Source organism: Microbacterium sp. ZOR0019 (genome assembly GCF_000800925.1).
Lineage (GTDB): Bacteria > Actinomycetota > Actinomycetes > Actinomycetales > Microbacteriaceae > Microbacterium > Microbacterium aurugineum.
On sequence record NZ_JRKC01000048.1, the window covers coordinates 1 to 49380 of the forward strand.

General features: G+C 69.2%; 45 protein-coding genes. 34 read left to right on the forward strand and 11 right to left on the reverse strand.

Annotated features, from left to right (window positions below):
• Together L978_RS10180 and L978_RS10185 are read left to right on the forward strand one after the other, a co-directional pair.
• On the forward strand, positions 1-2356 hold a 2356-nt coding region (locus tag L978_RS10180; RefSeq protein WP_197055645.1), incomplete at its 5' end, for an HtaA domain-containing protein.
• Positions 2357-2573: 217 nt separating this feature from the next.
• Positions 2574-2885 carry a hypothetical protein gene (locus tag L978_RS10185; protein ID WP_047522953.1) on the forward strand — a complete coding sequence of 104 codons (312 nt, stop codon included), beginning with the start codon at positions 2574-2576 and terminating at the stop codon, positions 2883-2885.
• A gap of 2 nt (positions 2886-2887) precedes the next feature.
• Here L978_RS10185 and L978_RS10190 read toward each other — a convergent pair whose 3' ends face one another.
• Positions 2888-3493, reverse strand: coding sequence for a hypothetical protein (locus tag L978_RS10190; RefSeq protein WP_047522954.1), 606 nt, complete (start codon positions 3491-3493; stop codon positions 2888-2890).
• An 86-nt stretch (positions 3494-3579) separates the two neighbouring features.
• On the opposite strand from L978_RS10190, the gene purM reads away from it, so the two are divergent.
• Genes purM through L978_RS10205 form a run of 3 tightly spaced genes read left to right on the forward strand, consistent with a single transcriptional unit; the run spans position 3580 to position 7484 of the window.
• Positions 3580-4695 (forward strand): phosphoribosylformylglycinamidine cyclo-ligase, encoded by a 1116-nt coding sequence (gene purM / locus L978_RS10195; protein ID WP_047522955.1) that lies wholly within the window; start codon positions 3580-3582, stop codon positions 4693-4695.
• A gap of 6 nt (positions 4696-4701) precedes the next feature.
• Complete coding sequence (purF, locus tag L978_RS10200; RefSeq protein WP_047522956.1) at positions 4702-6174, forward strand: amidophosphoribosyltransferase; 1473 nt, start codon at positions 4702-4704, stop codon at positions 6172-6174.
• Entirely contained in the window at positions 6171-7484 is a 1314-nt protein-coding gene (locus L978_RS10205) for an MFS transporter (protein ID WP_047522957.1), read from the forward strand. Before purF ends, L978_RS10205 begins: the two co-directional genes overlap by 4 nt.
• A gap of 187 nt (positions 7485-7671) precedes the next feature.
• Here L978_RS10205 and L978_RS10210 read toward each other — a convergent pair whose 3' ends face one another.
• Positions 7672-8706 (reverse strand): LacI family DNA-binding transcriptional regulator, encoded by a 1035-nt coding sequence (locus tag L978_RS10210; protein ID WP_047522958.1) that lies wholly within the window; start codon positions 8704-8706, stop codon positions 7672-7674.
• 94 nt (positions 8707-8800) lie between these two features.
• On the opposite strand from L978_RS10210, the gene L978_RS10215 reads away from it, so the two are divergent.
• From L978_RS10215 to L978_RS10225, 3 genes are all read left to right on the forward strand, one after another.
• Positions 8801-10627, forward strand: coding sequence for a glycoside hydrolase family 35 protein (locus L978_RS10215; RefSeq protein ID WP_081997006.1), 1827 nt, complete (start codon positions 8801-8803; stop codon positions 10625-10627).
• A 239-nt stretch (positions 10628-10866) separates the two neighbouring features.
• On the forward strand, positions 10867-16047 hold the full coding sequence (locus L978_RS10220; protein ID WP_052193552.1) for an endo-alpha-N-acetylgalactosaminidase family protein: 5181 nt from the start codon (positions 10867-10869) through the stop codon (positions 16045-16047).
• A gap of 170 nt (positions 16048-16217) precedes the next feature.
• On the forward strand, positions 16218-16490 hold the full coding sequence (locus tag L978_RS10225) for a hypothetical protein (RefSeq protein ID WP_331437069.1): 273 nt from the start codon (positions 16218-16220) through the stop codon (positions 16488-16490).
• Between the two features lie 5 nt (positions 16491-16495).
• Here the strand turns inward: L978_RS10225 and L978_RS10230 are convergent, their stop codons facing one another.
• The 5 genes from L978_RS10230 to L978_RS10250 form a co-directional block, all read right to left on the reverse strand.
• The gene (locus L978_RS10230) at positions 16496-17416 is read right to left on the reverse strand and encodes a carbohydrate ABC transporter permease (protein ID WP_047522959.1); all 921 of its coding nucleotides are present in this window, start codon (positions 17414-17416) and stop codon (positions 16496-16498) included.
• Positions 17413-18390, reverse strand: coding sequence for a carbohydrate ABC transporter permease (locus L978_RS10235; protein WP_156118278.1), 978 nt, complete (start codon positions 18388-18390; stop codon positions 17413-17415). The genes L978_RS10230 and L978_RS10235 overlap by 4 nt, the downstream gene beginning before the upstream one ends.
• A gap of 90 nt (positions 18391-18480) precedes the next feature.
• A complete protein-coding gene (locus L978_RS10240; RefSeq protein WP_047522988.1) occupies positions 18481-19794 on the reverse strand; it encodes an ABC transporter substrate-binding protein in 1314 nt (437 codons plus the stop codon).
• Between the two features lie 194 nt (positions 19795-19988).
• The gene (locus L978_RS10245) at positions 19989-20810 is read right to left on the reverse strand and encodes an MOSC domain-containing protein (protein ID WP_047522960.1); all 822 of its coding nucleotides are present in this window, start codon (positions 20808-20810) and stop codon (positions 19989-19991) included.
• Positions 20811-20939: 129 nt separating this feature from the next.
• Positions 20940-21125, reverse strand: coding sequence for a DUF3073 domain-containing protein (locus L978_RS10250; RefSeq protein WP_029259537.1), 186 nt, complete (start codon positions 21123-21125; stop codon positions 20940-20942).
• A 150-nt stretch (positions 21126-21275) separates the two neighbouring features.
• Here L978_RS10250 and L978_RS10255 point away from each other — a divergent pair, with 150 nt between their 5' ends.
• Entirely contained in the window at positions 21276-21818 is a 543-nt protein-coding gene (locus tag L978_RS10255) for a universal stress protein (protein WP_047522961.1), read from the forward strand.
• Positions 21819-21935: 117 nt separating this feature from the next.
• Here L978_RS10255 and L978_RS10260 read toward each other — a convergent pair whose 3' ends face one another.
• Together L978_RS10260 and L978_RS10265 are read right to left on the reverse strand one after the other, a co-directional pair.
• Positions 21936-22562 (reverse strand): PadR family transcriptional regulator, encoded by a 627-nt coding sequence (locus L978_RS10260; RefSeq protein WP_047522962.1) that lies wholly within the window; start codon positions 22560-22562, stop codon positions 21936-21938.
• Positions 22559-23398 carry a DUF4097 family beta strand repeat-containing protein gene (locus L978_RS10265; RefSeq protein ID WP_047522963.1) on the reverse strand — a complete coding sequence of 280 codons (840 nt, stop codon included), beginning with the start codon at positions 23396-23398 and terminating at the stop codon, positions 22559-22561. Before L978_RS10265 ends, L978_RS10260 begins: the two co-directional genes overlap by 4 nt.
• Positions 23399-23545: 147 nt before the next feature.
• Between L978_RS10265 and L978_RS10270 the strand changes: the two genes are divergently transcribed.
• The 10 genes from L978_RS10270 to L978_RS18365 all read left to right on the forward strand — a co-directional run bounded on the left by L978_RS10270 (position 23546) and on the right by L978_RS18365 (position 31880).
• A complete protein-coding gene (locus L978_RS10270) occupies positions 23546-24208 on the forward strand; it encodes a GntR family transcriptional regulator (protein WP_047522964.1) in 663 nt (220 codons plus the stop codon).
• Between the two features lie 66 nt (positions 24209-24274).
• Positions 24275-25072: an MBL fold metallo-hydrolase gene (locus L978_RS10275; RefSeq protein ID WP_231555038.1), complete on the forward strand. Its 798-nt coding sequence runs from the start codon at positions 24275-24277 to the stop codon at positions 25070-25072.
• A 27-nt stretch (positions 25073-25099) separates the two neighbouring features.
• The gene (locus L978_RS10280) at positions 25100-25885 is read left to right on the forward strand and encodes an NAD-dependent epimerase/dehydratase family protein (protein WP_047522990.1); all 786 of its coding nucleotides are present in this window, start codon (positions 25100-25102) and stop codon (positions 25883-25885) included.
• The gene (locus tag L978_RS10285; RefSeq protein ID WP_047522966.1) at positions 25882-26871 is read left to right on the forward strand and encodes a phosphoglycerate dehydrogenase; all 990 of its coding nucleotides are present in this window, start codon (positions 25882-25884) and stop codon (positions 26869-26871) included. Before L978_RS10280 ends, L978_RS10285 begins: the two co-directional genes overlap by 4 nt.
• Positions 26868-27674 (forward strand): hydroxypyruvate isomerase family protein, encoded by an 807-nt coding sequence (locus L978_RS10290; RefSeq protein WP_047522967.1) that lies wholly within the window; start codon positions 26868-26870, stop codon positions 27672-27674. The genes L978_RS10285 and L978_RS10290 overlap by 4 nt, the downstream gene beginning before the upstream one ends.
• A complete protein-coding gene (locus L978_RS18755; protein ID WP_047522968.1) occupies positions 27671-28339 on the forward strand; it encodes a hypothetical protein in 669 nt (222 codons plus the stop codon). The genes L978_RS10290 and L978_RS18755 overlap by 4 nt, the downstream gene beginning before the upstream one ends.
• Positions 28336-29562: a 3-oxo-tetronate kinase gene (gene otnK, locus L978_RS10300; protein ID WP_047522969.1), complete on the forward strand. Its 1227-nt coding sequence runs from the start codon at positions 28336-28338 to the stop codon at positions 29560-29562. The genes L978_RS18755 and otnK overlap by 4 nt, the downstream gene beginning before the upstream one ends.
• Positions 29559-30197 carry a class II aldolase/adducin family protein gene (locus tag L978_RS10305; RefSeq protein WP_047522970.1) on the forward strand — a complete coding sequence of 213 codons (639 nt, stop codon included), beginning with the start codon at positions 29559-29561 and terminating at the stop codon, positions 30195-30197. The genes otnK and L978_RS10305 overlap by 4 nt, the downstream gene beginning before the upstream one ends.
• Positions 30194-30871: a substrate-binding domain-containing protein gene (locus L978_RS10310; RefSeq protein ID WP_052193557.1), complete on the forward strand. Its 678-nt coding sequence runs from the start codon at positions 30194-30196 to the stop codon at positions 30869-30871. Before L978_RS10305 ends, L978_RS10310 begins: the two co-directional genes overlap by 4 nt.
• Before the next feature lie 22 nt (positions 30872-30893).
• Positions 30894-31880, forward strand: a complete 987-nt coding sequence (locus L978_RS18365) for a nucleoside hydrolase (protein ID WP_052193559.1) — start codon at positions 30894-30896, stop codon at positions 31878-31880.
• 14 nt (positions 31881-31894) lie between these two features.
• On the opposite strand, the gene L978_RS10320 is transcribed toward L978_RS18365, so the two are convergent.
• Positions 31895-32308 (reverse strand): cytidine deaminase, encoded by a 414-nt coding sequence (locus tag L978_RS10320; protein WP_047522971.1) that lies wholly within the window; start codon positions 32306-32308, stop codon positions 31895-31897.
• A gap of 171 nt (positions 32309-32479) precedes the next feature.
• Here L978_RS10320 and L978_RS10325 point away from each other — a divergent pair, with 171 nt between their 5' ends.
• From L978_RS10325 to L978_RS10350, 6 genes are all read left to right on the forward strand, one after another.
• Positions 32480-33796, forward strand: coding sequence for an MFS transporter (locus L978_RS10325; RefSeq protein WP_047522972.1), 1317 nt, complete (start codon positions 32480-32482; stop codon positions 33794-33796).
• 7 nt (positions 33797-33803) lie between these two features.
• A complete protein-coding gene (locus tag L978_RS10330; RefSeq protein ID WP_052193560.1) occupies positions 33804-34094 on the forward strand; it encodes a hypothetical protein in 291 nt (96 codons plus the stop codon).
• A gap of 15 nt (positions 34095-34109) precedes the next feature.
• Positions 34110-35075, forward strand: a complete 966-nt coding sequence (locus tag L978_RS10335; RefSeq protein WP_197055646.1) for a nucleoside hydrolase — start codon at positions 34110-34112, stop codon at positions 35073-35075.
• 123 nt (positions 35076-35198) lie between these two features.
• A complete protein-coding gene (locus L978_RS10340; RefSeq protein ID WP_047522973.1) occupies positions 35199-35996 on the forward strand; it encodes a MerR family transcriptional regulator in 798 nt (265 codons plus the stop codon).
• Positions 35997-36222: 226 nt separating this feature from the next.
• Entirely contained in the window at positions 36223-36594 is a 372-nt protein-coding gene (locus L978_RS10345; RefSeq protein WP_047522974.1) for a hypothetical protein, read from the forward strand.
• A 5-nt stretch (positions 36595-36599) separates the two neighbouring features.
• On the forward strand, positions 36600-37439 hold the full coding sequence (locus L978_RS10350) for a nitroreductase family protein (RefSeq protein ID WP_047522975.1): 840 nt from the start codon (positions 36600-36602) through the stop codon (positions 37437-37439).
• On the opposite strand, the gene L978_RS10355 is transcribed toward L978_RS10350, so the two are convergent.
• Positions 37408-38934, reverse strand: coding sequence for an FAD-dependent oxidoreductase (locus L978_RS10355; RefSeq protein ID WP_047522995.1), 1527 nt, complete (start codon positions 38932-38934; stop codon positions 37408-37410). The two genes, L978_RS10350 and L978_RS10355, sit on opposite strands and share 32 nt — an antisense overlap.
• An 86-nt stretch (positions 38935-39020) precedes the next feature.
• Between L978_RS10355 and L978_RS10360 the strand changes: the two genes are divergently transcribed.
• The 9 genes from L978_RS10360 to L978_RS10400 all read left to right on the forward strand — a co-directional run.
• Positions 39021-39395 (forward strand): fluoride efflux transporter FluC, encoded by a 375-nt coding sequence (locus tag L978_RS10360; RefSeq protein WP_047522976.1) that lies wholly within the window; start codon positions 39021-39023, stop codon positions 39393-39395.
• Entirely contained in the window at positions 39392-39751 is a 360-nt protein-coding gene (locus L978_RS10365) for a fluoride efflux transporter FluC (protein WP_047522977.1), read from the forward strand. Before L978_RS10360 ends, L978_RS10365 begins: the two co-directional genes overlap by 4 nt.
• A gap of 354 nt (positions 39752-40105) precedes the next feature.
• On the forward strand, positions 40106-41374 hold the full coding sequence (locus tag L978_RS10370) for an ABC transporter substrate-binding protein (protein WP_047522978.1): 1269 nt from the start codon (positions 40106-40108) through the stop codon (positions 41372-41374).
• A 4-nt stretch (positions 41375-41378) separates the two neighbouring features.
• Complete coding sequence (locus L978_RS10375) at positions 41379-42338, forward strand: carbohydrate ABC transporter permease (RefSeq protein WP_047522979.1); 960 nt, start codon at positions 41379-41381, stop codon at positions 42336-42338.
• On the forward strand, positions 42331-43224 hold the full coding sequence (locus L978_RS10380) for a carbohydrate ABC transporter permease (protein WP_047522980.1): 894 nt from the start codon (positions 42331-42333) through the stop codon (positions 43222-43224). The genes L978_RS10375 and L978_RS10380 overlap by 8 nt, the downstream gene beginning before the upstream one ends.
• A gap of 3 nt (positions 43225-43227) precedes the next feature.
• A complete protein-coding gene (locus L978_RS10385) occupies positions 43228-44286 on the forward strand; it encodes a LacI family DNA-binding transcriptional regulator (RefSeq protein WP_047522981.1) in 1059 nt (352 codons plus the stop codon).
• Positions 44287-44327: 41 nt separating this feature from the next.
• Positions 44328-45509 (forward strand): Gfo/Idh/MocA family protein, encoded by a 1182-nt coding sequence (locus tag L978_RS10390; protein WP_197055647.1) that lies wholly within the window; start codon positions 44328-44330, stop codon positions 45507-45509.
• A gap of 145 nt (positions 45510-45654) precedes the next feature.
• The gene (locus L978_RS10395) at positions 45655-46242 is read left to right on the forward strand and encodes a TetR/AcrR family transcriptional regulator (protein ID WP_047522982.1); all 588 of its coding nucleotides are present in this window, start codon (positions 45655-45657) and stop codon (positions 46240-46242) included.
• A gap of 16 nt (positions 46243-46258) precedes the next feature.
• Positions 46259-49380, forward strand: a 3122-nt coding sequence (locus tag L978_RS10400) for an efflux RND transporter permease subunit (protein WP_047522983.1), incomplete at its 3' end; no start/stop codon positions are given.

Sequence of the window (49380 nt, forward strand, 5' to 3'; positions counted from 1 at the left end):
CCTCGCGGCCGGCGACAAGATCGTCGTGAAGGGCTCGGGCTACGACCCGGCGGCCAACGTCGGCGGCCGTGGGGTGCCGATCCCGAAGGATCTTCCGCAGGGCACCTACGTGGTCTTCGGCAACTTCGCCGTGGACTGGAAGCCGTCGGAGGGCGCTTCCTCCGCGAACCGCGCGGTCGCGGCGCAGGTGTGGGCGCTCGCCGAGGGCGTACTGAACCAGGTCCCGTCGCAGTACCAGGGTGCGATCCGTGCGCAGTGGGTCGACATCGCCGACGACGGCACTTTCGAGGCGACGCTGACGCTGAAGGATGCCGCCGCCACCCCCGGCTCCTACGGCGTCTTCACCTACGGCGCGGGTGGGGTCGCCAATGCCGCGCAGGAACGCAGCGTGGCAGTGAACTACGGCGACGCGGCGACTCTCGAGACCTCGGTCACCTCGGCGACCGCGAAGGACGGGCTGACCGTCAGGGCCGCGGCCACGAACCTCGGCGACATCCCCGGCGCATACGCCGCTCTGATCGAGACCGGCACGGAGGCGGATGTCACTGCCTCCGGAGGATTCCTCGCGATGACGTACGTGAGGGAGATCACGTACGGGGCGTTCGCGGTCGACCTCACGACGGCAGCGAAGAACCTCGATCGCACGAAGTCGTACGAGGTGATCGTGTGGAAGCAGCACTCCATGCCCACGGCCGACACGATCTACGCGCGTTCGACGGTGGAGATCACCCCCGCGCAGTGGGATGCCCTGTTCGCGACGGTCGTCCCCCCGAAGCCCACGAAGCCCACGAAGCCGACGAGCCCGCCGGCGAGCGTCCCCGGTGGGTCGCTCCGCTGGGCCATCTCGTCGTCGTTCGTGAACTACGTCACGGGTGACATCGCGCAGGGATCGATCACGGTCTCCGACGGGGCGACCCGATCGGGTGGTCAGTTCCAGTTCGGACAGTCGGTCGGCGGCGACTACGACCGTGCGACCGGTCTGGGGGGCGTCGTCTATCGCGGATCGGTGCGGTTCACCGGTCACCACGGTGTGCTCGACGTCACGGTCTCGAACCCGCAGATCCGCATCACTTCGGCGGGGGCGGCGACTCTCTCCGTGACGAGCGGCGGTGCGCAGGTGCCGTTCGCGACCCTCGACCTCTCCCGTGCCGCACGCACCACGGTCGATGGCGCCGTGACGTACACCGCGGCCCCCGCCGCACTGACGGCCGCCGGACGGGACAGGGTCCTGGCGGGGTACTCGACCACGCTCAACCCGGTCACGTTCACGATCGGCTCGGTGGCCGCTGCTCCGTCCGGGACGACGGGCACCGTGGCTGCGGCTGCTGTGAAGGCCAAGACGACCCTGCCCGCTGCCCCACCGGCATCGGACGGCATCGACGTCGACGCGGAGAACCTCGCTGCCCTCGAATCCGGGCAGCCGGCGACCATCTCGGCCTCCGGCTTCCAGCCGAACGAAGAGGGCATCAAGGTCGTCGTCTACTCGAGCCCCGTGCTGCTCGACACCGTGACCGCCGACTCCGCGGGTGTCGCGACCTGGTCGGGGTCGGTGCCCGCGGGCCTGGAGGACGGTGCGCACACCCTGACCCTCCAGGGATCGGTCGACCGCGGTCTGACGTTCACGCTGACCCGCGCCACGACCGTGCTCGGATCCTGCACGGTGGAGGGCGCCACGCTCAAGTGGGGCTACAAGGAATCGTTCCGCACGTACATCGAGGGCATCGCGAAGGGTGGCTGGACGCTGACCGACGTGGCGTACCAGTACCCGGACTTCGTGTGGCAGAACGGCACCGGATCGTTCGACGACGAGGCCCTGACCGGTCTCATCTCCTTCGGGGGGAGCATCACGTTCACGGGACACGACGGCGCACTGAACACGACCCTCGCGAATGCCGGCATCGAGCTCGCCGGGGACAAGGGTTACCTCGTCTTCGACGTGACCGGCACCACGCAGGGCGGCCAGAGCATCGACCAGCAGGGCGTCCGCCTCGCGGAGTTCGCCCGCGGTGACGCGACGATCGTCGACGGTGTGCTGACCCTCGATGCGATCCCGACGACGCTCACCGAGGCGGGGGCTGCCGCGTTCGGCACCTACGCCGCGGGCGAGGCGCTGGATCCGGTGACCGCGGTCATCCCGGTGAACGCCGACTGCGGTGTCACGCCGGAGGAGGAAGTCGACTCCGAGGCCGCGGCGTCCGTCACGACGGTGACCGAGCCCGCGACCTCCGAAGGCGCACCCGTGTGGCCGTGGATCGTCGGCGGCTTGGTGGTCGTGGCGCTCGCCGCAGGAGGTGGCGTGCTGATCGCCCGCCGCAACCGTAAGGGTGAGACCTCCGAGACGACGACCGAGGTCTGATCCCCTCCCGAGGACAGCACGGCCCTCCCCGCGGCGCACGCGGGGAGGGCCGCCCTCCGTTTCGTGTCGCCTACGGATGTCGGAGGATCGCACGGATGCAGGAGGAAATCGGTGGGCCGGCTCCTGCATCCGTGCAATCGTCCGACCGATGCGCACCCGAGACCGATGGCCGGAAACCCCGGTTCCCGGCATCCGTAGACGGTGGGACAATGGAGTCATGGCCCCCACCGATTCCCACCAGACCGTCGAAGCGACCGTGCGCCGCGTGCCGCGGTACGGCGTGTTCATGGGCATCGGCGTCGTGGTCGGCATCATCGCCGCCGGCATCCTCACCTGGGCGGGCAGCTTCGAGCCTTCGCAGGCACTCGACGTCGTCTATCCCCCCGGACAGGTCTTCGGCTTCCTCCTGCTGTGGACGGTGCCGATCGGCATCGCGCTGGGCGGAGTCGTCGCCCTCATCCTGGAGCGGGTGGCCCGCCGACACGACCGCGTCGTGCGGGTCGACCACGAGACCGTCGTCGACGACTGAGGCTACGCCAGCTCGGCGATCACCGGACGGATGGCGGCGTCGAACGCCACGACGTCGCGCCGCAGGCCGTCGGTCACCGCGACGGTGAGCGCTCCGATCCACCAGATGCCGCGCTGCGAGAACGGCAGCACCTGCACATTGAGCTCGAACGAGTGCGCCCGACGCCCGACCTCCCGCTCGAACTCCGCGATCGCGCTCGCATAGGCGCGGTAGGCATCGCCGCCGGTGTGGCTCTTCATCGAGCTCACATATCGGTCGTGCGCGGCGCGCGCGTAGCGGAGTGCGGACTCCGCCCGCGGAGCGATCGCGGCGGTCAGCTCTTCGGCGCCCGAGGCCGGCAGCGCGACCAGGGTGTCGAACCCGTCGATGAGCTCGAGCGGCACCTCGGAGGGGTGCGCGCGCGGCTCGACCGTCATGTCCCAGTACTCGCGCCATTGCGCCTCGACCGCGGGGGAGGCGTCGACCGCATCCGGCGCGCGGACGGCGAGCTCGCGGAGCGTCGGGAGGCCCTCCGGCTCGCGGATCCCGAGGCTCTGCCGCAGTGCGAGCGCGACGAGCACCGGAACGCTCGCGTCTTCGCGGATGAGCCACTGCGGCTTGTCGGCCATGGCCCCATCGTAGGCGGGTCGAGGGCCCGGATCCGAGAGTGATCCTGGCGGAGAGTCGAACCCCTCACGGGCGGTAGGCTGGAACCGTGGCTGCCTCCCCCACCAATCCCTATTCCGAAGCCGGCGTCGACACCGCTGCAGGTGATCTCGCCGTCGAGCTGATGAAGTCGTCCGTGCGCGCGACGCACGGCCCCGAAGTTCTCGGCGGTGTCGGCGGATTCGCCGGACTGTTCGATGCCAGCGCGCTGCGCGATTTCCGTCGCCCCCTGCTCGCGACCAGTACCGACGGCGTCGGCACGAAGGTCGCGATCGCGCAGGCGATCGACAAGCACGACACGATCGGCCAGGACCTGGTCGGGATGGTCGTCGATGACATCGTCGTGGTGGGCGCGAAGCCGCTCTTCATGACCGACTACATCGCGTGCGGCAAGGTCGTCCCGGAGCGCATCGCCGACATCGTCCGGGGCATCGCCGAGGCGTGCTCGGCCACCGGCACGGCACTCGTCGGCGGCGAGACCGCGGAGCACCCCGGGCTTCTCGGGCCCCGGGACTACGACGTGGCGGGTGCGGCGACCGGTGTGGTCGAGGCCGATGCGATCCTCGGGGCCGAGCTCGTGCAGGACGGCGATGCGGTGATCGCGGTCGCCTCCAGCGGACTGCACTCCAACGGCTACTCCCTCGTGCGCCACATCGTGACCCGCGCGGGGATCGGGTACGGGGACAACGCCGCCGACTTCGGCACCACTTGGGGCGAGGCGCTCCTCGAGCCGACCCGCCTCTACACGCTTCCCCTTCTGCGTCTGATCGAGCAGCTGGGCGGCGGAGTCCACTCTCTCAGCCACGTCACGGGCGGCGGCATCGCGGCGAACCTCGCCCGTGTGCTCCCGCAGGGCAGCTGGGTGGAGGTCGACCGCAGCAGCTGGTCGCCGAGCCCCGTCTTCCGCGTGCTCAGTGACATCGCCGGCTCCACGCTGGAGTCGGCAGAGGGAACCTGGAACCTCGGCATCGGCTTCCTCGCCGTGGTCGCCGCGGAGAAGAAGGATGCCGCGATCGCGGCGCTGAACGCCGAGGGCATGCCCTCCTGGCAGGTCGGGGCCGTGGGCTTCGGGCCGCGTCCGGCCGGCGAATTCGAACAGGGCGCCAAGGGCGTCGACGGTGGAGCGGTGCGCCTGGTCGGCGCCTACGCGGACGGAGCGAAGTAAGAGCCCATGTGCGGCATCGTCGGAATGGTGGGCTCTGCCCCGGTCAATCAGGACATCTACGACGCACTCCTGCTGCTGCAGCACCGCGGCCAGGATGCGACGGGCATCGCCACCGCCGAGGCGAACGGCGTGATGCACAACGCCAAGGCGCAGGGCATGGTCCGTGAGGCGTTCCGCACCCGCGACATGCGCGCGCTGCTCGGCAACGTGGGCCTCGGCCACGTGCGCTACGCGACCAAGGGCACGGCTTCGAACGAAGAGGAGATGCAGCCGTTCTACGTGAACGCGCCGTACGGCATCATCCTCATCCACAACGGCAATCTCACCAACACCCGCGAGCTCACGGCCGACATGGCCAAGCGCGACCGCCGTCACCTGAACTCGTCCAGCGACACCGAGCTGCTGCTCAACGTGCTCGCCGGCGAACTGCAGAACACGACCTCGGCCGTCGACCTCGACCCCGAGCGCGTCTTCGAGGCCGTCGCCCGCACGCACGAGCGGATCGAGGGCGCGTACGCCGTGATCGCCGTGATCGCCGGCTACGGTCTGCTCGCCTTCCGCGACCCGTTCGGCATCCGTCCGCTGATCCTCGGTCGTCGCCCCTCGACGGTCCCCGGCGCCGAGGGCAAGGATGAGTGGGTCGTCGCGAGCGAGTCGCTCGTGCTCGAGAACGGCGACTACGACGTCGTCCGTGAGGTCGAGCCCGGTGAGGCGGTCTTCATCACCAATGACGGGGAGCTGTTCTCGAAGCAGTGCGCCCCGGCCGCGACGCTCGCGCCGTGCGCCTTCGAGTACGTCTACCTCGCGCGCCCCGACTCGGTCATGAACGGCATCTCGGTGTACGAGTCGCGTCTGCGCATGGGCGACCGTCTGGCCGACACCATCGCCAAGCATGTGCCGATGGACAAGATCGACGTCGTCATGCCGATCCCCGACTCCTCTCGTCCCGCCGCCATGGAGGTCGCCCGCAAGCTCGGCATCGAGTACCGCGAGGGCTTCTACAAGAACCGCTACGTCGGCCGGACCTTCATCATGCCCGGGCAGGCGGTGCGCAAGAAGAGCGTGCGTCAGAAGCTCAACGCCATGTCCACCGAGTTCCAGGGCAAGAACGTGCTGCTGATCGACGACTCGATCGTGCGCGGGACCACGTCCAAGGAGATCATCCAGATGGCGCGGGATGCCGGTGCCGCTTCGGTCACCTTCGCCTCCGCGGCGCCTCCCGTGCGGCACCCGCACGTGTACGGCATCAACATGCCCTCACGCCACGAGCTCATCGCCCACGGGCGGACGATCCCCGAGATCGCCGAGGAACTCGGTTGCGATCACCTCGTGTACCAGGAGGTCGACGACCTCAAGGCGGCGATCATCGAAGGGTCGGCCCTCACGGATCTCGACCTGAGCTGCTTCGACGGCCGGTACGTGACCGGCACGGTCTCCGACGAATACCTGGCCTGGGTGGAGGGGTCGCAGACCTCATGACGATGCCGGGCGCTCGACCGCTGTGGCAGGGTCGGGCTCTCGCACTCGTGGGGATCGTCCTGGTGGCGTTCTCGCTGCGCTCGGCGGTCGCCTCCCTGTCTCCGGTGATCGACCATGTCGCCGAGGACTTTCCCGTCTCGCCGGTGATCATCGGGCTGATCGGTGCCGCCCCTCCGGTCTGCTTCGCCATCTTCGGGCTGCTCACGCCTTTGTTCGAGCGGCGCTTCGGCCTGGAGCGGATGGCGGTCGCCGCGATCACTCTGATGGCTCTGGGGCTGCTGCTGCGCGGTCTCGCCATCGACTCCACCACCTTGCTCGCGGCGACCGCGGTCGTGTTCGCGGGGGTCGGTTCGGGCAACGTGCTGCTTCCCCCGCTGGTGAAGAAGTACTTCCCCGACCGCCTCGGGATCATGATGACGATCTACTCGACCACGATGGCGGTGTCGACCTTCCTGCCGCCGCTCGTCGCGGTTCCGGTCGCCGATTCGCTCGGGTGGCGGGTGTCGCTCGGCATGTGGGGCATCGTCGCCGGAATCGCGCTGGTGCCCTGGGTCGCGCTGCTGCTGGGGAATCGGGCTCGCGCGGACGAGCCGATGAAGACGGAGCTCCTCGTCCCCGATCCCACCGACGGCGTCAACGACGTGCAGGATGCGGTGGCCGTCGCGACCGGTCCGATCTCGACCACTCCGGCGAACCGTAGGCACTTCGCCCGCCTGTGGCGACTGCCGCTCGCCTGGGCACTCGCGCTCGTGTTCGGGGCGTCCTCCACCATGGCGTACGTCTCGTTCGCGTGGATGCCGACCATGCTCGTCGACATCGGCGGGGTCAGCCCGGCGACGGCGGGCTTCCTGTTGTCGCTGTTCGCGCTGATCGGTCTGCCCTGTTCACTGCTGGTGCCGATCCTGGTCGTCCGGTTCCAGGCGACACGTCCCCTCTTCTTCGTGGCCGTCGCCGGAGGCCTGGTCGGGCTCGCCGGCCTCCTGCTCGTCCCGACCGTGGCCCTGCCGCTGTGGGTGAGCATCTTCGGTCTCACGGCCATCATGTTCCCGCTGAGCCTGGTCCTGCTCAGCATCCGTGCCCGTACGCCGGAGAGCGCCGTCGCGTTGAGCGGGTTCGTGCAGAGCATCGGCTACGCGATCGCCGCGGTGTTCCCGCTGCTGATCGGGTTGCTCCACGAGACGACCGAGGGCTGGCAGATCCCGCTCCTCGTCATCGCGGGTGTGCTCGTCGTCGTGATCCCCGCGGGCGTCGTCGCAGGGCGTCGCCGCACTGTCGAGGACGAGTGGGAGCGCCGGCACGGTCGCTGGTGAGCGTGCGGAGCCGGCTGCGGCGCGGAGGTGCGGTGGCTGCGGTGGTGGCTGGCACACGTTTCGAAGGAGATCTCACGAAACGAAGGAGGCTTTACTCAGTGCGCTCCTTCTTTCCGTGAGATCTCCTTCAGGTTGTGCGGCCCTGGAACGCGCGCCTAGCTCGCCTAGCGCCTAGCGCCTAGTGCGCCTAGCGCGCCGAGCGGGGCGGGGCCGTCGACGAGCGCACGATGAGCTGCGGCTCGGTGGAGGGCATCTCGCCGACCGCCTCATGTCCCTCGATCTGTGCGATGACCCGGAGAGCGGCCGCACGGCCCATCGCCTCGAAGGGCTGGCGGACGGTCGTGAGCGCGGGGGAGGCGTACGCGGCGAGAGCGATGTCGTCCACGCTGACCACCGAGACGTCCTCCGGCACACTGCGACCGGCCTCGTGCAGGGCACGGATCAGACCGAACGCCATCTCGTCACTGCTGACGAAGACGGCGGTCGCCTCCGGGATGGCCGCGATCGTGCGCCCGGCGCGGTAGCCGGATTCGGGTGTCCAGTCGGCGGGGATCAACGGCGGCGGCACGATGCCCCGATCGCGGAGCGTCTGCTCCCAGGCCTCGCTGCGCTGCTGGGTCTCGGTCCAGTAGTCGTCGCCCGAGACGTGCCACACGGTCTCGTGCCCGAGGTCGAGGAGGTGCTCGACGGCGAGGCGGGCGATGGCGCGCTGGTCTACCGCGAGGGGGGCGTCTTCGTCCAGGGAGGTGCGTTCGCTGCGGGTCGCGGGCGTGCGCTCGGTGCGCGTCCGCATCGCCGGGCTCTCGAGTTCGACCGGGACACCGAGGATGATGCCTTCTGCGCCCTGACGCTCCAGTCGGTCGAAGGCCTCCAGGAACGCTTCGGCCGAGGCATGGTCCGCGACGGCCGCCGTCGACACGGTGTATCCGTTGGCCGCGGCCGCCTGCTGGATGCCGACGCCGAGCGCTGCCGACGAGTACCGGTCCGTCGAGACCACGATCACGCCCAGTACGCGAGTGCGACCGGAGGCGAGCGAGGCGGCGGCGGCGTGCACGCGGTAGCCGAGCTCCTCGACTGCCGCCAGGACACGGCGGGCGGTGTCGGGGCGCACGTTGTCCTGCCCGGACATGACGCGGGAGACGGTCTGCGTGGAGACTCCGGCGAGCTGGGCGACATCGACCTGGCTCGGGGCGCGGTCGTCTCTCGGGCGGCGAGGGGACATGTGCTCAATGGTAGCGATCAATCGGCGTAAATCCAGGAGGCGGCGAGTCGGGCGATGCGATAATGTGAACGCAAACACTCGTGCTTGGAGCGCTATGCCTGACCTTCTCGCCTCGGCTCTCGACGGCTCTTCCGTTGCCGTCGACGCCTCGGCCACCGCGACGCCGATCGGCGCGCCCACCCTGTCCTGGCGCGACGGGGAGATCCTCCGCGACGGTGTCGCGCACCGCATCCTCGCGGGCTCGATCCACTACTTCCGGGTGCATCCCGACCTGTGGGAGGACCGTCTCCGCCGACTCGCCGCGATGGGCGCGAACACGGTCGACACCTATGTCGCGTGGAACTTCCATGAGCGCGTCGAGGGCGACGTCCGCTTCGACGGATGGCGTGACATCGAGCGCTTCATCCGCCTGGCCGGAGAAGTGGGTCTGGATGTCTTCCTCCGCCCCAGCCCTTACATCTGCGCCGAGTGGTCCAACGGCGGCATCCCGTCCTGGTTGTCCGGGCGCGTCGCGGCGCTGCGCACCAGCGATGTCGGCTTCCTCGCCGCGGTGGACGCCTGGTACGACCGGTTGATCCCCCGGCTCGTTCCGCTCCAGGCCTCGCACGGCGGGCCGATCGTCGCGATCCAGATCGAGAACGAGTACGGGTCGTTCGGCAGTGACGCCGACTACCTCGCACACCTGCGGGACGGGCTCCGCCGCCGCGGGATGGTCGAGATGCTCACCACCGCCGACGGCATCACGGGCGACATGATCGAGCACGGCAGTGTCGCCGGGGCCCTGGCGACCTTCACGTTCGGCACCGGGGTGGCCAGGGCTGTGGAGCTGCGCCGCGAGGGTGATGCGCTCATGTGCAGCGAGCTGTGGGGCGGCTGGTTCGACCACTGGGGGGAGCGGCACCACGTGCGGTCCGCCGCGAGCGCCGGGGGCACGATCGAGGAGCTGCTGACCGCCGGCGGATCGGTGAGCCTGTACATGGCGCACGGTGGCACCAACTTCGGCCTCTGGAACGGGGCCAACCACGACCAGGTCCTGCAGCCGACCATCACCAGCTACGACTCGGACGCACCGATCGGCGAAGACGGAACGCTCACCGAGAAGTTCCACGCGCTCCGTGCGCTGTTCGCGCCGTTCCATGCGGGTGAGCTCCCCCCGGTTCCCGGTGCGCCGCGGCGGCAGGGCGCGGCGACCACGCCGCTCGCGCCGCGCGCATCCCTGCTCGGGCTGATCGCTTCGCTCCCCGTGGCCGGTGACGTCTCGCCGCGACCGCGTACGTTCGAGGAGCTCGGTGCCGAAGACGGCCTCGTCGCGTATGAGGCGGACGTGTCCTTCCCCGCCGACGCGACGCTCACGGTCGACGGACTGCACGACCGTGCCGTGGTGTTCCTCGACGAGCGGCGTCTCGGCGTGCTGGAGCGCGACGGTGAGACCTCTCTCGCTCTGCCCGCCGACGGGGGGATGGGGCGACTCACGATCCTCGTCGAGAGCCTCGGACGGATCAACTACGGGCCGTACACGGGCGAGGGCAAGGGCATCATGCGCGGCGTGATGATCGGCCGTCGGCTCGTGAACGGCTGGACGCATCGCCTGGTTCCCCAGGAGGTACCGGCTCTCCCCACCGCCGCGACCGACGCGACCGCCGCGACCGATGGTGTCGCCGTCGCCTCCCTCGACGTCGCCGAGCCGCTCGATGCCTGGCTCGCCTTCCCCGGTGGTGCGAAGGGGATGGTCTGGCTGAACGGCTTCCTCCTCGGCAGGTACTGGAAGGTCGGTCCGCAGGAGACGCTCTACGCGCCGGCGCCGCTGTGGAAGGCCGGCCGCAACGAGATCGTCGTGCTCGACACCGATGTCCTCGGGGTGACCGTCGAGATCCGTGAAGAACCGTCGTTCGGGGAGACCGAGGAGTTCATCGGCTCCTGATCCGGACGCCACGAGAGCCGTCCTGCACCGAGGGTGTGGGGCGGCTCTTCTCGTCTGTTCTTCTCATCTGTGCACGGCACTTCTCGCCAATGTTTGCGCTTCTGCTCGCTTGATGCTTGATATTAAGGCATCCACGCGTCTAGTGTGATAGCGCAAACATCGATGAGGGTCGTCGATGATCATCTGCGGCGCACCGGGGCGTCTGTGCTCCCGGCCGCCGCTCGACCGAGAGGCAAGACGTGTCGAAACCTTCCCGACCGCCCCGCGCTACCGTCGCCCTCAGCTCGCTGCTGGCGACGGCACTCGCCTTCGGCGGTGTGCTCACCCAGGCGCCGGCCGCGCAGGCCGCCGAGCTGATCCCGGTCCCGAAAGCCGACTACCGACTGCACGCGGTGTCGAGTGAATCGGACCCGTACCCGGCGCCGCCCTCGCTCGACGGCACCGCTCTCGGCGCCTTCGACGGAGATTTCGCGACGCAGTGGACCTCGCGCTACACCGCGAACGCGCCGTTCCCGCACTGGATCGTCGTCGACCTGCAGCGCTCCCTCTCGGTGAAGGCCCTCGACTACTCGGTCAAGCGGGGCCAGGCCGTGGCTGCGAAGACGGTCGAGGTCTACGTGACGGACGATCCCGATGTCGCCCGCAACTCGCCGGCCGACGGCGGATGGGGTGCGGCCTCGGGCACGGCGGTGCTGCACGCTCCGGCCGCGGACGACGAGAAGCAGCGCATCACGCTGGACGCCGCCAAGGACGGCCGCTACGTGGCCCTGCTCGTGATCGACGCGCAGGGAACCACCGGCGGTGGGGCCGGCGAGATCGAGGTGCTCTCCGACGAGGAGCTGCCCCCGATCGTCACCGAGCCGGAGGAGCCGGACACGGATGAGACCGTCGAGATCGCCGCCGGCGGCACCACGGCGGTCGTCTCGACCGAGTTCCCCCGCATCACGCAGTATCGCGTGGGGAGTGAGAGCATCGCCGGCCAGCGCACCTCGGCCAAGACCTGGTCGGTGAACGGCACGAGCTACGCGTCGGAGACCACGTCGACTCCGTCCGCCACCGGGGTCGACTACGTGTCGACGCTGACGGGCATCGACGTCACTGTGCGCAGCAGCATCCGCGTCGCGGAGGACGGAACCGTCGGGTTCGAGGTCACCGCGGTCGAGGGGACGGCAGCCGTGACCACTCTGGGGCTTCCGGACAACGCCTTCCTCTCGGCGACCGCCGCGGATGCCGGGTCGGTGCTCGATCGCACGGTGATCAGCCCGGACAGCACCAAGAACGCCGACGAGCACATCGCGGTGAGCGCTTCGACGGCGACCGGCCAGAAGGGGGCGGCCTTCGCCTTCCTCGGCAACGGCGCGCTCATCGGCAGCGTGATCACCAACGCGACGACCCAGGCCTCCGGCGGCACGGCGTCGTGGAACACGCGCCTGACCACACGCATCACCGAGGCGGCGGGACGCACGGCCGAGATCGGTTCCAGCGCCTGGCTGATCCACCCGACCACGGCGGTGGACAGCCGGGTGACCACCTACGCCCTTCCGAAGGTCACGGTCCTCCTCGCGGCGGACCGCAACGGCGACGCGAAGGTCGACTGGCAGGACGGCGCGATCCGCTACCGCGAGGTCGACACCCCTCGTCTCGGCGCCGATCGGGTCGCCGAGCGCGTGGTCAGTCGCATCCCCTTCAACTTCGCCTCCAGTGCGACGAACTACTTCGACCTGGTCCTCGACAACACCAAGCGCATCGCGAACCAGACCGACGGTCTCGGCCAGTGGGTGCTCAACAAGGGCTACGGCAGTGAAGGCCACGACTCGGCGAACACCGACTACGGCGGAAACTACAACGAGCGGGCGGGCGGCCTCTCCGACCTGAACACCCTCGTCGACGAGGGCGCGAAGCTCAACGCCGACATGAGCGTGCACGTCAACGCCACCGAGATCTATCCGCAGGCGAACGCCTTCGACTCCGCGATCCTCGACGGCGCCGCCCCGTACAAGCCGGGCTGGAACTGGCTCGACCAGTCCTACTACATCAACCAGCAGACCGACCTCGGTACCGGACGGGTGCTCGACCGCTTCCAGCAGCTGCGGGACGAGGTCCCCGGTCTCAGCGGCGTCTACATCGACGTGTACTACTCGAACGGGTGGGTCGCCGAAGAGCTCGCAGACGAGCTCAACAGCATGGATCTCGAGGTCGCCACCGAGTGGGGGGACAAGTTCGTCGACAGCACGGTCTGGTCGCACTGGCCGAACGACCTCAGCTACGGCGGGGTGACCAACAAGGGCATCAACTCCACGATGGTGCGCTTCATCCAGAACGGCCAGGCGGACGTCTGGAACGACGATGCGCTCCTCGGACAGCAGCGCCTCGTCGACGCCGAGGGCTGGGTCGGAAACCGCAACTGGGACGGCTTCGTCGACAACATCTGGACTCAGAGCCTGCCGACCAAGTTCCTCCAGCACTTCGACCTGCTCACGTATGAGGCGGGTGCCGAGGCGACGCTGACCGACGACGTCGCCGTCCGCATCGACGGCAGTACCCGGGTCATCACGATGGACGGCGCCACGGTGCTGCGCGGTGACTCCTACCTGCTTCCCTGGCAGTCGCTGTCCTCCAACGAGGAGGCCGGTTCCCCGGTCGACGCCGACAAGATGTACTTCTATTCGGCGTCGGGAGGCGAGGAGACGTTCGGGCTCACCGAGGCGTTCCGCGGCAACACCGCCTTCGACGTGTTCGAGCTGGGAGACCAGGGGCGCGTCAAGGTCGGCACCGTGAACGCGGCAGGCGGCGAGCTCACGCTCAGCGGAGACGAGGGCACGGCCTACGTCGTGGTGCCGCAGGGTGGTGCCCAGCGCGCGGCGGTCGAGTACCACGACGCCGGTCTCGACGACCCGGGGTTCAACTCCGGTTCGCTCGACGTCTGGAATCCCCAGGGCGATGTGTCGATCGAGCGCACCGACCTCGGCAGCGCGAAGAACGAGTCCCGGGGTGACAACGTCGCCGTGCTCGGTGCGGCCGCCTCGTCGATCTCGCAGACCGTGACCGGGCTCACCCCCGGGCAGCGGTACGCGTTCTCGGCGCAGGTGCAGATCGATCCGACCGCGACCCGCGACGTGAGCGTCTCGGTCGACACCGGTTCCGGTGCCGTGACCCGCACCTGGAACCTCTCTCCGACGTACAACTACATGCGCGCCGACTCCAAGGCGGGTCAGTACTACCAGCGTGGGTCGACGTCGTTCCTGGCCCCGGCGTCCGGTGAGGTCACCGTGTCCGTCGGTGCCGTCGCGGGTGACGCGAAGGTCCGGGTCGACAACGCCCGGGTCTCGCGCGACACGACCGCACCGTTCGCGGCCGGCACGGTGTACTCGAACGACTTCGAGGGCAACGAGGCCGGGTGGGGCCCGTTCGTGAAGGGGAACGCCAACGGCATCGACGATCCGCGCACGAGCATCTCGCGCCGACACGATCCGTACACGAGCAGCGAGTGGCGCAACACCGCCAAGCCGTTCGACGCGGGCGTGCTCGCGGGGCTCGCGGTGGATACGACGCTGACCGGCGACCACTCGCTCATGTCGCACTCCGAGAACAGCGGGGTCGTCTATCGCACCGATCCGACACTCGTTCCGCTGCAGGCGGGGCACTCGTACCGGATCGGATTCGACTACCAGGTCGGCGCGAGCGGCGCATACCGCTGGCTCACCGGCACGGATGCGGTGGCGGGCGGCACGGTCACCTCGACCACGCTCAGCCGCACCGGGATCACGCAGGCGCTGGAGACGGCGGAGTTCTCGCAGGATGTGAGCGTCGGATGCGGCGACTACACCTGGGTCGGACTCGAACGCGTCGGGGGACCGGACGTGGACTTCGTGCTGGACGACTTCACGGTCACGGACCTCGGCCCGACGACCGGCGGCACCCCGTGTGCGACGGTGTCTGCGGAGGCGGGCGTCCTGAGCCCCGGCGCGCAGACCGCGTTCACGACCACCTTCACCAACAGCGAGTCCCTCGCCGTCGAGAACATCGGCGTGCAGCTCGAGGTGCCGGAGGGGTACGCGGTCGAGGTCGCCGACGACTCGTCGAACCTGTTCGAGAAGGTCGAGCCCGGGGACAGCGTGGACACCACGTGGCTGGTCACCGCGCCGGCGGAGGCCGCGGGCACGACGGTCGGCATCGGGATCGTGGCGACGTATCTCGCGGACTGCGATGTGCGCACGGTCGTGACGACGCAGGAGGTGTCGGTGTCCTCACGGGCTCGCATCCCCAACGCGCAGATCTCCGTGACGGCGAGCTCCGAGGAGACGTCCGGGGAGAACGGTGCGGCCGTGAACATGCTCGACGGGAACGCGGGCACGTTCTGGCACAGTCGCTGGAGTTCGGCGGCGACGTCGTACCCGCACGTGCTGACCTTCGACCTGGGCGCCGCCGAGCAGGTGGACGGCATCTCGTACCTGCGCCGCGGCGCCAACCAGAACGGTCCGATCAAGGGCTACGAGGTCGCGGTGTCGACCGACGGACAGACGTACACGCCCGTCGTCTCGGGCGAGTGGCAGAACGTCGCCGAGTGGCAGGACGTGGACTTCGCGGAGACCACGGCGCGCTACATCCGCGTGACCGCCACGTCGTCCATCTCGGGCACGCAGTTCGCGGCCGTCGCCGAGATGGCCGTGTACGGTTCGCCGACCCCGAAGAGCGGTCATGCTCCCGCGACGCGGCCGGACGACGATCTGAGCGGCTGCACCCCGGTGATCGACCCGAAGCTCGGTCTCGACGCCGACTCGGTGCGGGCGGGAGAGACGGTGGGCATCGCGCTCACGGGCTTCGCTCCGGAGTCCACCGTGTCGGTCTGGCTCGACGACGCCCGGCTGACCGGTGCCACGGTCGATGCGGAGGGCGCGCTGACGACGCGACTGCTGATCCCGACGAACGCCTCGGTGGGCACGCACCGGGTGATCGTGCAGGATGCGGCCGGCGTGGAGCTCGCCAGCGCTCCATTGAAGGTCAAGAAGGCGAAGCCGGGGAAGAAGGCGACCATCGCCGCAGCCATCGGATCGGTCGTCGCCGGCGCCAGCCTGACCGTGCAGTTGAGCGGATTCGATCCCGGCGCGCTGGTGCAGCTGTGGCTGCATTCCGAGCCGGTCCGCATCGGTGAGGTGACGATCTCGGCCGACGGTGATGCCGTCGCCACCGTCACGATCCCCGCGGCGACGCCGGCCGGCGCGCATGCGCTCGTCGCGACGGATGCGCAGGGCGTCGAGCTGGCGCGGGGTGACCTCGCGGTGACCGCGGCGGCCGGGAGCGGCGGTGACCTCGCCTCCACCGGTGCGGAGGGGGCGATCTGGGCGGGCGCGGCGTTCGCGGCCCTCGCGGCGATCGGCCTGGGTCTGGCCCTGTGGCTGCGGAGACGCCGCCACAGCTGACCGCCCGCGGACACACGACCGGCCCGGAGGATTCCTCTCCGGGCCGGTCGTCCGTGTGCACGAAGAAGCGTCCTGCACGCCGGCGGACGATATCGGGTTTTGCCGATTCCCCGGCCGCCGCCCTCTGGTGCCGCGCGGCGAGCGCACCCGGGGGATCAGGATGATCTGAGCTGGCGCTCATCGCGTCCCGCCCCACTGTGCCGGAACTCCTGGCCGCGCTCGAGGCTGCGGCCGCCGACCTCGCGCGGCTCCGCGTCGAGCTGCGCCCCACGCTGCCGCTCATCCCGCACGCGCTGGCGCTGCGCCGGAACGTGACGGCCGACGACGCGGCCTCTGTCGCGCTCGCGAGCGTGTTCGGGTGCACGCTGCTCACGCATGACCGGAGGCTGGCGCGCGCAGCCTCCGGTCACTGCACCGTCGAGGTGCCTGTCGCGTTTGACTGACCGGATCAGCCCTTCACGGCGCCGGCGGCGAGCCCGGAACGCCAGTACTTCTGCAGGGCGAAGAACAGCAGCACGAGCGGGATGACACCGAGCAGGGCGCCGAGCATGACGGCCCCCTTGTCGGGGGCGAAGTAGCTCACCATGCCGTACAGGCCGAGCGTCACGGGCTTCAGATCCTGGCTGGAGATCATCATCAGTGGCAGCAGGAAGTTGTTCCACGTGGCCACGAAGATGAACAGGAAGATCGTCACCATCGCGGGCCCCAGCAGGCGCATCACGATCGTGAAGAAGATGCGGGCCTCTCCGGCGCCGTCGATGCGGGCGGCCTCCAGCAGTTCGGTCGGCACCGACGACTGCGCGTAGACCATGCCGAGGAAGACACCGAACGGCGACACCGCCGAGGGGATGATGATCGCCCAGACGGTGTTGGTCAGTCCGAGGGCCTGGAACTCGATGTACAGCGGCACGGTCAGCAGCGCTACCGGCAGCAGGAGCCCGGCCATGATGACCCCGACGGCGAGGCGTTTGCCGGGGAACGCGAACTTCGCGATCGCGTATCCGGCCATCACGGCGAACAGTGTGCCGATGACGCCGGCGCTCACGGAGTACAGCATCGAGTTGCCGACCCAGCGCCAGAACAGGCCCTGAGTCCAGTCCATCAGGCTGCTGTAGTTGGCGGCGAGGTTGCCGTCGGCGAACCAGAAGCCGAAGGTCGAGGTGAGGTCGGTGTTGTTCTTCGTCGACGCGACGATGAGCCAATACACCGGGACGAGGAAGTACAGCGTCGCGACGACGAGGGCGGTGATGCCGAATGCGCGTGCGACGGGGGTGGGAGCGATCGACGGCGGTGGTGCATCCGCGTCGCGCGGCCGGCGGGGGCGTCGTCGTGATGACGTCGCGGTGGTGAGGAGGCGCGTGGTGGTCATGCGTCGCCCTTCCGGCGCTGGAGCAGCGCGTACACGATCGCGAGCACACCCGCGATCAGAGCCATGAGCAGGGAGTATGCGGAGGCCGGACCGCTGCCGGACGGCGAGATCTCGCCCATCATCGTGTTGTAGGTGAGCATCATCGGTGTGAAGTCCTTGCCCATCCACGAGTTCGCGGCCTGCAGCACGACCGGCTCGTTGAACAGCTGGATGGTGCCGATGATCGACAGCAGCACGGCGAGGAGGGCGGCCCCGCGCACGAGCGGCACCTTGATGCGCATCGAGATCTGGAAGCCGGAGGCCCCGTCGAGACGAGCCGCTTCGTAGAGGTCGCGCGGAACGGCCTGCAGCGCCGACAGGAAGATCAGCATGTTGTAGCCCGTGTAAGTCCAGGTCGTCATGTTCGCCATCGAGAACAGGATCGTGCCCGGTGCCATGAAGTCGGTGCCCTCCGGGAGGAAGGGCAGGAAGGGCGAGACCTCGGGTGTGTAGAGGTAGAGCCACATCATGGCGGCGATGATGCCGGGAACCGCGTAGGGGAGGAAGAACGAGAGCCGGAAGAGCGTGGGGCGGCGCACGATGAAGGAGTCCAGCAGCAGGGCGAGACCGAGTGCCAGCAGGATCATCACGGGGATCTGCAGGGCGGCGTAGAGGACCACACGCCCCATCCCCGTCCAGAAGGCGCCGTTGGTCGCCGCGGTGACGAAGTTCTCGAGGCCGACGAACGTGTCGACGAGTTCGCCGCCGCCGTAGAGGCCGCCTCCCGCCGGCACCTGCGCGAAGAACGACGACCGGATCGACACGATGATCGGCACCAGGAAGACCAGCACGAAGAGCGCGGCGAACGGCGTCATGAACAGCCATCCCGTGAGACCCTCGCGTCGGGTCCCGAACCGCCGTCGGCGGGTGGGGTCCGCGGGGATGCGCGGCGCCGGTGCCGAAGTCGCGCCTCGTGTTTCGGTCACTGTGACCATGGTGTCGCCTCTCGACCTCAAGACGACGGCGGAGTGCACGATTGCGCGTGCACTCCGCCGTCGATCATCCGATGATGCCTTCTCGCCGACTCACTCCGCGACCGGGAGCCCGAGATCCTTCAGCGAGGCCACGGCGGTGTCCTGCGCAGTGGTGAAGATGTCGGCGACCGTCGCCGTGCCGGCGACCGCGGCCGCGGCGGTCTCGTTCATCTTCGACAGCGTCGAGAAGCCCGGGGCGTACGGGAAGTCGGGGTTCAGGTTCTCGGTCGCCGTGCCGAGTTCGGCGAGCACATCCTGACCGCCGAACTGACGGAGCATCTTCTCGGGGGTCTCCACGTCGCCCTTGGCGGCGACGACGAGGCCCTGGGAGGCGAGGTCGTCGACCTGCGTGTTGAACCAGGCGTTGAACTCCATGGCCTCGGCGGGGTGCTCGCATCCCTTCATCACGGAGACGCCGGAGCCGCCGTCGGGGCCGCTCATCGCGCCGGCGCCGAAGTCGGGGAGCTGAGCCACACGCCACTGTCCTTCGGCCGGGGTGCCGTCGAGCGAGTCGAGGAGGAACCCGGCCTCCCATGCGGCTCCGACATGGCCGATGAGGCTGCCGTCGTTGAGCGCGGCGGTGAAGCCTTCGCCCCAGCGCTCGGTCGCGAGCGTCTGCTTGCTGTCGAGCAGTCCCTGCCAGAATGCGGCCACACGCTCGGAGCCGTCGCCCTCGGCGTCGACCTTCCACTCGTCGCCGGCGGTGGTGAACCAGGTGTCCCCGGCCGCGGCCGACTGGGCGGAGAGCCAGTTCTGCGCCTCGTCGGGCGTGAAGGCGGTGACGTACTTGCCGGCGGCCGTCGCTGTGGCGGAGTCGGCGGTGAGATCGTCCAGCGTCTTCGGGGCGTCGAGGCCCAGCGCCGTGAGCTCGGCCTCGTTGTAGAAGTACACGAGGGGGCCGGTGTCCTGCGGGAGGCCCACGATCGCGTCGCCGACCTTCATGCCGCTGAAGGCCCCGGCCGAGAAGTCGTCTTCGTACTTCTTGGCCTCGTCCGCGACGTCCTGCAGCAGTCCCTTGACGAACAGCTGCGGCACCTCGGAGTACCCGGTCTGCGCGAGGCAGGGACCGTTGCCGGCCTTCACATCGGTCTCGAGCTTGAGGATCATGTCGCTCGACTTGCCGTCGAACTTCGTCGCCGTGACCTGGATGTCGGGGTGATCGGCGTTCCAGCGCTCGACGATCTCCGAGGTGGGGGTCATCCCCTCGCCATCGGGGAGGCGGTGCAGGTACTCGATGGTGACGGGTTCGCTGCCGGCGCTGCTGTCACCGGAATCGCCGGATGAGCACGCGGCGAGGCCGAAGGCCGACACCGCACCCACCGCGACGATCGCGGCGGTGCGGGTGAAGCGAGGGGTGATTGCCATGCTGTTCTCCTCTTCGAGGTCAGGTTCATGCGGACCGCCCTGGGCCGGGGCTGACGCCGGAGCGTCGTCGATCACAAGCACATCAAATCAGAAAATGTTTGCGCTCACAAGCCTGGGATGACGAGAACTCGGCGCAAGCTGGCCTCGCCAAAGGGAGCGCTGACATCGCGACGGCTTGCGGTCGCGGATCCTGCTCACCCCGCGCGGACCTCGTCGCCGACGCGGATCACGCCGCCCGCGTGAGGCCGGCCGTGATCCGACGGTGTCCAACCGGGGAGAAGCAGGCGTCCGAGGGTCGGCTCCGGCTGCGCGAAGGAGGCCGTGAGGGTCGTGAGCACCGTGGCATCCCGCACGCCGGTGTCCGGGTTCGCATGGGTCGCGAGGCACCGCACGATGGGCCCGGCCGCCTGGAAGACGACGCTGCCGACGCGGACCTCCCCCGTCCAGTCGAGCTCGCTCCAGGGTGCACTGTCGTCGATCACCACGTTGGAACGGAAGCGTCGGTCGTCGACGCTCATCCCGAGGGCTTCACCCAGTGCGTGCACGCTGCCCCGGCCATGCACCGAGACGTAGCCGCGCGGACGATCCTGGAAGCGCGCGGTCTCCCCATCGCCGACGAGCACGAGCGGGAGCCGACCTGGTCGCCGGAGGCGACGGCCTTCGGGGCTCGCCAGGACGAACTCGGTCACGGCTGCGGTCAGCTCGCGCCGACCATCGTCGTCGAGTCCTGCCTCGACGAGCACCGTGCCGGAGTGTTCGATCCGCACGCGCCGTGTCTCGTCGTCATATCCGGTGCGCAGGGCGGCGAGAGCGGGGAAGTCCTGAAGCGCGAGTCCCTTGGATTTGGGCCAATAGTCCAGGCCGTCCCGGTCTTCCGGCACGGCGGCATCCGCGAACCGGAACGCCAGTACGCGGTCTCCGGCGATCCGGCCGTCGGCTTGCACGGTCAGGGCGTCGCGGCGCTCGGGGGTGAGCCCCTTGATCGGGTGACGGTAGAGGGCGACGACGCGGGCCATGAGGAGATCTTCTCAGGTGCCGGCGCCGGCGCATGACGGACAGCGCTCCGTCGCCGAGGATCACCTCACAGGCGGCGGGCATGACGAAACACCCGCATGGCCTGCGGGTGTTCGAAACAGATCAGGCGGTCAGGCCTTCTCTAGTTCGTCCTCGTCTTCGTCGGCATAGTCATCCGCCCACTTGTCGACATATGCGTCTTCGTCGGTCGGGTGACCCAGCTCGCGCTCGAGAGCGGAGTAGTTCACCGACGGACTGTACGCCTTGAGTTCGCGGGCGATCTTGGTGTGTTTCGCCTTCTGACGGCCACGGCCCATGCGCGAGACCCCCTCACGAGTTAAGCGGCGGGATTCGAGGCCCGCGGCATTTTTCACGACACCGGCCTGAAGCCGGTAAGAGTAGCATTCAGAATAGCACGCGGGTAAGACGCTCTGGCCTAAGCCAGACCGGTGAAGGGAACGATCTTCATGACCGACGACACCTCCACTCCGTCCGATGAGGCCGCACAGAACGCGGCATTGCAGAAAGCCGTCATCGTCGGCATGCAACCGGGCCAGGACCGACACGTGATCGATGAGGCCGTGAGATACGCGCGTCTGCTGAGCGCGCCGCTCGTCGTCGCGCACGTCGACGTCACGCGTTTCGTGACCTACGAGGACCCGGACGGGTACGTGCACTCGGCGCCGATCGACATCAACTTCGATGCGGGTGCCGCGGAGTTCGAGGCGGTCGAGGCCGAGGCTGCGAGGTTGCTCGCGGGCGCGGACATCACCTGGACCGCCCGCCAGCTCGTCGGGGATCCGGCCCTGGCGATCAAGCAACTCGCCAACAAGCTGGATGCGCAGCTGATCGTCGTCGGCACGCGCAAGCGCGGCATCGGCGAATCGATCAGGGAGTTCTTCACCGGCTCGGTCGCAGCGCGCCTCGCTCACCGGCAGCATCGCTCGATCCTGGTCGTGCCCCTCGGCGAGACGGTGCCCGATGACCAGAAGGAGATCTGGCCGGAGTGACGCGGCGACACCCCTCCTGACCGTCGACGCCCCCTCGCATTCCCGGGAATGCGAGGGGGCGTCGACGATCAGAGGGGGTGTCGAGCATCGGTGGGGGCGATGCGGGGCGATGCGGGGTCAGGATCCGCGGACGCTGAGGGCTGCCGTCACGTTGCGGGCGGCCTCGTCGAGCGCCGTCTCGAGCTCGGTGACGACGGATGACGACAGGGTGCCGCCCTTGGCGAGGTGGGTACGCAGATCGGTCCGCACCCGGGCGCGGAAAGCGTTGACCACGGCATCCGCTCGGTGCATCTCCTCTCGACTGAGGAGTCGGGAGTCGTCGCTCTCCGTGCGCGGACGGCTCTTCGCGGCCGAGCGTTCACCCTTCTCGGCAGCGGCGAGGTCGGCGCGGAGGCTCTTCATCGCGTCCTGGACGCTCTGGCGCACTTCACTGGCGATCAGGCGCACGGAGTCCGTGATCCCGGCCTCGATCCCGGCGAGGTCGCCCTCCCGTGAGGCGAGCTCCGCGCGGCCGGCCTCGGTGATCGAGTAGATCGTGGTGCGGCCGTCGACGGTCTTCGTGACCAGGCCCTCCTCCTCGAGCTTCGCCAGTCGCGGGTAGATGGTCCCGGCGCTGGGCGTGTAGGTGCCGCCGGTGCGGTCGGTGAGCGACTGGATGATGCCGTAGCCGTGCTGCGGCGCCTCGGCGAGGAGCGACAGCAGGTACAGCCGGAGGTCGCCGTGCGAGAAGACGGCCGGGGTCATGCTTCCCACTCCTCGTCGTCGGTGATGGAGGCCGGGGTGCGGCGGAGCACGGTGACGCCACCGGAGACGGAGTTCGCGCGCAGGTCGACGAAGCGCCCGGCGAGCTCCCCGGTGGTGCCGGTGTAGTTGCTGGGGCCCGAGGTGCTGCGCTCGATCCCGTCGATGAGCAGCCGACCGCTCAGGGACCGGATGACGTAGTTCGCGGCGAGTGACTCGTCGAGGCGCACCGTGGTGCCGCCGGAGACCGAGTTGACGTTGATGGTGTTCACGTCGCCGGCCGCATCCACGAGCGTCGAGCCCGAGACGATGTCGACCGTCGCCTTGCGCACGGCCCCGGTGACGGCGACATCGCCGGAGACGCTGTTGGCGCTGATCGAACCGGTGAGTCCGCGCACCTGCACATCGCCGGAGACGGAGTTGACCGTGAGGTCGCCGATCAGGGTGTCGACGATGATGTCGCCGGACACGGTGTTCAGGCGTGCGTCGTTGCGGATGCCCGAGACCAGGGCGCCGGCGCTGACCACGCCGAGGGTCAGGGCGATCGAGCGGGGGACCGCCACGCTCACCTCGGCGCGGGGGCCACCGGAGCCGAAGTTGCGGAACACCTCGAGGAAGTTGTCCCAGCCCAACTGCGGGTGGTCGATCTCGACCTCGCCGTCGTGGGACTCGATACGGAGGTCTTTGGTGGTGACACCGTGCACCTCGATGCGGATGCCGGGTTCGTCGTGGGCGATGACATCCACCTGTCCGCCGACCAGGCCCACCTTGAGGCGGGTGACGGACTCGATGTCGATGACGCGTTCCTCGCCCGGGGCGATGAGCCACTTCTCGGTCATGTGCTTCTCCTGTGTGAGTGTTCGAGATATATCGTGTGTTGCCACAGTAACACGATATATCTCGACATTGTCAACCCCCGCGCGTCCGTCGGAGGGTCGATGGGCCGAGCGGTAGTCTTCGACGGAAGGACTTCGAGGGGAGAAGATGTGGCCGGGCGATCGACGAAGCAGCCCATCGCCGACCGAATGTACGAGGTGCTGCTGCACCAGTTCATGTCGGGGGAGCGGGCGGCGGGGCAGAGTCTGAACATCGGTGCCCTGTCACGCGAGCTGGATGTCAGTCAGACGCCCCTGCGTGAGGCCCTGGCGCGGCTGGAGCACACCGGACTCGTCCAGCGCGAGGCGCTGCGGGGCTACCGCGTGGCCCCGGTCATGACGCGGGAAGAGGTGGAGCAGCTCGGCGAGGCCCGCGTGCTCCTGGAGCCCCGTCTCGCCTACGAAGCCGCGCAGCGGACGACCCCCGAATTCCTGGAGGGTCTGCGCGAGGCGGTGGAGGACTTCCGGCGCTCGGCCGAGGTCGCCGACACCGAGACCGAAGGCTTCGACCTCTATTGGCGCAGCGATGCGCGCTTCCACATGATGATCGCCGCGCAGTCCGGCAACGCCTTCCTGGAGCTGTCCTACGCGGCACTCGGCGGGCAGATCCAGCGGTTCCGCCTGTTCTCGAAGTTCGGGCGCACGGGAGCGGTGAGTGCGGCGCCGGAGCACGATGCGGTCTACCAGGCGATCGTGGCCGGTGATGCCGAGGGCGCGGCCGACGCGATGCGCCACCACATCATCGGTGCCACCGAGCGGCTTCTGAACGCCTGAACGGCGAGCGGTTCCGCGAAGGAGGCGACCTGTCGCTCCTGGAGGGATTGCGCTATACTATTTTTTGTGAGCGCGCAGAGTGAGGGCACCATGTCGACGTCGACGACCGGATCAGCCGGACCGTCCGGATACGTCGCACGTCCGCTCGTCGAGGGCTTCCCCGGTAAGTCGAGTTCGCACGGCGCCTTCGGATGGAGCAGCCTGTGGCTGCTCGATGACGGCGTGCGACGCGTGCTGGTCGATGCCGGACAGCCCGCGTACATCCCCCTCATCCATGCCGGCCTCGAGCGATACGGCCTGACCACGGACGACGTGACCGACGTGCTGCTGACGCACATGCACTGGGATCACGTCTCGAACTTCCCGATGTTCGCCAACGCCACGACCTGGGTGGGGGAGCGCGAGCTGCGCTGGGCGGCCGAGCAGCCGTCCGGGACACCCTTCCTTCCCGACCTCCACGTGCAGGAGCTTCTTCGCCGCACGGATCGGGTCGGACGCATGGCAGCGGGCCAGGAAGTGCTCCCCGGCATCCATGCCGTCGACAGCGCAGGGCATACCCCGCACCACCTCGCCTTCTATCTCGAGCGTGCGGACGAGAAGCGCGTCTTCGCCGGGGATGCGGTCAAGAATCTGTACGAACTCGCCTCGGGGCGGGTCGACTCGACGCTCGACGCGGACGCCAGCGCGGCCACGATCGTCGCGATGCGCTCACTGCTGACCGACACCGGAGCCAGCCTCGTACCCGGACACGACGTCGAACTGCGATGGGAGGCCGGCGAGGCACACCGCCGACGCCCCTCGGGAGCCGCGATCGGGTTCTTCGCCGACGCCTCCACGGGTGAAGAGGACCGCAGCATCGGCTGACCGCCGAGCGCGCACGAGAGGACGATGATGACGACAGTGCTGTACACCGGCGGGACCGGGCGCATGGGACGAGTGATCCGCGAGGGGCTCGCCTCCCGCTACGACCGCGTCGTGCTGTTCGCGCGGACCGACAGCGATGAGTCGCTCTTCCCCGGTGAGGAGGTCGTGATCGGTGACCTCGCCGACCTCGACGCGCTCACGGCGGCGGCGGAGGGCGTGGACGTGATCGTGCATCTCGGCGGGATCGCGGACGAAGCGTCGTTCGAGGAGATCCGCCGCGTGAACATCGACGGCACCTACCACGTCTACGAAGCGGCGCGACGCGCCGGTGTGCGTCGTGTCGTCTACGCCAGCTCCAACCACGTCGTCGGCTTCCATCCCGCGGAGGAGGTGCTGGACGAGAGCGCATCGCTGCGTCCGGACACCTTCTACGGGGTCTCGAAGGCGTTCGGTGAGGCCCTCGCCAGCCTCTACCACGACAAGTGGGGGGTCGAGTCGGTGCTCGTCCGCATCGGCACGTTCCGTCCGGAGCCCGAGGACAGGCGTCAGCTCGCGCTCTGGCTCAGCTGGCGCGACGGGGTCGAGCTCTTCCGCTGTGCGATCGAGAGCGCCCCGGTGGGCTGCGCGGTCGTCTACGGCTGCTCGGCCAACGCCGGCCGCTGGTGGAACGGTGACGCGGGATGGGCCGCGATCGGCTACGTGCCCCGCGACGATGCCGCCGACCACACCGACGGCGTGGACTTCGCCGCTCCGGCACCCACTCTGCACGGCGGTGCTTTCGCCGCCCCCGACTACGAAGGAGGGATCTGGTGACATCGCCCGATTCCCAGGATGTGCTGATCACCACCGCGTTCCTCGAACCCGGCGACGAGGTCGACCGGATGCTGCGCGGCGCAGGACTCACGACTCGGCATGAGCCGGAGCTCGAACGCCTCTCCGCCGAGGAACGGGCCCGGGCGCTCTCGGGCGTCCGCGCGATCATCGCCGGCACCCGCCCGCTGGGCGAGGAGGAGTTCGCGCAGGCCCCTGCGCTGCGCATGATCGTGCGCACGGGCGTCGGCTACGACAGCGTCGACGTGGGGGCGGCGACGGCACGCCGAGTTCCCGTGTGCGTCACCCCCGGCGCCAACCGTCAGGCGGTCGCGGAGCACGTCTTCGCCCTGGCCCTCGCCTGTGCCCGGCGCATCCCCGAGAACATCGGCAACCTCGCCGCGGGCACCTGGCAGCAGCTCACCGGACGGGAGCTGCAGGGGGCGACTCTCGGAATCCTCGGGCTGGGCTCGATCGGAAAGGCGGTCGCGACGATCGCCGCGGGCTTCGGGATGAAGGTCGTCGCGTACGATCCGTACTTCGACGAGGGCTTCGCCGCGGCCAACGGCATCCGTCGGCTCGAACTCGAGGATCTGCTCCGAGAAGCCGACTTCGTCACGCTGCACCTGTTCCTCGACGAGACGACCCGGAACCTCCTCGACGCCTCTCGCCTCGCTCTGATGAAGCCCGACGCGGTGCTGATCAACACCGCGCGCGGCGGCATCATCGACGAGGACGCCCTGGTCGCCGCCGTCCGCGACGGGCGCATCGGCGCCGCCGCTCTCGACGTCTTCGCGGACGAGCCGCTGGGGGCCTCGAGCCCGCTCCTGCACACCCCCGGCATCCTCGCCACGACGCACGTCGCGGGCGCGACCCGCGAGGCCCGTGGCGAGTCCGGTCGCATGGCCGCGCGCAACGTGATCGCGACTCTCCGCGGTCAGGCTCCCGAGTTCGTGGTGAACCCCGACTACGACGCGGTGACCGCATGATCGTCGAAACCTCTTCGGGGCCGGTGCGCCTCGCCGCCAACCTCAAGTGGATGTTCACCGAGGTCCCCTTCGCCGAGCGGTTCGACGCGGCCGCGGAGGCGGGCTTCACCGCGGTGGAGTTCGCCTCGCCCTACGAGCTCGCGCCCGCGGACGTGCGTCGGCTGCTCGACGACGCGGGCCTGGCGCAGATCCTCATCAACACGCCCGCCGGACCCGCGGGGACGCCTACGGCCTCGGGCGCGGCCTTCGTGCCCGGTGCCGAGCAGGAGTTCCGCGAGGGGGTGCTGCGGGCGTTGGAGTACGCGACGGCGCTCGGGGCACGCGTGGTTCACGCCATGGCCGGCATCAGGCCGTCCGGAGCCGACCCCGAGGCCGCATTCGCGACCTATGTGTCGAACATCTCCTGGGCGGCCGAGCAGGCGCGTGGCACGGGGGTCCGGCTGGCACTGGAAGCGATCAACAAGCGTGATCAGCCCGGCTACGGCCTCGCCTCGATGGAGACCGCGGCGGCGGTGGCGCAGGTGGTGGATCTCGACATCGTCGGCGTGCTCTTCGACGTCTACCACGCGCAGGTCGACCGCGGGAACGTCATCGAGCGTTTCGAGCAGCTCCGGCCGATGGTCGCGCATGTGCAGATCGCCGACAACCCCGGTCGCGGCGAACCCGGAACCGGCGAGATCGCCTACGAGCGCGTGCTCGCCCGGATCGCGCAGAGCGGATACCCCGGGTGGATCGGCTGCGAGTACGCCCCCGTCGCGGGCACCCGCGACGGGCTCACCTGGATCGAGAGGACCCTCCGGTGACCGACCCGAGAATCGCGCTCATCAGCGCGACACCCCCGGCGATCGCCCCGGCGGCCGCCGCCCTCACCGCCGCCCTTCCCACGGCGACGGTGTGGAATCTGCTCGATGATCGTCTCCTGGCCGATGCGCAGACCGAGGGCGGCATCACCGCACCGCTGGCTGCGCGCATGGACAGCCTCATCGAGCTCGCTCTGGCCGGGGGAGCGGATGGCGTGCTGCTCACGTGCTCCCAGTTCGGAGAGCGTGCCGACCGGAGGGAGAGCGACGCCGACGGTGTCACCGTGCTCTCGGCCGACGGTCCCCTCTTCGCCGAAGCCGTCGCCGCCGCCCCCGAACGGGTTCTGCTCGTCGCCTCGTTGGCCTCGGCCGCGAGCGACAGCGGAGCGCGTCTGGAGCAGGCGTTCGCGGCTGCCGGGTCGGCGGCGCGCGTGCACCCGCTGGTGATCCCGGACGCGGCCGCACCCCTGTCCGCGCCGGAGCTCGTCGAGACACTGGCTGCAGGGATCGCCGGCGTCGACGAGCCCTACGACCTGGTGGTTCTCGCCCAGTACTCGCTCGCGGGGGCCGCGTCGTCCCTCGCGGATCGCTTCGGTGTCGCGGTCCTGGACGGGCCGGCCGCAGCCGCGCGACGGTTGACCGCGGCGCTCCGGGAGGATCGAGGATGATCGGCGTCATCGCCGACGACATGACGGGGGCGACGGATGTCGCGGCGGCCCTGCGCCGGGCGGGACTGCGCACGCTCCTCGTTCTCGGCACCGAGCTCGACGAGCACGCTGGCCCCGCCGACGGCATCGTCATCGGGCTGAAGACCCGGTCCCTTCCCGTCGAGGAGGCCGTCGCCCAGAGTCTCGCCGCGCTCACGGTGCTACGGCGTCAGGGAGCGGATCGCATCTACGTCAAGTACTGCTCGACGTTCGACTCCACGGACGAGGGCAACATCGGTCCGATCACGGAGGCGATCGCCGACGCCCTTCGCGCGGATCTCGTGGTGACGACGCCGGCCGCACCCCTGCACGGGCGCACCGTCTACCGCGGCCACCTCTTCGTCGGCGACGTGCTGTTGGCCGAGACGCACATGCGCGACCATCCGGTGACCCCGATGCGCGACTCCTCGGTGCCGCGGCTGCTCGCGGCGCAGTGCACGGCGCCGGTCGGGCTCCTGCCCCTCGACGTGGTGCAGCGGGATGCCGACTCCGTGCGCGAGGTCATGCGTCGGTCGCGTGCGGAGGGGATCCGTCACCTCGTCGCCGACGCCGTGACCGATGCCGACCTCGCCGTCCTCGCCGACGCCGTCGACGGGGAGGTCCTCGTGGCCGGATCCGCCGGGCTCGTCGGAGCGATGGCTCTGCGGGAGACGGCGGGCGGCACGACGGCGCCCACGCCCCCATCGGGTCGCACCGCGATCATCGCGGGCAGCTGCTCCCGACGCACGCTCGAGCAGATCGACCGTTTCGTCGGTTCGGGCGGCCCCGCTCATCGCGTCGTGGCCGAGCCCGGCGACACCGCCGAGGAGCTGGCTGCGCGCGCGGTGGAGTGGTGGGAGCACCTGCCCTCCGACGCGGATGCCCTCCTCTACTCCTCCACCCCGGCAGCGGAGCGCCGCCAGGATGTGCCGGGTGCCGGCGAACTCTACGAAAGGGCGGCGGGCCTCATCGCCTCGCAGCTGTCGGATCGAGGTGTGAAGCGCCTGCTCGTCGCCGGAGGGGAGACCTCCGGCGAGGTCGTCCGGGCCCTCGGCACGACCGTCGCGGTGGTGGGGGAGGAAGTCGCACCGGGCGCCCCCTGGATCCACGATGAGGAGCGCGACGTGCATCTGGTCCTCAAGTCCGGGAACTTCGGCGAGGAGGACCTCTTCGTCGAGGTCGCGGCACAGGGGCGAACGGAATGAGCGCCGATGCCCGCCGCGCGATCGAACGCGTCGCCCACTCGATCCACCGCCGTGGCCTCACGCATGGCCGCACCGGGAACCTCGCCGTGCGCGACGGGGAACGCGTGCTGCTCACTCCGACCGGGGTCAGCCTGGCCGACGTCGACGCGGACCGGCTGTCGGTGGTCGCCCTCGACGGATCGCACCTCGATGGGCCGAAGCCGACGAAGGAAGCCTTCCTCCATGTCGCGCTGCTGCGTGTGCGGCCGGAGGCGAATGCGGTCGTGCACACGCACTCGGTCCATGCCGCCGCGGTGTCGTGCCTGTCCGACGTCGATCCCGAGAATCCGATCCCGCCCCTGACCGCGTACTACGGCATGCGCGTGGGGAAACTGCGGATGCTGCCCTACTTCGCCCCGGGAGACCCGGCAGTGACCGGTGCCGTCGAGGACGCCGCACGGGTGACCCATGCCCTGCTCCTGCGCAACCACGGCCCCGTCGTCGCCGGGGCCGACCTGGACACCGCGCTCGACGCGGTGGAGGAGCTCGAGCACACCGCGCAGCTGTTCCTCCTCACGCGCGGCCTCGCCACGTCGCCCCTCACCTCGGCGCAGCTGCACGCGTTCGCCACGCCCTCTGGAAGGACCTCCTCGTGATCACCCTGTACAGCGGGCTCGTCGTCAAGAACCCCCTCGTCGAGCACGTCATCCCCGCGTTCGAGCGCGAGACCGGCACGCACATCGAGGCGACGTTCGAGCCCACCACCGTGCTGCTCGAACGGATTGCCGCGGGAGAGCGCCCCGACCTGGTGCTCGGCGTCTCGTCCTCCGTCACCGATCTCGCGGCGCAGGGTCTGGTGGACCCCGAGGTCGTCGCCGAGATCGCGGTTTCCTCCGTCGGTTTCGCCCGACCGGACGACGCGGCAGGACCGGCCGACGACTCGGCGACGACGTTTCTCGACTATCTGCTCGCCGCCCGTGCCGTCGCCTACACGCTCAGCGGGGCGAGCGGTGTGCACTTCATGAAGATGCTTCGCGAGCGCGGCCTCCTCGAGCGCATCGATGAGCGCGCGGTGCGATGCGAGAGCGGACTCACGGCTGAGGCGCTGCTCGACGGACGTGCCGACGTCGCGATCCAGCAGGTGAGCGAGCTGCGCTCGGTCCCCGGTGCGCATGTCGTCGAACCGATTCCCCACGAACTGCAGTCCTACGGGCGGTTCGCCGTCGGTGCCCGTCCCGGCGCCGGCGACGACGCGTCCCGATTCGTCACCCTCTTGACCGAGAAGCCGGCACAGGACGCATTCGCCGCGTTCGGGCTGTCGCGTCCCTGAAACCCGAACGAGGAGAGCACCCATGAGAAGAGTCATCGTCGACACCGACACCGGGGTGGATGACGCCCTGGCGCTGATGCTTCTGGCCGCCGATCCGGAGGTCGAGATCCTGGCGGTGGTCAGCGTCTTCGGCAACACCACCGGAGAGCGGGCCGCCGACAACGCACGGTACGTGCTGGACACCTGCGGACGCACCGACGTTCCGGTCTACCGCGGGGCGGACGAGCCGCTGGTGCAGGAGCTGCGGATGAACCCGGGCATCCACGGCGAGGACGGCTTCGGCAACACGGGACTCCGGCCCGCCGAGTCGGTCGACCCCGAGCCGGTCGGTGTCTCCGTCGTGCTCGACCTCGTCGACCGATATGACGGCGAGATCGACTATCTCGCGCTCGGTCCGCAGACGAACCTCGCCGCTGCTGTCGAGGCCCGGCCCGACCTGCTGCAGCGACTTCGCTCGACCACCGTCGTCGGGACGCTCGGCCCGGCGCTGTACCACGACACCGCGCCGTGGGAGGATCGTCGGTTCCGGGTCTCGCGTGACCCCAACGTGTCGTTCGACATCGACGCCGCGCGTATCGTCGCAGCCCACGAGGGCGACGTCACCTGGTGCGGGCCGTACGTCACCCGTCAGGCCCTCGTCCCTGAGGACTTCTTCCTCGAGATCGCCTCGTCGACCGGCTTCGCGCCCGCGCAGCTGATCACCGCGATCAGTCGTGACTATGCCGGCTTCTACTCGCGTTCCTACCCGCAGCCGGAGGGGCGCCGGGTCATGGGCATCAACGACAGCATGGCGGTGGCGAGCCTGCTGTATCCGGAACTCGTGACAGGAGCGGTCATGCGGCCGCTCGAGACGTTCCGCGACCCCGAGACCGGAGACCGCTACCTCGCCGGCGTGCATCCGGTGAAGGACGAGACGCGACCGATCCACCGCGTCGTCTTCGACATGGATTTCGACGGCGTGCTGGATCGGATCGGCGAGGTGCTGCGGCGTCCGCTGCCCTGGCGCTGACCTCCGCGAACGGCTCAGTCGTAGGTGCGCGCGCGAACCCATGGCATCGGCAGCAGATCGGCGGCGGTCACCCACACCGGGTGGCCGCCGCCGTCTGCGAGCGTGCGGATGCCCGGTGCGACCGCGGGCACGACTTCCCGGCAGACGCCGCAGGGGTTGAGGATCACGGTCGTGCCGTCGTCGCGCAGGCCGACCGAGACGATGGCTTCGATCTCCTGCTCACCTCCGATCCGGGCGTTGGCGAGGGCGGTGCTCTCCGCGCAGACGCTCTCTCGTGGGGTGCGCAGGCTGAGGCCGAGGTAGATGGCTCCGGAGGCTCCGCGCGCGGCGGCGGCGACGCGGTGGAGGTTCGCATCGTGCGCACGGATGATCAGGTCGGATGCGGCGGCGAGGAGCCGTCGGTCGTCGTCGTCGAGTGAGGAATTCACGATGAACTCTTTCCGTCACGGAGGGGGCTACTGCTATACTATAGTCGTACTCGGATCTGCTTCCCGAAGATGCACACTCCTCGCCGTTGGGTGAGAACTGTGTCATGACCAGGGGATATCCGCATTCAAGGGTCGATCAACTCCCTCTCGGGGGCAGAGCAAAGGAGCTCCATGAGCACTGAAGAAGTAGTGGCCACCGCACCGCAGCAGCTGAGGGGCAAGGCGAGCCGCACCGAGCGCAAGAACCTCCGGGCCTTGAGCTGGGGTCACGCGCTCGAATGGTACGACTGGGCGATCTTCGGATTGCTGTCGGTCTACCTCGGCGCGGCGTTCTTCCCCTCCGACAGTCCACTCGCCTCGACCTTGAACGCACTCGCCGTCTTCGCGGTCGGGTTCGTCGCACGTCCGCTCGGCGGGGTCGTCTTCGGCTTCGTGGCCGACCGCTTCGGGCGCAGGAAGATCATGATCTTCGCCGTCGGCGCGGTCGCGCTGGGCAGCTTCATCATCGGCGTGCTCCCCGACTACCAGACCATCGGAGCCCTCGCGCCGATCGTCGTCGTCGTCGCGCGCCTCCTGCAGGGACTCTCCGCCGGTGTGGAGGCGCCGCTCGGCACGGCGTACGCGCTCGAGCTGGTTCCGAACCGCCCCGGCTACGTCGCCGGCTTCTTCGCGTTCTTCAACAACCTGGGCAACCTGCTCGCACCCACGTCGATCTTCCTGATCAGCCTGCTGCTGGGCCCCGAAGCCCTCGCCGCGTACGGCTGGCGCATCCCGTTCATCGTGGGTGGTCTGTTCGGTCTGATCGTGCTGTGGCTGCGTCGGACGCTGCCCGAGACCCTCGACACCGCGGCGATCCGCACGGTGGGTGCGGTCCCCACCAAGGACAACTCGGTGTGGCGCGACGTCCGCAAGTACTGGCTGAGCGTGCTCGCGACGGTCTTCATCGTCGGTGCGATCCAGGCGTACAACTACACGTGGATCGCCGGACTCCCGAACCTCGCCAACGGCACGTTCGGAGAAGACCCCACCGCCGTGTTCGCCATCACCACGGGAATGGGCGTCTTCCTGACGGTCGGGGCCTTCGCGCTGAGCCGCATCCTCGATCGGTTCCCGATGTCCAAGTGGTTCGTGGTGGCGCGTCTCGCGGCCATCCCGACGATCTTCCTGGCGCTGCTGTACTCGCAGCCCGGGGTCGGCACGCTCGCCGGCGTGATGTTCGGTGGGGCGATCGTGCTGCTCCTGAACATGACCATCTTCGTGGTCGTGTCCAACTCCCTGCTGCCGCAGCACATCCGCGGCACCGGGCTCGGTCTCGGCTACGGCCTGGGAGTGGCCATCTTCGGTGGCACCGCCTCGTACCTGCTCCTCTGGCTGCAGAGCCAGGGCATGATGTGGATCTTCCCGATCTACATCGCGGCCCTCTGCGCGATCAGCGTGGTGCTCTACGTCCTCGCGAAGCGCCGCAACGGCCTCTTCGTGGGCAAGTGACCTCCTGATGGATCTGTGGCGCGAGATCGTCGGCTGGGCCGGCAGCGCTCTCTTGATCGTCTCGCTCCTGCAGCCGACGATCTCGCGCCTGCGCTGGCTGAACCTCGGAGCCTCCTCGTTGCTGATGGGATACAACCTGATGCTCGGCAGCGCGCCCATGGTCGCCCTCAACATCACGCTGATCGCGATCAACTGCTGGTACCTCTTCGTCTACACGCGTTCCGCCCGCGCCGCACGGCTGAGGGCGGCGACCGCGGACGGGCACAGTGAAGCGTCCGATCGGCAGACCAGCCGCTAGGACATGAAAGAAAGCATGGATATGGAACGACTGATCATTGACACCGACCCCGGGATCGACGACGCGGGGGCGCTGTTCTGGGCGCTCTCCTCCGACGCCTTCCAGATCGAGGCGCTGACCACGGTGTTCGGCAACGTCGATGTCGACACGGCGACGGCCAACGCCCGCAAGATCGCCGCCGTCGCCGGTCGTTCCGACCTGCCGATCTGGAAGGGTGCCAGCCGGCCACTGGTCGGCGAACCCCACTTCGCGGAGCACATCCACCGTCCTGGCGGGGTGGGCTTCTGGGAGTACCCGGACCCGGACCCCCAGGCCGAGGTCGAGCCGGACGCCGTCCGCCGGATGATCGACACGGTCATGTCGGCTCCGGGCGAGGTGACGATCATGGCCCTCGCGCCCCTGACGAACGTGGCTCTGGCCATCACGCTGGAGCCGGAGTTCGCGCGCTCGGTGCGCCGGATCATCTACATGGGCGGCGCGGCACTCACGTGGGGCAACGTCACGCCCGTCGCGAGCGCGAACATCTTCAACGATCCCGAAGCCGCGGAGATCGTCATCCAGTCCGGGGCACCCCTCACGCAGGTCGGCCTGGACGTGTCCCGGAGCTTCGCCCTCACGCCGGACCACGTCCGCACCCTCTGGGAGTCGCGCTCGCCGATGGGCCTGGCGCTCTGCGAGATGATCGGATACCCGGATCGTCAGGACGACCCCGACGAGATGCCCGAGTGGAAGACCGAGGGCATGCACCTCAACGATGTGCCCTGCGTCGCCTATGCCCTCAACCCCGACTGGTTCACGGTGCGCAACCTCCGTGTGGACGTCGAGCTTAACGGGACGCACACCCGCGGACAGACCGTCGTGCAGATGATCGATCGCTGGCAGGGGGTGCCGAACGTCGACGTGCTGTTCGACATCGATGCGCAGGCGGTCGCCGACGCGCTCACGGCCTCGCTCACCGCGTTCGGAACCGCCACCGACTGACGTCTTCGCCCTGAACGGCCTCACCCTGGAATCGGGGGTGGGGCCGTTCGTGTGTTTTGGGCGTCTTGACCTTGACGCTACGTCAACTCCTAGAGTCGAGTCATCGAACGGAGGAGGGCGGACATGGACACGGACGACTGGTCGATCCAGGAGATCGCGCGGCTGGCCGGCACGACGAGTCGCACGCTGCGGCACTACGACTACATCGGTCTGCTCCCGCCGACGCGCATCGCGCACAACGGCTACCGGCATTACGACGCCCAGGCACTCGTGCGACTCCAGCGCATCCTCCTGCTGCGGGAGCTCGGACTCGGGCTGCCGCAGATCGCGGAGGTCCTCGGAGCATCCACCGACCGGATGCCATCGCAGACCGAAGCCTCCGCACTGGAGACCCATCTCGCGCTGCTGCGCGAGGAGCAGACCCGGCTGGCGCGACAGATCGCGTCGGTCGAATCCACCATCACGGCATTGAGAGGAGGTGAACGACTCATGGCAGAGAACATGTTCGACGGTTTCGACCACACGCAGTACAAGGACGAGGTCGAGGAGCGGTGGGGCAAGAAGGCCTACGCCGACAGCGACCGCTGGTGGCGCGGGATGACGGATGCCGAACGCGCCGACTGGCAGCAGCGCGTGTCCGACCTCGGGCGCGACTGGATCGCCGCCGCGGAGAGCGGTATCGATCCGGCATCCTCCGAGGCTCAGGAGATCGCGCGGCGCCACGTCGAGTGGCTCACGGGCATCCCCGGCACACCCGCCGCCGTCCCCGGAGGCGACGTCAAGGCGTACGTGATCGGGCTCGGCGAGATGTACGTCGCGGATCCGCGTTTCGGCGCGAACTACGCGACCTCGTCCGGCGGAACGCACGGTGCGGAATTCGTCCGCGATGCCCTGCGCATCTACGCGGAGGGCAACCTCTAGCCCAGACCCTCCTTCCGGTCGCGATATGTCACCCCAAATCACCGTTTCGGCTGCCATATCGCGACCGGAACGGGCGACCGGAACGGCGCGGGGGCGTACCGAACGGGCGACCGGAACGGCGCGGGGGCGTACCGAACGGGCGACCGGAACGGCGCGGGGCGTACCGAAGGGGCGGGCGGGATGCAAGGGGGCGATCGCGGGGTGGTCCCGGGCGTAGGGTCGGGGCATGGCTCACGGATCCCGGCGCAGGAACCCCGCGTCGCTGTTCGTCGCCGCGGCCGCGGTCTATGCCGCGAACTGCATGCTCGGCGCGTCGGTCGCGGCGCGGATCGTCGACACCCGGAACTTCCGGTGGCTGCATCACCTGCTCTACATCGCCACGTGCACGTCCGTCGGTGCCGCGGTCGTCTCGGGATCCGCAGGCCGGTCCCGCCAGGGCCGACGTGCCGCACTCGCGGTGCTCCCGGCCGCCGTCCCCCTCGCCGCGATCCCGTACCTCGGCACCCACACCCGGCGGCATCCGCTGGTCGCGCTCACCGCCGCCCCCTTCATCGTCGCGGGGCTGGTGCTCTCGCGATCCGCCGCCGACCGGAAGTGACACGCATGGAACTGCTCGACGCCATCCGCCGCCGCAAGACTACGAACGGGGCTTTCCTGCCCGACCCCGTCTCCGAGGAGCATCAGCGCATCCTCCTGGAAGCCGCGGGGCGCGCGCCGTCGCAGCTGAACAGTCAGCCCTGGCGGTTCGTCGTGATCGAGAGCCGCGACACCATCGAGCAGATCGCACGCATCTCGGGCGAGAGCATGACCGAGGCGATGTCGAACGGCACGTTCTTCGAGCGCTACAAGCCGTACTTCCGCTTCAGCGAGGCCGAGATGGAGGAGAAGCGCAGCGGCATGCTCTTCGACAAGCTGCCCGCCGCACTGCGCCCCTTCACGAGTCAGGTCTTCACGAAGCGCGGGCAGACCCTCATGAACACCTTCGGGGTTCCGAAGACCCTCGGTGCCGAGAACCGCAAGCTGGTGGCCGGATCACCGCTCCTGCTCGGGGTCATGCTCGACCGGAGCGAGTATCGGCCGGGGCAGCTCTCGTCGTTCTACTCGGTGTTCAGCATGGGAGCCGCGATGGAGAACGTCTGGCTCACTACGGTCGAGCTCGGGATGGGGATCCAGTTCATCTCGTTCCCGATGGAGGTGCCTGGTCGCTGGGACGAGATCGTGCAGCTGCTGCGTGTGCCGGACGACCTGGAGCTCATGGCCGTCTACCGACTCGGCTACCTGCCGCCGGAACAGCGTCGTCCCGCGATCGACTGGTCGAGCAGTCAGCGCAAGCTCGTCTCGCAGTACGTGTTCCGCGAGAACGGCGAGACGCCGCAGGAGGGATGGGATGGCGCGCCGCCCCGGGGCGAGATCATTCCCGGTCCTCGCCCGACAGAGGCGTGAGATCGCGCAGCGCCGGTCCCTCGATCCGGGTGCCGTCGGGGCGGAAGCGTGAGGCATGCAGGGGGCAGTCCCACGAGCACTCGGCGTCGTTCCACGTGAGCACTCCGCCCAGATGAGGGCACACCGCGCTCACTGCGCGGGTGACGCCGTCGACCGTCGACACCGCGACCGGCCGACCCGCGCGGTTCGCCACCGTGCCCTGGCCCTCGGCGGGCCGCGGGACGGGGGTGGGGTGGCGTTCTGCCTCCGTCCACCCGGACGCGAGGGCCGCAGCCACCTTCCCGCCTTCCTTCGCACCGCGCCCCAGATCGGCGGGGACCGTGAGCCGTGTGCCGATCGTGGTCATCCAGGCCGCGCGCTCGCGGCGAGGGGTGCCGAGGATCTCGGCCGTGAGGCGCAGCGCAGCGGCCGGACCGTTCGAGAGGCCCCATTTGCCGTAGCCGGTCGCGAAGCGGATGCGACCGAGACCGCGTGGCATCGCCCCCACGAACGGGATGAGGTCGTGCGACTCGTAGTCCTGCGCCGACCATCGATGCGTCTCCTCGGCGCCGGGGAAGTGCAATCGGGTCCAGGCGATGAGGTCGTCCACCGCTGCGGCCTCGCCACCTCCGCGACCGACCGGATGACCGTTGCCGCCGACGGCGAGCTGGGCTTCTCCGCCCGGACCGTCCTCTGCGCTCACCGGACGGATCGAGCGGGTGGGGCCGTCGACCGAGAGGAAGGTGCCGTCCGGGAGGCCGCCCGGCACGCGGAAGGAGACGCAGTACGACCGCAGCCCTCGCGTCTTGGCGAAGTACAGGCCGCGATCCGTGATCGGTGTGCCGGTCGCGAGCACGATGTGGTCGCCGAAGAGTGGTCCGTCCACGGTGTCGACCCGGCCGGCGAAGGCGCGTGTCCCCGTCGCCCGGACTCCGGTGTGCACCGTGCCGCCCGACGCGAGCAGCTCGGTGACGAGGGCCTGGGCCACCGCGACCGGATCGATCGTCACCTGATCGTCGAGCGCGACCGCCGCGGCCATCGGGAACGTCGTCCTCGGTCGGGTCGTCGCCATCAGCAGCCTCGTCGGCAGCCCGGCTTCCCGCGCGGCGGTGTGCTGGTCCCGGACGATCCCCGCCCCGGCCGGACCCTGCGCGTAGGAATGATCGGTGCGGCGGGTGTAGGTCACGCCGGCCATGTCGGCGAACGCGGTCAGCCACTCCATCCCCGCGCGATTGGCGTCGACGTAGGCCCGCACGAGAGAGGCCGGATGGTGCCGTCGGAGCGCTTCCAGGTGCGCGCCGTGCAGGATCGAGAGCTTGCCCGTGTTCGCACCCGTCGCGAGCTCCGCGATCCCGCCCGCATCGATCACCGCGACGTCGAGTCCGGCGCGGGTGAGCATCACGGCGGTGGAGAGTCCGGTGATGCCCGCCCCGACGACGACCACGTCGTGATGCGCGCCCGCCTCGAAGGGGGAGCCCACGGGCAGGTTCTTCTCGAGCTTCCACAGTGGTCTCATTCCGACAGTCAACGTCGCGAGGAGCGAGGGAGCCACGCCCTTGACATCGACTCGGCGCGCTGGCACGCGCGACTAAGGTGGCGAGCATGACCTTCCGCCGCATCCTGCTCGTCGCCGTGGGCGGCATGGTCGGCACGGCGGCGAGGCTGGGACTCGGACTGGTGGTGCCCGACGCGGGTGGCTTTCCGGTGGCCGTGCTGCTCGCCAACGTCCTCGGAGCCGTGCTGATCGGAGTGCTGGCCGCGCGCCTCCCCTCCTCCACGGACCTCCGCCTGGCTCTCGGCACCGGAGCGCTCGGCGGATTCACGACGTACAGCGCGTTCATGACCGGCACGGTGGAGCTGTGGGCGGACGCACCGGTGCTCGCGGCCGCGTACGCCATCGGCAGCCTGGTGCTCGGACTGGCCGGAGCGGCGCTCGGTCTGCGCTTCGGCAGACCCCGCCACGGAGCACCCACGTGACCCCGCTGCTCTTCCTCGGTGCCGCGCTCGCCGGCGGAGTCGGTGCGGTGCTGCGCTATCTCGTGGACCTCGGTGTCGCGCGGCTCGCCGGCCGCCGCTTCCCGTGGGGCACCCTCCTCGTGAACATATCCGGCTCCTTCGCGCTCGGGGTGGTCACCGCGGCTCTCCCTGACGCGGCGTTCGTGCTCGGCGCCGGACTGCTGGGCGGATACACGACGTTCAGCACCGCGATGCTCGACACGGTCGCACTGTGGCGAGACGGCGAGCGCGGGTCCGCGGTGTTCAACGCGGTCGGGATGCTCCTGCTCGGTGTCCTCGCCGCCGCCCTCGGCCTGGCCCTCGGCACCGCCCTCTGACCCCCCGGACCGTCTCGGTCCCCCGCGGTCCCGTCCCCCGCGGTCCCGTCCCCCCCGGTCCCGTCCTGGTCGTGCAGTCCGTCGCGAAGGTCGACACCCCCTCTTCTCGCCGAGGCCCCCTCTGGATCGCACCAATCAGCGGGGGCGTCGGCGGTGAACGGGGGTCTCGGCGGAGACGGACGGGAGAGACGGACGGACGAGAGAGACGGGGACGGGACGGGACGGGACGGGACGGGACGGGGCGAAGCGGGGGTTGCGGGGGCGGGAAGGGGCGCGGTACTCTCCTTGCTAATCGATTAACGCTAAACGATTAACACCCGTTCCTGCACTCGTGCACTGTCGAAGGAGACACCGATGCCCCGTACGACCCGCCGCGCTCTGGGCGCCCTCGCCGCGTCCGCGGCCGCCGTCCTCGCCCTCAGCGCCTGCTCCTCCGCGACCGCGGGGGAGAGCTCCGACGGCGACGTCACCCTCAGCTACGCCATCTGGGACGAGAACCAGAAGCCCGCGATGGAGGACATCGCCGCGGCGTTCACGAAGGAGCACCCGAACGTCACGATCGACATCCAGGTCACCCCCTACAAGGAGTACTTCACCAAGCTGCAGACCGCCGCGACGGGTGGCTCGGCAGCCGACGTCTTCTGGATGAACGGCCCGAACTTCCAGCTCTACGCCTCGAACGGCCAGCTCGCCCCTCTCGACGACGGCGGGATCGACGCCGCGGACTACCCCGAGGGCCTGATCGACCTGTACACCTACGACGGCAAGCTCTACGGCGCCCCGAAGGACTTCGACACCGTCGCCCTCTGGTACAACAAGGCGCTGTTCGACGCTGCCGGGGTGGAGTACCCCTCGGCGGGGTGGACGTGGGATGACTTCACCGAGGCCGCCGCGAAGCTCACCGATCCTGCGAAGGGGCAGTTCGGCGTCGCGGCGAGCCAGTACGGCCAGGAGAACTTCTACAACTCGATCGCCCAGGCCGGTGGAGAGGCCATCTCCGCCGACGGCACGAAGAGCGGATACGGATCGCCCGAAGCGCTCGCCGGCATCGAGCTGTGGACCGACCTGATCGCCGCCGGCTCTTCGCCCACGGCACAGCAGATGACCGACACGAACCCCGAGGACTTCTTCCTCTCCGGCAAGGTCGCCATGTTCCAGAACGGGTCGTGGGCGGCCATCGCCTACGCGGACAACGCCGACATCGGCGGTGACGTCGACGTGGCACCGCTGCCCGCCGGCGCCGAAGGCAACCAGAGCGTGATCCACGGTGTCGGAAACGTCGCCAACGCGAAGAGCGCCCACCTCGCCGAGGCCAAGATGTTCGCCGAGTTCGCCTCCGGTGAGCAGGCCGCGAAGATCCAGGCCGAGACCGGGACAGTGATCCCGGCGTTCGACGGCACGCAGCAGGCGTGGGTCGACGCGCTTCCCCAGTACGACCTGCAGGTCTACATCGACGCGCTCGAGAACGCCGTCCCGTACCCGGTGTCCAAGAACACCTCCGCCTGGACGAGCATCGAGAGCGAGGTGCTCTCCCAGGTGTGGTCGGGTGCGGTGCCCCCGAAGGACGGCCTCCAGGATCTCGCCGCCCAGATGCAGGCGGCACTGGACGCCGAGCAGGACTGATCGTATGACCGTCCTCGCGCCGCGCGCGGTCGAGACGGCGGAGCGGATGCCGGAGCCGCAGGGCTCCGGCGTCCGTCGCCGCCGTCGGAGTCCCGGAGCTTCGCCCTGGTGGGCGCTGGTCTTCCTCGGGCCGACCGCACTGGGCATCGCCGTGTTCTACCTGTGGCCGACCGTCCGGACCCTCATCATATCGTTCACGAAGTCCGGCCCGTTCGGCGGGTCCGAGTGGGTGGGCATCGAGAACTACACGCGTCTGTTCCAGGATCCCGAGCTCATCGGGGCCCTCCGCAACACCGCGATCTACACGGTCATCGCGCTCATCGGCATCCCTCTCGCGGTCGGGATCGCCGCCCTGCTGAACACCGCCGGGCTCAAGGGCCGCAGCGCCTACCGCACGCTGTACTTCATCCCCGTCGTCACGATGCCGGCCGCCATCGCGCTGGTCTGGCGCATGATCTACAACGGCGACTACGGGGTGCTCAACGCCGCTCTGGGGGCCGTCGGCATCGAGGGGCGCAGCTGGCTCACCGACCCGAACACCGCGTTGATCGCGATCGCCGTCGTCGGGATCTGGGCGGGGCTGGGCACCAACATCGTGATCTTCCTCGCCGGTCTCCAGGGCATCCCCGACACGATCATGGAGGCGGCCGACCTCGACGGCGCGGGTCCTGTGCGCAAGTTCTTCTCGATCACGATCCCGCTGCTGTCGCCGTCGATCTTCTTCGTCAGCGTGATCAGCGTGATCGGGGCGCTGCAGGTGTTCGACCTGATCTACATGATGCTCGGACGCAGCAACCCGGCGATGCCGAACACCCGCACCGTCGTCTATCTCTTCTACGAAGCGGGCTTCCTCGACAACGACCGCGGCTATGCGGCCGCCGTCGCCTTCCTCCTGCTCGTGATCATCCTGATCCTCACGATCGTGCAGTTCCGTCTGCAGAAGAAGTGGGTGCACTATGAGTGACGTCTCGCTCGACACGCGCGCCGTGGTCGGCGCTCCCGCCGGCCGCTCGGGCACGCGCGCCGGGAAGCCGAGGAATCGTGGCCTCTGGATCGTGCACCTCGTGCTCCTCCTCGGCGCCGTGCTGATGGTCTTCCCGTTCGTCTGGCAGCTGCTGACCTCGTTCAAGACGCTGTCGGACTCGGTGCAGGTGCCGCCGTCGTTCCTGCCGCGTGAGTGGGTGTTCACGAACTTCGCCGAGGTCTTCGACTCGATGCCGTTCGGCCAGATGTTCCTGAACTCCGTGCTCCTCACGGTCGGGCGCACGGTCGGACAGGTGGTGCTGTGCACGATGGCGGGCTACGCGTTCGCACGCATCCCGTTCCCCGGCCGCAACGCCCTGTTCGTGGTGTTCCTCTCGGTGCTGATGGTGCCGTCGCAGCTCTACCTGCTGCCGCAGTACGAGATCGTCCAGTCGCTGGGGTGGCTCAACACCCTGCAGGCGCTCATCGTGCCCGGCATCTTCAGCGCGTTCGGCACCTTCCTGATGCGGCAGTTCTTCATGTCGATGCCTGCCGAGCTCGAGGAGGCCGCGCGCATCGACGGCGCGAATCCGTGGCAGACCTTCTGGCGGATCATGGTTCCGCTCGCGAAGCCTGGCATCATCGCACTTGTGGTGTTCACCGTGCTGTGGTCCTGGAACGATCTGCTCTGGCCGTTGATCGTGACGACCGACCCCGCGAAGATGCCGCTGTCGGTCGGGCTCTCGCAGCTGGTCGGCATCCACGGCACGGACTACCCGGTGCTGATGGCGGGTGCGCTGCTGGCGACGCTCCCAATGCTGGTGACCTTCATGATCCTGCAGCGGCAGTTCATCCAGGGCATCGCGTTCAGCGGATCGAAGGGCTGAGACATGGCGAAGAGCGAGCACCAGGTGCCTCGGCGCCCGACCCTGCGCATGGTCGCCGAACGGGCCGGGGTGTCGACGGCGACCGTGTCGTATGTGTTCTCCGGACGGGCGGGGGCGGCCTCGGGGGCCGGTGTCGCCGAGGCCACGGCCGCGCGGGTGCTGGCCGCGGCCGACGAGCTCAACTACCGGCCGAACAGCGCGGCGCGGGCGATCCGCACGGGACGCAGCGGCATGGTGCAGCTCTCGTTGCACATGCTCAGCGACCCGTGGTCCCTGGCGGTGGCCGACGCGGTGAACGCCGAGGCGAACAAGCACGGACTCACCACGCTGATCCTCGCCGACGGCGACTGGCATGCCGCGCTCGACCGCGTCGAGAGCGACGTGGCCTATCTGGACGGCGTCGGACTCGACGAGCCGGCGCGGCAGAACCTCGCCGACCTCGTCCGGCGCGGGCAGCGTCTGGTGGTGTTCTCCGAGCACCTCGAACCCGAGGGATTCGACGTGATCCGCTCCGACGCGATCCCGGGATGCGAGGTCGCGATGGATCATCTGCTGGAGCGGCACACCGCGATCGGATGCATCGCCGCCGAGGGAGCGGTGCGCCTCGCCGGCGAGCAGGTCACGCGCTACACGCCCTACGTCGAGAAGCTGGCGGCCGCCGGCATCGAGCCGGAGCCGAACTGGACCGTGACGTACGCCGACACCCAGGCGAGCGCGTTCACGGCGGCGGTCGAGTTGCTGTCGGGCGAGAACCGGCCGCGGGCGGTGTACGCGACGACCGACTTCGCCGCGATCGCCACGATCAACGCCGCGCACATGCTCGGTCTGCGGGTGCCGCACGACGTCGCGGTGGTGGGCGTCGGCAACACCCCGGACGCCCGCCTGATCGCGCCCACCCTGACGACCGTCGGCCCGACCGACTTCTACGAGAGGCAAGCGCGCATCATCGTCGACCGCGCCCTCGAGACCGAACCCACCCCCGGGCGCCTGCACGACTTCGCATGGACGCTCTTCCCCGGCGGATCCACCGACCTCGACGCCCCCGCACCGCGGGCCCGTTGACCTCGGCATCCCGCACAGACTCATCACACAGAAGGACCATCGTGGATCTCCAGATCGGCATCATCGGCTTCGGCGCGCGCTCGACCCTCCAGGAAGAGGTGCATCGCCCCGGGCACGGATCGCGCATCAGCGCCGTGTGCGACCTCGCTCTCCGCGCTCGCGAGGACGCCCGCGCCCTCGTCCCGGATGCGTTCATCACCGATTCGCTCGATGAGCTCCTGGCCTCGGGCGTCGACGCCGTCATGGTGCTCACCCCCGACGACACGCACGCCGCCCTCAGCATCCGGGCACTCGAAGCCGGAGTGCCGGTGTTCTGCGAGAAGCCCCTCGCGATCGACCTCGCCGACGCCGACCGGATGCTCGAGACCGCGCGCCGCACCGGCACCGGGCTCTACATCGGCCACAACATGCGGCACATGCCCGTGATCACCCTCATGCGCGGACTCATCCAGACCGGGCGCATCGGACAGGTCAAGGCCGTGTGGGTGCGGCACTTCGTCGGCCACGGCGGCGACTTCTACTTCAAGGACTGGCACGCCGACCGCCGCCGCACCACGGGACTGCTGCTGCAGAAGGGCGCGCACGACATCGACATCATCCATTGGCTCGCCGGCGCGTACAGCGAGAGGGTCTCCGCGATGGGGGCGCTGAGCGTGTACGGCGACATCGCCGACCGGCGAGACCGGACGGGGGAGCGGATGCCGGACTGGTTCAGCATGGACAACTGGCCGCCGACCGCGCTCACCGGCCTGCACCCGGTGGTCGACGTCGAGGACATCTCGATGGTGAACATGCAGCTGGAGGGCGGGATCTTCGCGTCGTACCAGCAGTGCCACTTCACGCCGGACTACTGGCGCAACTACACCGTGATCGGCACCGAGGGGCGCATCGAGAACTTCGGCGATGTCGCAGGCAGCGAGGTCAAGCTGTGGAATCGGAGGCATGCGGGCGCGGCCGACGCCGACGAGACCTTCATCGTTCCCGAGGTCCCGGACGCGGGGCACGACGGCGCCGATGCGCTGCTCGTCGCCGAGTTCCTGCGGTTCGTGCGCCATGGCGGACTCACCGAGACGTCGCCCGTCGCGGCCCGCGAGGCTGTGGCGGCCGGTATCCTCGCCACCGCGTCGCTGCGGGGTGACGGCTCCGCGATCGACATCCCGCCGCTGGATCCCGACCTCGTCGCCTACTTCGAGCGGGGTCAGGTCGAGGCCGCGCTGGTATGAGCGCAGCGTCCCTCTTTGCGGGATCAGAAAGGGGCCGGAACACGCGACGCCCGGTCCGTTTTTGATCCCGCACGAGGCCCGCTCCCAGCGCCCTCACATCCGGAAAATGTACAAAAGTACATGTACGGATGTCCAAGGGGGCGGGATGAAGCATGGTGCGCGTCGTCGACGTGACCCGGAAGCGCGCCGTCGGGAGATCGTGACCGCCGCGGCGGAACTGATCGTCGAGGTGGGCGCAGAGGCCGTCACGCACCGCATGGTGGCCGCCCGCGCCGGCGTGCCCCTCGGGGCGACGACCCAGTACTTCGACACCCTCGACGACCTCCGTGCCGCGGCCTTCCGCGCGCTCGCCGAAGAGGTTGACGCGCGCCTCGACGGTGTCCGTCAGACCCTCGCCGAGCGCGGCGTCTCGCCGCACACGATCGCCACCCTGATCGCCGACAGCATGGAGGACGCGCACGCTGTCCAGGCCGACCGCGCGGTGGTGACCGCAGCCGTGCACGATCCGCGGCTGCGCGAACTCGCTCGTCACCTCTCCGACCGGCTCGTGGAACTCCTCGAACCGACCTATGGTGAAGACCGGGCCCGTGCCGCGATGATCTTCATCGACGGCGTCATGTGGAACGTGCAGATCCGCGACGACCGCCTGGCACAGTCCTTCATCGAGACCGCACTGGCGCGGATCCTCGGAGATTCCGTCTCCACTCCGACCGCAACGACAGCCACACCCTGACACCGAGGAAAACGCCTTGTCGAAACTCGCCATCCTGAGCCTCAAGAACCGTGCGCTCATCGCCCTGATCACCATCGTCGCGGCGGTGTTCGGCGGGCTCGCGCTCACGAACCTCAAGCAGGAGCTCATCCCTTCGCTCGAGCTGCCGGCGCTCGTCGTCATGACGACCTACCCCGGGGCCTCGCCCGAGGTGGTCGAGAATGACGTGTCGACGCCGGTCGAGTCGGCGATCCAGGGTGTCCCCGGGCTCGAGTCGACCACCGCGACCAGCACCACGAACGCCTCGATCGTCCAGGCGATGTTCGCCTACGGCACGAACCTCGCCACAGCAGAGCAGAAGATCCAGCAGGCGATCAACCGGATCTCCTCGCAACTGCCCGAAGACGTCAGCCCGCAGGTGCTGTCGGTGTCGATCGATGACTTCCCCGTGATCCAGGTCGCCGTCACCGGATTCGAGGATGCCGACAACGCCCAGGCCGAACTCGAATCCGTCGCGATCCCCGACCTCGAGGACGTCGACGGGGTCAACGCCGCGGAGATCGTCGGTGGCGTCGGACAGCGCATCAGCATCACTCCCGACACGGCGAAGCTCGCCGCCGCGGGTCAGAGCACACAGGCCATCAGCTCGGCGCTGCAGCAGAACGGAACCCTGTTCCCGGGCGGGGACATCACCGCCGACGGGCAGACGCTCACGGTGCAGACCGGGGCCAAGATCACCTCGGTCGAGGAGATCGCGGCGCTGCCGCTGGTGGGCACCGATCTCACCATCGGCGAGGTGGCCAGCGTCGTGCAGGAATCCGACCCGGTCACCTCGATCTCGCGGGTCGACGGCAAGGATGCGCTCTCGATCTCGATCACGAAGCTGCCCGCCGCCAACACCGTCGAGGTGTCCAACGGCGTGATCGCGGCCCTCGACGAGATCGGCAAGGCGTTCCCCGATGCCGAGTTCACCGTGATCTTCGACCAGGCGCCGTTCATCGTCCAGTCGATCGAGACGCTCGCCACCGAGGGTCTGCTCGGCCTCGTCTTCGCCGTGATCGTCATCCTGGTCTTCCTGCTCTCGATCCGCTCGACCCTCGTGACGGCGATATCGATCCCGACCAGCGTGCTCATCACGTTCATCGGGTTGCAGGCGTTCGGCTACTCGCTGAACGTGCTGACGCTCGGCGCGCTCACGATCGCGATCGGTCGAGTGGTGGACGACTCCATCGTGGTGATCGAGAACATCAAACGTCACTACGTCGGGGATGCCGACAAGGGCGATGCGATCCGTCTCGCCGTGCGCGAGGTCGCGATGGCGATCACCGCCTCGACGATCACGACCGTCGCGGTGTTCCTGCCGATCGTCTTCGTCGGCGACATGGTCGGCGAGCTGTTCCGACCGTTCGCGATGACGGTGACGATCGCGATGGTCGCCTCGCTCCTGGTCGCGCTCACCATCGTGCCGGTGCTCGCCTACTGGTTCCTGAAGCCCGGCAAGCCGCTGCTCGACGAGCATGGAACGCCGATCGACCCCGAACACCCCGATGCTCCGCCGACGCAGCTCCAGCGCGTGTACCGGCCGATCCTCGCCTGGACGCTGAAGCACTCGGGTGTCACGGTCATCCTGGCTGTCGTGGTGCTCGGCGCCACGCTCGCCGCGGCACCGCTGATGAAGGTCAACTTCCTCGGAGACTCCGGGCAGAACACCATGACCATCACGCAGGACCTCGGTCCGTCGGCGAGCCTGCAGGCGAAGTCGGATGCGGCCGTCGCGGTCGAGGACGCTCTGCTCGACATCGACGGCATCGAGCACGTGCAGGCGTCGATCGGCACCAGCGGCTCGGCGCTCAGCGATGCCTTCTCGGGCGGAGCGGGTGTCACGTACTCGGTGCTGACCGACTCCGACGCCGACCAGGAGAAGCTCCGCGCCGATGTGCAGGACGCGATCGACGGACTCGGTGACGAGGTCGGCGATGTGGCCGTGTCCGCCTCCGCGGGATTCGGCTCGAGCGACATCGAGATCACGGTCAGCGCACCGAACTCCGATGACCTGCAGACCGCGACCACGGCACTCGTGGACGAGCTCGACGGCCGGGACGGAGTCGGTCAGGTCACCGACAACCTCGCCGCCTCGCTGCCGTACATCGCCGTCGTGGTCGATCGCGAAGCGGCCGCCCAGCGCGGGCTCTCCGAGGTCGCGGTCGGCTCGATCGTGTCGAACACCATGCGTCCGCAGCAGGCCGGTTCCGTCGAGATCGACGACACCGCGCTGACCGTCTACATCGTCACCCCCGAGCCGCCGACCACGGTCGAGGCGCTCAAGGAGCTGGCGATCCCGACGCCGTTCGGCGTGGTGCAGCTGCAGGACATCGCGACCGTCGAGCAGCGCAACGGCCCGACGTCGATCACGACCGAGCAGGGGCGTCGCACCTCGACGATCACAGTGCCGCCGGCATCCGACAACCTCGCCACCGCCACACAGTCGGTGAACGAGGCGCTCGCCGCGGTCGACCTGCCCGACGGTGCCTCCGCCGAGGTCGGTGGCGTGGCGTCGCAGCAGGCGGACTCGTTCTCGCAGCTGGGCCTCGCGATGCTCGCGGCGATCCTGATCGTCTACGTGGTGATGGTCGCGACCTTCAAGTCGCTGCGCCAGCCGCTGCTGCTGCTCGTCTCGGTGCCGTTCGCGGCGACCGGCGCGATCCTGCTGCAGATCGTCACGGGAGTGCCGCTCGGTGTCGCCTCGCTGATCGGTGTGCTGATGCTGATCGGCATCGTGGTGACGAATGCGATCGTGCTCGTCGACCTGGTGAACCAGTACCGGGAGAAGGGACTGTCGACCGTCGAGGCGGTCAAGGCCGGTGGGGAGAAGCGTCTGCGTCCGATCCTCATGACCGCGCTCGCGACGATCCTCGCCCTCACCCCGATGGCGCTAGGCATCACCGGGCACGGCGGGTTCATCTCCCAGCCGCTGGCGATCGTCGTGATCGGCGGGCTCCTGTCCTCGACCGTGCTGACACTGATCGTGCTGCCGACGCTCTACAACCTCGTCGAGGGTGCCAAGGAGCGGCGGGCGGCGCGCAAGGCGGGCGGGTCGGATGCCGGCGGGGCGCCCGAGCCGGATGCTCCGGTCGGGCCGGATGCGTCGGGCGCTGCGGC

Excerpts from the sequence above, each read along its gene's own strand:
- L978_RS10185 (WP_047522953.1), top strand. The coding sequence starts at position 2,574 with ATGGCCCCCACCGATTCCCACCAGACCGTCGAAGCGACCGTGCGCCGC.
- L978_RS10190 (WP_047522954.1), bottom strand. The coding sequence starts at position 3,493 with ATGGCCGACAAGCCGCAGTGGCTCATCCGCGAAGACGCGAGCGTTCCG.
- purF (WP_047522956.1), top strand. The coding sequence starts at position 4,702 with ATGTGCGGCATCGTCGGAATGGTGGGCTCTGCCCCGGTCAATCAGGAC.
- L978_RS10205 (WP_047522957.1), top strand. The coding sequence starts at position 6,171 with ATGACGATGCCGGGCGCTCGACCGCTGTGGCAGGGTCGGGCTCTCGCA.
- L978_RS10210 (WP_047522958.1), bottom strand. The coding sequence starts at position 8,706 with ATGTCCCCTCGCCGCCCGAGAGACGACCGCGCCCCGAGCCAGGTCGAT.
- L978_RS10215 (WP_081997006.1), top strand. The coding sequence starts at position 8,801 with ATGCCTGACCTTCTCGCCTCGGCTCTCGACGGCTCTTCCGTTGCCGTC.
- L978_RS10230 (WP_047522959.1), bottom strand. The coding sequence starts at position 17,416 with ATGACCACCACGCGCCTCCTCACCACCGCGACGTCATCACGACGACGC.
- L978_RS10235 (WP_156118278.1), bottom strand. The coding sequence starts at position 18,390 with ATGGTCACAGTGACCGAAACACGAGGCGCGACTTCGGCACCGGCGCCG.
- L978_RS10240 (WP_047522988.1), bottom strand. The coding sequence starts at position 19,794 with ATGGCAATCACCCCTCGCTTCACCCGCACCGCCGCGATCGTCGCGGTG.
- L978_RS10245 (WP_047522960.1), bottom strand. The coding sequence starts at position 20,810 with ATGGCCCGCGTCGTCGCCCTCTACCGTCACCCGATCAAGGGGCTCACC.
- L978_RS10250 (WP_029259537.1), bottom strand. The coding sequence starts at position 21,125 with ATGGGCCGTGGCCGTCAGAAGGCGAAACACACCAAGATCGCCCGCGAA.
- L978_RS10255 (WP_047522961.1), top strand. The coding sequence starts at position 21,276 with ATGACCGACGACACCTCCACTCCGTCCGATGAGGCCGCACAGAACGCG.
- L978_RS10260 (WP_047522962.1), bottom strand. The coding sequence starts at position 22,562 with ATGACCCCGGCCGTCTTCTCGCACGGCGACCTCCGGCTGTACCTGCTG.
- L978_RS10265 (WP_047522963.1), bottom strand. The coding sequence starts at position 23,398 with ATGACCGAGAAGTGGCTCATCGCCCCGGGCGAGGAACGCGTCATCGAC.
- L978_RS10280 (WP_047522990.1), top strand. The coding sequence starts at position 25,100 with ATGACGACAGTGCTGTACACCGGCGGGACCGGGCGCATGGGACGAGTG.
- L978_RS10290 (WP_047522967.1), top strand. The coding sequence starts at position 26,868 with ATGATCGTCGAAACCTCTTCGGGGCCGGTGCGCCTCGCCGCCAACCTC.
- otnK (WP_047522969.1), top strand. The coding sequence starts at position 28,336 with ATGATCGGCGTCATCGCCGACGACATGACGGGGGCGACGGATGTCGCG.
- L978_RS10305 (WP_047522970.1), top strand. The coding sequence starts at position 29,559 with ATGAGCGCCGATGCCCGCCGCGCGATCGAACGCGTCGCCCACTCGATC.
- L978_RS18365 (WP_052193559.1), top strand. The coding sequence starts at position 30,894 with ATGAGAAGAGTCATCGTCGACACCGACACCGGGGTGGATGACGCCCTG.
- L978_RS10325 (WP_047522972.1), top strand. The coding sequence starts at position 32,480 with ATGAGCACTGAAGAAGTAGTGGCCACCGCACCGCAGCAGCTGAGGGGC.
- L978_RS10330 (WP_052193560.1), top strand. The coding sequence starts at position 33,804 with ATGGATCTGTGGCGCGAGATCGTCGGCTGGGCCGGCAGCGCTCTCTTG.
- L978_RS10335 (WP_197055646.1), top strand. The coding sequence starts at position 34,110 with ATGGATATGGAACGACTGATCATTGACACCGACCCCGGGATCGACGAC.
- L978_RS10340 (WP_047522973.1), top strand. The coding sequence starts at position 35,199 with ATGGACACGGACGACTGGTCGATCCAGGAGATCGCGCGGCTGGCCGGC.
- L978_RS10345 (WP_047522974.1), top strand. The coding sequence starts at position 36,223 with ATGGCTCACGGATCCCGGCGCAGGAACCCCGCGTCGCTGTTCGTCGCC.
- L978_RS10350 (WP_047522975.1), top strand. The coding sequence starts at position 36,600 with ATGGAACTGCTCGACGCCATCCGCCGCCGCAAGACTACGAACGGGGCT.
- L978_RS10355 (WP_047522995.1), bottom strand. The coding sequence starts at position 38,934 with ATGAGACCACTGTGGAAGCTCGAGAAGAACCTGCCCGTGGGCTCCCCC.
- L978_RS10360 (WP_047522976.1), top strand. The coding sequence starts at position 39,021 with ATGACCTTCCGCCGCATCCTGCTCGTCGCCGTGGGCGGCATGGTCGGC.
- L978_RS10370 (WP_047522978.1), top strand. The coding sequence starts at position 40,106 with ATGCCCCGTACGACCCGCCGCGCTCTGGGCGCCCTCGCCGCGTCCGCG.
- L978_RS10375 (WP_047522979.1), top strand. The coding sequence starts at position 41,379 with ATGACCGTCCTCGCGCCGCGCGCGGTCGAGACGGCGGAGCGGATGCCG.
- L978_RS10380 (WP_047522980.1), top strand. The coding sequence starts at position 42,331 with ATGAGTGACGTCTCGCTCGACACGCGCGCCGTGGTCGGCGCTCCCGCC.
- L978_RS10385 (WP_047522981.1), top strand. The coding sequence starts at position 43,228 with ATGGCGAAGAGCGAGCACCAGGTGCCTCGGCGCCCGACCCTGCGCATG.
- L978_RS10395 (WP_047522982.1), top strand. The coding sequence starts at position 45,655 with ATGAAGCATGGTGCGCGTCGTCGACGTGACCCGGAAGCGCGCCGTCGG.